This window comes from Longimicrobium sp., from assembly GCA_036377595.1.
In the GTDB taxonomy this organism is placed as follows: Bacteria; Gemmatimonadota; Gemmatimonadetes; order Longimicrobiales; family Longimicrobiaceae; genus Longimicrobium.
In genome coordinates this window covers 1-55,605 of sequence record DASUYB010000158.1, presented here as the reverse complement: position 1 = coordinate 55,605, position 55,605 = coordinate 1, and the positions used below count along the sequence as shown (strand labels likewise).

Here is a 55,605-nt window from a genome sequence, read left to right as displayed (position 1 = left end):
CAGGTACTCCTCCTCGGCCTGGCTGGTGAGCACCAGCACCCGCGCGCCCAGCCCCAGCTCGCCGATCTTGCGAGTGGCCTCGAGCCCGCCGATCCCCGGCATGGCCAGGTCCATCACCACCACGTCGGGGCGCAGCAGGCGCGTCTTCTCGATGCCCTCCTCGCCGGTGGAGGCCTGTCCCACCACCTCCATGTCGGGCTCCAGCGCCAGCAGCGCGTCCAGCCCGCTGCGCAGCACCGGGTGGTCGTCCACCAGCAGGATACGGATCTTCTTCTCGGCCATGGTCTTCTTGCCCGCAGGGGATGGGATGGGGTTCAGCCGTCCAGCGCGTGCCCGGCGGGCGGGTCCGGCGACGCGCCCGGCACCGCCTCTCGTCCGGTGACGTCCTGCACGGCGATGCGGAAGATGACGGTGCGGAAGGCCACGGGATCGCCGGCCTCGAAGGTCTCGGGGATGATGTGGCGCAGCAGCTCCACGCCGTGGCGCCACTCCTCGGCCTCCCACTCGCTTCCCTCGGCGGGGATGGTGTAGAAGCCGCCGTGCACCACCACGCTGCGCCAGCGGAAGATCTCCTCCACCTCGTCGACCTCGAAGGCCACCGGCCACCAGGTGTAGCCCACGGCGTCCATCTTGGCGCCGTGGCTGGTGCGCCCGTAGATCCACCCGTCGTGGAAGACGTAGTGCAGCGGCTCGATGTCCACGTGGTTCTGCCAGGCGTAGGCCAAGCGACCCACGTGGTTGCGGGCCAGGATCTGCTCGCACTCGGCGCGGTCCAGCGCGCGGATGACGGGGTGCGTGGGGCTCATCCCTTCCTCCTCTTCCACGTGGCGGATTCCGGCTGCGGGGCCCTGCGAACAAGCTCCGCCACGCGCCTTCCCCGCGCAACACCGGCGTTCGCCAGCCGATCGCGAAGGACGATAACCCGCCGCGTGATCGGCCGTCAGTCGGGAAGACCGGCGGCGGGATGCGTAATTTCCCCTACACGACGCGAGCCGGGACAACCGAAACCGAAGGGCTCACACGGAGGGAACGGAGGAAACGGAGGAAGGACGTGCGGCGCCATCATCCCTCCGTTCCCTCCGTTTCCTCCGTGTGAGACTCTTTTAATATCAGCCGTCCGCATGCACAGTCATCTGTGCAAACCCGAAAATCGGGCATCCCGGCGATTGGAGTTTTTCGACCAGACGAGGAGGCGGGCGTGCGGATCACCTTCCTGGGCGCGGCGGGGACGGTCACCGGGTCGAAGTACCTGGTGGAGGCGGAGGGGCGGAAGGTGCTGGTGGACTGCGGGATGTTCCAGGGGCTCAAGGAGCTTCGTCTCCGGAACCGCGAGCCGTGGCCGTTCGACCCCGCGTCGCTCGACGCGGTGGTGCTGACGCACGCGCACCTGGACCACACGGGGATGCTCCCCGCGCTCGTACGCGAGGGCTTCCGCGGCCCGGTGTGGTGCACGCCCGCGACGGCCGACTTCGCGGAGATCATGCTGGCGGACAGCGCGCATCTGCAGGAGGAAGAAGCCGAGTTCGCCAACCGCCACGGCATCTCGAAGCACAACCCCGCGCTCCCGCTCTACACCGTGCACGACGCCGAGCGCGCCGTGTCGCGGATGCGGAGCGTGGGATGGGACGAGGAGACGCGGCTGGGAGACGGCGCCACGTTCCGCTACCGCCGCGCGGGGCACATGCCTGGCGCGGCGACGGTGGAGATGGGGATCGGCGGGCGCACGATCCTCTTCTCCGGCGACCTGGGACGGCCGAACGATCCGCTTCTCCCCGACGCCGACCCGGCGCCCGCGTGCGACTGGCTGCTGGTGGAGTCGACGTACGGCGACCGGCTCCATCCCCGAGAAGACCCGGGCGAGGAGCTGGCGCAGGTGATCGCGCAGACGGCGGCGCGCGGCGGCGCGGTGCTCATCCCCGCCTTCGCGGTGGGACGCGCGCAGGAGCTGATGTACCAGCTTCACCGCCTGAAGCGCGGCGGCCGCATCCCCGACATCCCCATCTACCTCGACAGCCCCATGGCCACGCGGGCGACGGCCGTCTTCACGCAGCACCCCGAGGCGGTGCGGCTGTCGCCCGACGAGTGCCGCTTCATCTGCGAGGGGATCGAGACGACGGACAGCGTGGAGGAATCGAAGCGGATCGACCGGATGAGCTTTCCGCGCGTGATCATCTCCGCCAGCGGGATGCTGACGGGCGGGCGCGTGCTGCACCATCTCCGCGTGCTCGCGGGCGATACGCGCAACACCGTGCTCTTCGCCGGCTACCAGGCGCCGGGGACGCGCGGCGCGCAGATGGTGGCCGGCGCGCGCGAGGTCAAGCTGCTGGGCGGCTGGGTGCCCATCCGCTGCCGGGTGGAGCAGCTGGACGGCCTCTCCGCGCACGCCGACTACGAGGAGATCCTGTCGTGGCTGGCCACGGTGCCCGCCCCGCCGCGCCGCGTCTTCATCACCCATGGCGAGCCGCAGGCCGCGGACGCGCTGCGGGTGCGCATCGAGGAGCGCTTCGGCTGGGCGTGCACCATCCCCCACCACCTCGAGTCGGTGGAGCTGGACGGCTGAGTGATACCGGTTGCTGCAATTGATTGTGCATTCAGATCGGATGTCATTCCGAGCGGCGCCGCTGCTCCGAACCTTCAATCGCGCCGATACCGGGCGGCGCCCGAGGAATCTGTGGCATGCGTCCGTGCGACAGGCGGCCTGTGGCTCGGGAGCCGGCCACAGATTCCTCAGGCGCCACGGCTTTGCGTGGAGGACAGGCCGGCGCAGCGCCTTCGGAATGACATTGCACAGTTGATCCTGAGACTCGGTATTACAACGTCCGGGACCGCTCGAGCATCAGAGAAGAGGGGGCCCGCCGCCCTCGCACCGGAAGCGGCTTCCGGGGATGGCCCACCTTTCCACCGGGGAGGGAACGATGAAGCACAAGCTGATCCTGGACGACCTGCGGGTGGATGCCTTCGCCACCACGGACACGGCGCAGGTCGCACGGGGCACGGTGCGGGGGCGCGAGTCCATCTTCACCCACCAGAACTGTCCGCCGATGACCGCCGACGACACCTGCGGGATGACGTGCGGACCCACCTGCGAGCCGTCGGTCTGCATCCCCGACACCGTCTGCTGCGTCTGAAAACGAATTGTCTCACGCAGAGTCAGCAGGGTCAGCAGAGGAGAACAGCTGCACTTAGCTGCTGACTCTGCTGACTCTGCGTGAGACTATTACGAAGCTGGAAATGCGACGAGGGCCTCTCCCCCCGCGATGGAGGAGAAGGCCCTCGTCGTTCGATCACCCGAAAGCGTCAGCGGCGGGAGAGCGCGTCGAACTTGTTCCCCGTGGCCTCCAGCTGCTGCGCCAGCGCGCGGTTGCCGCGCAGATCCTCGGCGGCCGCCTGCGCCATGAAGGCGTAGTAGTAATGGATGGGGATGTTGCGCGTGGCGTCGTCGGCCCAGTGCTTCCGGTTCTCCAGGCCGCGCGTCATGAAGCCGCCGCCCGCCAGCAGCCGCTCGCCCGCGTTCACGTTCGAGAACGCGCCGAAGATGGGGTTGTACTGCGCGCCCTCGGGGGTCATCGACAGCAGCCCGCGCCCCTCCTCGGGCGTCACCAGCTTGAACGCCAGCCCCTGCCGCGCCACGTACGGGTACAGCTGCATGTCGAACTGGATGTTGGTGGTGCTGGCGAAGAAGATCGGCCGGTCGCCCCACGCCTGGCGGATGATGGCCAGCAGCAGCTGCTGGTTGGCCTCCAGCGCCGTCCCCTGCTTGTAGGTGATGGACACGCCGCGCGCCTGGAACACCGCGTCGCTGGCCAGCTGGATGTACCCGGGCGGCGCCGTCATCGCGTCGATCTCCTGGTCCGTCATCCCCAGGATCGAGCGCGTCGGCTTCTTCGACCCGTCATAGAGCCGCGCGCCGTTCCCCCCGTAGGGTCGCTGGCAGGTGATGCGCGTGGGATCGGCCAGCGGGTCCTGCCCCGCCGCGCACGGCCGCGTGACGTCGCGCAGCTGCTTGGGGTACCAGGGGGTGTTCAGGTAGCTCAGCACGATCACCGTCACGTCGCGCCGGATCCCCTCCACCTCCTGCACGTACCAGAGCGGGAAGGTGTCGTTGTCGCCGTTGGTGAACAGCACCCCGTACGGCTCCACCGACTGCAGCAGGTTGTACGCGAGGTCGCGCGCCGCGTAGTCGCCCCGCCGGTCGGCGTAGCTCCAGTTCAGCGCCAGCGGGATCAGGGCAAGGAGGAACACCGCCGCGGCGGGCACCAGCTTGCGGTCGCCGCCGCCCATGGCCTCCGACAGCTCCAGCCAGAGCGCCGTCAGCCCGATCCCCACCCACAATCCCCACAGACTGAAGGAGACCAGGAAGAAGTAGTCGCGCTCGCGCACCTCGCTCATCTCGCTGCTGAGCCCCAGGTGCTGCACCTGCGTGAAGCCGTACTTGAAGTTCATGTAGATGGTGAGCCCCACCGACAGGGTGAGGAAGAGCACCGCCACGTACAGGAAGCTCTTGCGGTCGCGGCGGAAGTGCTCCCACGCGCCGTAGCCGCCCAGCCCGGTGAACAGCAGGGTGATGAAGATGCGCCCCGGCCCGAAGTACCCCTGCACGCCGCTGACCGAGCGCCCCCACTGCCAGTCGAAGTACTGGAAGTAGGTGGCCATCTGCGCCCAGAACGGCGCCTGCCGCGCGAAGATGCTGGGCTTGCCGTACTGCTCGCGCGCCAGCGACGCGTACAGGTTCTCACAGGCGCCGGGGAGCTTGACCGTGCCGAACCCCATGATGCTGAGGAGCGCCGAGCCCACCGACGGGCAGCTGGGGTCGGCCTCGTTGATCACCGGGTGCAGCCCGGCGCGCATCGACAGGAAGAGGTGGACGGACAGGCCGAGGAAGCCGAAGAGCGCCGCGAACGCGTACAGCCGCCAGTTGGCGAACGAGGCGGGACGGACCAGGAAGATGAACAGCAGCACCGCGGGGGCCGACAGGAACGCCATCAGGTGGTTGCCCACCGACAGCGCCAGGATGAACACCATCAGCACCAGCACGTTGTCGTCGTGGAAGCGGCTGGGGCCGCGGATGCCGCGGTGCTCCTCCACGTGGTCGCGCCAGAGGAACGCCAGCCAGCTGAGCGCGGCGATGGTGAACATCGAGACGGTGTAGACCTTCTCGTTGACGTTGCTCTGGCTCCACACCGTGTACGCCGTGGCCGACACCAGCACCGACACCGCAGCCCCCACGCGCCGCACGCTCTCGCGCCCGTCGAAGAAGCCCAGGATGCGGTGCACCAGCAGGTACCAGAAGAACGCCGTCCCCGCGCTCATGAAGGCGCTGAACAGGTTGATCCGGACGGCGGTGGGGAGCCCCGTGGGCGACAGCAGCAGGTCCCACGCGCGCGCCAGCAGCACGAACAGCGGGTTCCCCGGCGGGTGCGGGATCCCCAGGATGTGGCTGGTGGCGATGTACTCGCTGGTGTCCCAGAACGCCGTCGTCGGCGCCAGGGTGAAGGCGTAGAGCGCGAACACGGCGACGGCCGCGACCAGCGCCAGCCGGTAGGGCGGGCGCTGCGCCGCCGGCTCGCCGGCGGGGGTCTCGGGCGCCGCGGCGGTGCGGACGCGCTCGGTCCTGGTAGCTTGGGTCATGAACCGCGCTGCGGGGGTAGGTCGTTGGGAGAAAAACGGATGGAAGGTAGCGCCCCGGCCGTCCGTTGTCGATACGAACCGCCCGGCCGCTCCCTCCGCGAGCCGTGATGGACCCCGCTCGGCGCCCCAGGTTCCGGCACGCCCGCTCCCGCCGCCGGGCGCGACGCCGTCAGCCGCGATTCCGCGAAAGGCGGAGAGGGACCAGAATGTCGCGTCCGGCATCCCCGGGAGAAAGCCCCGGTGGACGGAATCCCGTGTGCCGCCTCCATATCTCGACTCTGTCAAATGTTGCTACGTTTTTAGACCGTCCACTTTAAGACAGTAAAGTGGGCATCCGGATTGCGTGGCGGCCGTTGAGCCGTTTTCCGGGCTCCTTCACCGAGGAGCCCCGCAACCGCCGCGCGCTTTCCGGAGGACCCACATGAAGCGCAGAGGAGCTCGCAGATGGCTCACGGGTGTGGCCGCGCTCACGCTGCTCGCGGGGTGCAGCGACGATCCCGCCGCGGTGACGGAACCGGGGCCGCGCTCGCGCGGGCCGAACCGCGACGACACCGGCGACGCCCCGGCCGTGCGCCGCATCGGGCTGGACCTGCATGCCAGCGGCAGCTTCCGCCCCGGCACGCCCATCGTGGTCACCGCCCTGGCGGCCGCGCGGCACGCCGCGGGAGACGTGGACTTCCGGATCGTGGCACCGGACGGCGAGGTGGCGCAGCCCGGCGACGCGGTGCCGCCCGCCGCCACCTCGCGCGGGGCCATGGGACGGGGCGCGCAGCGGCAGCTCACCGCCACCATCACCTTCCCGAGCGCGGGCTACTACCGGGTGGTGGCACAGACGCGCAGCCAGCCGCCCGCGGGCGAGCGCTCGGTGGTGGGCGACACCGCGGTGGTCGAGGAAAGCTCCGAGGAGCTGTACCTGCTGGTGGACGACGGCGGGGGCCGCGTGACGGCCGGGTACGATCCCGCCGTGCTGGCGGGGAGCCGCCTCCCGCTGTTCGGCGCCTTCGGCCCCTTCGTCGAGACCCGTGCGCACGGTGCGGCCCCGGCGCTGGCCGCGGTGCGGGCGGCCGCGGAGCCGGCGCATCTGGTCACCAGCACCTCGGGCTTCTTCCGCTACTATAACAACGACACAGGCACCAACAGGCCGGTGCCGAACGCGGAGGTCAGTGTCACCTGCCTGAATTCCAGCTACGCGCCGCTGAACTCCTTCACCGTGGCCACGGCGGCCGACGGCTCGTTCTCGTTTTCCTGCTCCAGCGGCATCTACGACGCCAGCATCTCGCTGCGGAACCGCATCGCCCACGTGGTCAGCCCGGGGCAGGCCAACGCAGGGGTGTCGTACTTCAACGAGGGGAACGGCGCCAACCCGAGCTTCACCGCCGCGAACAACTACGCGGCGCACGCGCACGTCCTGCTCAACCAGTACGTGCCCGTGGCCGAGAGCCGCTTCGGCCTGTCGCGCGGGCGGGTGCCGGTGATCGTGCACCCCACCGATTCGGCCTTCGCCATCAACTACAACCAGACGCAGGACACCATCCGGCTCAACTACACCCGGGTGTTCACCGAAGACGGGCGTTTCGTAACCATCCACGAATACGGGCACGCCTACCACTGGGCGGCGATCGAGCCGTGGTCCAACTACTACTGCAGCCCCAACGGCGAGCATTACATCGACCGGCAGTACCAGTGGTCGTGCGCGTTCGTGGAGGGGTTCGCCACCTTCTTCGCCGTGTGGGTGGCCGGCGACGCGCTGACGAGCACCTACTACAGCGACTACACGATCGAGAGCCAGACCTTCTATTCGGGGAAGGACGGCGCGCAGGTGGAGGGCGCGGTGGCGGGCTTCCTGTACGACTTCGTCGACGCGTCCAGCGCGCCCGACGGGCCGTCGAACCAGACGGGGAGCGACGACAGCTGGGACGGCGTGTCGTACCAGGGATCGTTCCTGGCCAACCTGATCCGCTCCTGCACGGTCACCAGCGGCACCACCACGCTCACCGCCTTCGACGGGATCGACCTGGTGGTGTACTGCATGGAAGGGAACACCACCGCGAGGCTGTCGGCCGAGTCGCTCGGCTACTTCAGCTGGTACCCGGCCGACTCGGTGGTGCGCAACGCCACCGTGCCCGCGGGATACAGCACCGACGCTGTCCGGCGGCTCTGGCACCGGAATTTCTACGGCGTGGCGTGAGCCCGGCGAGACGGGCACGAGAGAGGAGGAGGGCGATGACGAGGATGTGGATGGCGGGGGTGGCCGCGGCCGCGCTGGCGGGATGCAGGCCCGCCGCGCCCGCGCCCGCCGCGGGGGACGGCGGCCCCGCACCACCGCCGGCGGCGGGAACGGGAAACGAGTTCGGCACCACCCACCACGCCACGGTGAGCGGCGTGGTGGTGGGGCCCGCGGGCGAGCCGCTGGACTCGGTGGCGGTGGCCGTGTACCGCCCGGTGGACCCGCAGCAGGGCACCACGCCGCAGCTGCGCGCGCTCTCGGGGCCCGACGGGCGCTTCACGCTGCGGGTGCCGATGTTCGTGGCGGGCCAGCGCGACGCCGACACCACGCGCGTGGGGGTGATGCTGCGCGCCTACGGCGAAGGGTCGCGCTACCGCCGCGCGGACGGCTCCGCGCCGATGGACAGCGCCACCGTCTGGGTCACCATGGTGCCGAAGGCGCAGCCGCCGCGCGTCTTCCCCGCCCGGCTGACGCCGCGCTTCCGCTGAAGCGACCGACGCGGGGCCGCCCCACCGGCGGCCCCGCGTCTTTTCATCGCACCCCCGTTCTTCCACGCTCCCGCCGGGGCGGCCGTCCTCCCGGCTCAGATCCCCTCCTTCCCCGTTCTCCGGCAGCCGGGGAAGACGAAGCGCGTTACGCCACCCGCGTCCTCCGCGTCTCCGCGTGAGGCAAAGGACAGCCGGGCGATGCGACGAGGCCTACGCCACTCGCGCCTCCGCGTCCTCCTCGGCCTCGGGGGCGGGGACGGCGCGGTCGGGGCCGCGGGGGAGGGTGAGGGTGAAGGTGGAGCCCACGCCCTCGCGGCTCTCCACCGTGAGGTCGCCCTTCATCGCGCGGGCCAAGTCGCGGCTGATGGCGAGGCCGAGCCCCGTGCCCTCGCTGCTGCGGGTGAGCGTGGGGTCCACCTGCACGAAGGGCTCGAAGATGGCCGGCAGCTTGTCGGCCGGGATGCCGCGGCCGGTGTCGCGCACGCGGATGCGCACGGCGCGGCCGTCCGCCTCCCACTCCATCACGATCCGCCCGCCCGGGCTGGTGAACTTCACCGCGTTGCTGAGGAGGTTGAGGACGACCTGCTCCACCCGGTCGCGGTCGGCGCGCGCGGTGACCGCCGGGTCGCCGCGGCGGTAGGCGTAGTGGTGGCGGCGGGCCTTCACCTGCGGCTCGATCAGCGCCTCCACCGCGGCCAGCGTCTCGTCCACCGGCACGTCGCCGATCTCGTACTGCACCTGCCCCGCCTCGATCTTGGCGAAGTTCAGCACGTCGTTGATGAGGCCGAGGAGGTGCGTCTGGTTGCGGCGGATCTTGTCGAGGTACTCGCGCTGGGTGTCGTTCACCTCGCCGTGGATCCCCATCTCCAGCAGCTGCGCGTACCCGGCGATGGCGTTCAGCGGCGTGCGCAGCTCGTGGCTCATCGTCGCGAGGAAGGCGCTCTTCGCGGCGTTCGCCTCGTCCGCCGCCTCGCGGGCGCGCTCGGCCTCGGCGGTGCGCTGGAGGAGCTCGTCGTTGGCGCGCTGCAGCTCGTCGTGCGCCATCTCCATCTCCGCCTGCGCCTCCTGCAGCTCGGCGGCCTGCTGCTCCAGCTGCGCGCGCGCCTCCTCCGTCTCGGCGAAGAGGCGGGCGTTGTCGATGGCCACGGCGGCGCGGCGGGCCAGCTCCTCGGCCAGCGCCAGGTCCTGCGCGTCGTAGCGCCGCCCGCTCTCCGCGTGCACCAGGGTGATGGCCCCCAGCGTCTTGTCGCGGGCGATCAGGGGGACGACGATGTAGCTCCTGAGCCCCAGCCCGCGGATCAGCGCCAGGTGCTCGGGGTCGCGCGCCGCGGCGGCGATCAGCTCGTCGGGGATCTCGGCCATCATGTCGGCGCGCCCGCTGCGGATCACCTGCGGCAGCCCGCGCTCCGACAGCGGGTCCGACGGGTAGCGCTCCTGCAGCCGGTGCACGAACTCCACCTTCTCGGGATCCTCGTGCTCCACGGCCACGCGCTGCATCCCCCCGCCCTCGGCCAGCAGGTCCACCGCGCACCAGTCCGCCAGCTCGGGCACCGCCAGCCTGGCCACGCTGCGCAGCGTGGTGGGATAGTCGAGCGACGAGGCGAGGACGCGGCTGGCATCGGCCAGGAACTGCGCGTCGCGCTCGGCCTTGCGCCGCTCGGTGATGTCGGTCTCCGCGCCCACCCACTCGCGGACGCGGCCGCCGGGCTCCAGCACGGGGACGGCGCGCACCTGCATGTCGCGGAACTGCCGGTCGTGGCGGCGCAGGCGGTACTCGCCCTCGTACAGCGTGCGGCTCTCCAGTGCGGCGCGCCAGGTGGCGGCGGCGCGCTCGCGGTCGGCGGGGTGCACGCATTCCAGCCACTTCCACCCGCGGTACTCGTCGAAGGTGGTGCCCGTGAACGCCGCCCACTCGGGCTGCTCGGCGGCGAACTCGCCCTTCTCGTCCGTCGTCCAGATGATCTGCGCGGTGGCCAGCACGAGGGAGCGGAAGCGGTCCTCGCTGCGGCGCAGCGCCTCGGTCTCGGCGCTGCGGGCCCGCGCCCGGCGGTCCACCAGCGCGCCGAAGACGATGGTCGCCAGCAGCGCCACCGTCGCCGTGGCCACGCCCCACGCCAGCCCGCGCGTCTGCACCACCGTCTCCTGGGCCACGTGCAGGGTGGAGCGCAGGCGGGTGAAGTGCGCCGCCGACATCGCCGTGTAGTGCATCGCCGCGATAGTGGCGCCGATGCCCACGGCCGCCACCAGCTTGCGGCGGCGGCCGGCCGGCGACTCGTCGCCGCGCATCTCGCGGCCCAGCCAGAGCAGCCCGAACGCGGCGGCGAAGGCCAGTCCCCACGCGGCCACCACGAGCGCTTGGTCGAAGGCGACGTGCGCCTCCGCGCGCATCGCCGCCATCCCCAGCAGGTGCATCCCCGCCAGCGCGACGCCGACCGGGACCACCGCGGCCAGCAGCACGCCGCCGGCCAGCCGCTCGCGGGAGAAGAGGAGGAGCATGAGCGCCGACGCCGCCACGGGCACCAGCGCGGAGAGGATCACGGTGGGAACGGCGTAGGCCACGGGGATGGGAAGGCGCAAGGCCAGCATCCCCACGAAGTGCATGGCCCAGATCCCCAGCCCCACGGCCAGGCTCCCCCCCGCCAGCCACGCCGCGCGGAAGCGCCCCTGCACCGCGTGCACGCGCGAAGCCAGCGCGAGCGCCGCGTACGCCGCGAAGATCGCGATCAGCACGGAAACCGCCACCAGCGTGGCGTCGTACCGTCCCGGCATCCAGCCGCCCTGTCGTCAGATCGAGTTCCGTTCCCCCGACCCGGTGGCGGCGGGGGATGAGGGCTCGCGCGGCAAGATCGGTTCCGGTGCGGATGTGGACTCCGTCGACGCGTCCGCCGTCATCCCGCCGGCGGCGACGGGGGAAGGGTGAAGACGGTGGTGCGGTCCACGCCGGTGTTCGCCGTCCCCGTCTGCCGCGCGACCACCACGATCTCGTAGAAGCCCACCGCCGGCATCGTCCACGACCCGGTGAACTGGCTGGGTGTGCCGGCATAGGACAGCGGCACCACCTGCTGCAGCTGCGCGGGATTCTCGTCCACCAGCACGTAGACCAGCGCGGTGACGTCGAAGTCTCCCTGCGGCCAGTACGCGGTCTGCCCGCCGTCGGGGCTGGTGATGGGGCAGCCGCACATCATCGCCACGTTCGCGCGGATGGTCACCGGCCCGGGCGCGGCGAGCTGCGTGTGCGTGGGCGGGTCGACGATCTCCACCAGCTGGCCGGGGATCACCACCTGCACGCCCTGCGCTTCCGTGAGGTCCATCCCCGGCGCCACCCACTGCTGCACGGTGACGCGGCGGGCGGACTGCAGCGACCCCAGCGGCCCGTGCGCGGCGATCTCCAGCAGCCGCGGCTGCACCAGGTCGAGGGTGAGGGTGAAGACGGACGACTGGTCCACCGGAACGGGTGTGCCCCAGTCGCGCGGCTGGTCCATGATCTCGCCGGTGACGCCCGAATCGCCGCGCACCCGCCCGCCCGCGATCCACTCGCCGGTCGCGGCGTCGCGCACGGTGATCTCCGCGCCCCCGATGTCGTTCCCCAGGAACTTTCCGCCCGCCGCGATGGCGCGCACTTCGACCGTCGTCTGCTGTCCCATGGATGTCGTCTCCGGCTCGATGATACGGATGGGTGAGGGGGATGAGAGGCGCCGCATCCTACGCGCGTTTCGGAGGGACCTGCAAGCGCGGAGTGATCGCTCTCACCCGCCTTGAAACGAAAGCCCCCCATCTATCGACCCTACAGGGAGATGTGCAGTTGGTGCGTGATTTGCTGATGTGATACATACCGCGAATCGCCCGTCCTGTCTGACGTTTCCTGCTACACCATCCAACCCGTTGTCACATTTGGAGATGCGTGACGCGCCGCGCGGTCGGCGGATGGCACGCGAATTGAGATAACCCGAAGCGCAACCTGGAGTTGCGGGCTGTGCGCGACGAGGCGCCCTGGGTAGGGCGCCTCTTGTGCTTTCCGGACACCATGGAGGAGGGAACCATGCACGCGCTGAAGACGGTGGTGGCCGCGGTGGCGGCGAGCCTTTCCCTGGGAGCCTGCGCCTCGGCCGGCGGCAGCGACACCCCCATGGTGATGAACCTGGCGGACGGCCCGCAGGTCGTGACCCACCGCTCCGCCGCGCCCAGCGCCACGGTGCACGTGGAGAACTACAACTGGATGGACGTGGTGGTGTACGCGGTGCACGGCGGCACCCGCATGCGCCTGGGGCAGGTGACCAGCATGAGCAGCGCAAACTTCCGTCTTCCCTCGCGGTTCCTGTCCGGGAGCGAGAACGTGCGGCTGCTGGTGGACCCCATCGGCAGCACCGAGGGCTACATGACCGACGGCATCGTGCTGCACGACGGGCAGAGCGTGTCGTTCAACGTGCAGAATTCCCTGCAGTTCTCCAGCATCTCGGTGGCCGGGCACTGATCCCCGCACGACCCGCGGCGGCGGGGGCACCAGGCCCCCGGCCGCCGGGCCGTTCCCTCCCCGTTCCGACCCTCTTGCGCACCTACGGGCCACACTCTAGACTGGCCAGTGTCCCAAAGAAACGGACGGACAAAGTGGCCGTAAGGCCAATGCAGAGCCGGAGATGGACGTCCGGCAGGTCCCGGCGTGGCGCCAAGTGCCCGTCGAGGAGCTGCGGCGTTTCATGGCCGAGCTGGTGCAGGACAGCAACCTCCGTGAGGCCGGCCGGCTGATCGGGCGGGGGCGCGAGGCCGTGCGCAAGTTCATCTCGGGCGACATCGAAACGCCGCACCCGAGGACGCGCGAGGCCATCGCCCGGCTGTACGTGCAGCGCTACCCGAAGGGGGCTCGGAAGGTGGCCGAGGTGGCGCAGCCGGGGTCGAGCCCCACGCCGCTGAAGCTGATCCTGCCGCGCGGCGTGGAGCGCGCGACCACGGAGGTCCGCGCCATCTTCGACATCGTGCGCAGCTCGGAGCAGCCGCCGCCGTCCACCGTGGCGCTCGAGCGCTGGCTCCTCCGCCGCGTCCGCGACGAGTACGCCGCCGAGATCCCCTACGCGCGCCCGCGCCAGCGCAAGCGCCCGAAAAAGCCGGAGCCGGAGACGTAGTGCCATCTCCCGGAAATCATCGAAGCCGCGCCGACCTCCGACGTCGCGCGGCTCCTCCGTCTTCTGGACACTCAGCGTGAAAATCAGCCACCGCGTGGCTGAAATTCAACCATTGCGTGGTTGATTATCAACCACGAAAGTGCTCACGGAGACGAGGAGGAGCAGCCCGGCTCTTCCGCGTCTCCGCGTCTCCGCGTGAGAACTCTCTTGCGATGCCAGGCGCTGCTACGAGGCCGTCACCCCCGCAGGCGTCAGCTCGGCGGTGCAGTGCGGGCAGCGGCTGGCGGCCAGCGCCACGCTCTCGCGGCAGAAGGGGCAGTCGCGGCGGTCCGGCTCGGGCGCGGCGGCCTCCTTGCGGCGCATGCGGTCGTACGCCTGCACCATGATGAACACCGCCCAGGCCACGATCACGAACGCGATCACGTTGTTGATGAACGCGCCGTAGTTGACCGTGGCCGCGCCCGCCGCCTTGGCTGCATCGAGCGAGGGATACGATTGGCCGTCGAGGGCGACGAACAGGTTCTTGAAGTCCACGCCGCCGGTCATGCGGCCGATGGGCGGCATCAGGATGTCGTCCACGAAGCTCTTGACCACCGCCGTGAACGCCGCGCCGATCACGATGCCGACCGCCAGGTCCATCACGTTGCCGCGGGCGATGAACTTCCGGAACTCGTGGAACATCTCGTCCTCCTGCGGAATGGGGGGTGGCGGGCGATTGGACAAACACTAATCGTCCCCATCGACCGGAACAACGGAAACGATGCGGGATGCGCGGGAGATCGCATCGCCGCCGCGCGCCTTGTGTCCGGGCGATGCGGCGGCGTATCGTCCCGCGCTCCGTCGTTCATCCCCCGGCTCCGATCCGTGAAGATGCCTTTCCCTCGATCGACCCTACGCGCCGGCGCGCTGGCCGCCCTGCTGGCGATCCCCGCGGCTGCGGCCGCGCAGCGCGCCGCGCCGGCGGTGACCGTGCTGCAGCTGAACGACGTGTACCGCGTGGACGCGGTGGAGAACGGGCGCGCGGGCGGCATCGGCCGCGTCGTGACCCTGGCGCAGCAGGCGAAGGCGGGCGGCGCGGACGTGCTGGTGCTGCACGCGGGCGACGCCATCGCGCCGTCGCTGGAGAGCCGCTACTTCGCCGGCCAGCAGATGATCGACGCGCTGAACTACCTGGCCGGCGTGGCGCCGATCGTCTTCGTCCCCGGCAACCACGAGTTCGACGAGCGCCGGCCCGGGATGGTGGCGGACGCGATCAAGGCGTCGCGCTTCCCGTGGCTCGCCGGCAACGTCGTCCTCGCGACGGGGGATTCGGCGGCGGACCGGCGCGTGGGGCGCGACACCGTGATCACCACCGCCAGCGGGCTCCGGCTGGGGATCTTCACCCTCACCTTCCTCGATTCGCCGCGCGACTACGCGCGGCCGGACTCGGCGTTCGTGCAGGACGCGGAGCGGATGATCCGCTCCCTCGAGTCGCGCGGCGCGGACGTGATCGTCGGGCTCACGCACCTGGCGCACGAGACGGATCGCCAGATCAGCCGGCTGCGCCGCACGCACCCGCGCTTCGCGTGGATCTGCGGCGGGCACGAGCACTTCCGCATCGTCGATCCCGGCACGGACAACACGGCGCTGATCACCAAGGGCGAGTCGAACGCGCGCGGGATCTGGCGGGTGACGCTGTCGCGGAGCGGGCGGCGGGCCACGGCGCGCGCGGAGGCGGTGGAGGTCGATTCGACCATCGCCATCGACCCCGGCTACCAGCGGCAGGTGACGGAGAAGTGGGCGGCCCAGCTGCGCGAGAAGGTGCCGTTCATGGACGCGGTGATCGGCCGCAGCGACTCGCTGATGGACGCCTCGGAGGAGACGGTGCGCAACGCCGAGAGCGCGTGGGGGAACTGGCTGGCGGATCAGATGCGCACCGCCTTCCCCACCGCGCCGGCGGACGTGGCGGTGCTGAACGGCGGCGCGCTGCGCATCGACGACGTGTTCGGCGGCACGATCCGTTGGGAGCACCTGGCGCGCACCTTCGGCTTCCCCACGCGCGTGGGGCTGGTGTCGCTGCGCGGGCGCGACCTGCGCGAGACGGTGCTGGAGCGCTCCGTCTCCGGCGGGCGCGGCGAGGGTCGCTTCCTGCAGGTGAGCGGGCTGAAGGTGCGCTTCGACCGCAGCCGGCCCGAGGGGCAGCGCATCCTGGACGTGCAGGTGCAGCGCGGCGGCGCGTGGGCGCCGCTGGCGGACGACAGCGTGTACGTGGTCGCCGTCCCCGATTACCTGTACAGCGGCGGCGACGGCTACACCTTCAACCAGCGCGCGATCAGCAAGGTGCCGCCGGGGCCGGACCTGAAGCTGGCCGCCTTCGATGCGCTGACCGCCGCCTTCGCGCGCGGGCAGCCCATCACCCCGCGCGTCGAAGGCCGGCTCGTGGACGCAACGCCGCGCGAACTGCAAAACTGAGGAAAAGAGAAAGTCTCACGCAGATGCCGCAGAGGTCGCAGAGGAGTGATCAGTTCCTCTGCGACCTCTGCGGCCTCTGCGTGAGCCCATCGCCTTTATGGGGTTGCAGATGGATGTAAACAAGTGAATTATCATCCCGCCGTTCTTCGCCCTAACGATCGACAGGATTTCGAGACGATGACCGATCCACAGCCCGCTGCCGCGCCGCTCGTCCTCACCCCGAGCGAGCGCGTCCTTCTCTTCGGCGACCGCTTCAGCACGCCCGCGGGGATGCTCGGCTACAGCGAGGTGGTGCTCTCCACCGGCTCCAAGATCGACGCCGACCGGCTGGCGAACAGCATCCTGGCCGCGGCGTTCCTGGCCAACGAGCAGGCGGGCGCCATCGGCCTGGAGCTGCGCCAGGGGAAGGCGATGTTCGGGCTGATGAAGACCGAGCACCTGCACGCCGTTCCCGGTGCGCGGCAGGTGGGGTGGCCCGAGGGATCGCTCGAGCGCGTGATCGTCACCTCCGTGCACCAGCACCCGAAGGTGGACGACCTCGTCTCCGGCATCCTCGGGCAGCGCAGCCAGAGCCCGGCACAGTCGCTCTGCGCACGGGTGAAGGCGGGGCTGGCCGGGCGCGGCGTGCTGCACGCGGAGGAGAAGAAGACGCTGAAGATCTTCACCAGCGTCACCTACCATCTCCCCGACCACGTGCGCTGGGCGGCGGAGCAGACCGGCTTCGCGCACGTGGAGCAGATGCTGAACGCCACCGCGCAGCAGCGCCCGCAGCTGTGGAACGCGCTCACGCGCAACATCAGGTCGGCCATCACCTTCATGACCGAATCGAACGACTGAGGCGTGTCGTCCAATTCGAGCAGAAAACAAGCCCGGCCGCCTTCAACGTGAGGCAGCCGGGCTTTCTCGTCGTTCGCCGCGGTTACTTGCGGACCGAGGCAGCCTCCTTCACGGCTCGATTCCGAACCGCTGTCGCAGTTCCTCGACCGTCATGTGAACACCTTTGCCTTCCCGCATGTCACGGTCTGCTCGGAGCAGCATGCGGTGCAGCTCGGGATTCTTCAAGATCATCTTGTAGTCGTCCCGTCCGGAGCGAACGCGGCGGAAGCGGCCTGTGCTCTTGAGGTTGGCGATGACTCTTTGCCTTCGTGTGGACATCCACGGGCTCCAGAGCGAGGGGTGAAGCGTTGGCGATCCGGGGACGAGGTGCTTTCACCCCCCGCCGCGCGTGCCGAGCGTCGCCGTCACGGTGATGCGCCGGCCGTCGCGGAGGACGTCGATGCGCACCGTGTCGCCGGGCTTGTGCGCGCGGAGTGCGTCGGTCAGGCCCTGCAGGTCGTGCACATCCATCTCCCCCAGCCGTACGATCACGTCGCCGGCGCGGATGCCGGCCTTCTCGGCGGGCGACTCGGCGCGCACGCCGCTCAGCTTCACCCCGTCGGGCACGGGGGTGAAGTCGGGGATGGAGCCCAGGTACGCACCGTAGCCCGGCGTGGCCACGTTCCCCGCCTGCCGCGGCGGCGCCGCGCGCCGGAAGGTGAGCGCCGCCGGCCGCCCCGCCACGCCGCGCGCGATCCGCGTCACCACGCCGGCCACGGTCGCCAGCCCGCGCGGGTCGATCTTGTCCCAGTCGTCCGACGGGCGGTGGTAGTCGGCGTGCACGTTGGTGAAGAAGTGCAGCACCGGCAGCCCCTTCGCGTAGAACGAGGTCTGGTCGCTGGCGCCGAACCCGTCGCCGCCACCACGCACCTGCACCCCCTCGGCCGCCGCCGCGCTGTCGACCAGCGCCCGCCACTCGTCCGCCGTCTCCACCCCGTACACGATCAGCGGCCCCGTCGCCAGTCGGCCGACCATGTCCAGGTTCAGCATCGCCCGCGTGCGCTCCAGCGGAACCGCCGGGTGCGAGGTGTAGAACGACGAGCCGAGCAGCCCCTCTTCTTCTCCCGTGAACGCCACGAACACGACGGTGCGCGCCGGCCGCGGCCCGCTCGCGAGGCGGCGAGCGATGTCGAGGAGAGCCGCGACGCCCGACGCATTGTCGTCCGCGCCGTTGTGGATCGACGAGTCGCCAGGCGCCATGGAGAACTGGCCGCCGTGCCCCAGGTGGTCGTAGTGCGCGCCGATCACCACCGCCTCGCCCGCCAGCGCGGGGTCGCCGCCGCGGAGAATGGCCACGACGTTGCGGCCGGTGCCGCCGGGCGCGTGCGGGTTGATGGCCGAGACGAGCGGAAGCGACTGGAAGTACGTCCCCGAATCGCCCGCGGGCTCCAGCCGCAGCCGCCGGAACTGCGCCGCGATGTAATCCCCCGCGCACCGCTCGGCCGGCGTGCCCGAGAGACGGCCCCCGAGCGCGTCGTCCGCGAGATATCTCACATGAGCGAGCGGCGCCTGCACGCCGCGGGTGATCGCCGCCGCATCCGGGCACGCCTGCGCGGCGAGCCGCGGCGCGGCGATCGCGATCGCGGCGATCGCGAGGGGGAGCGAACGGCGGTTCATCGCCCGCCTCCCGTCGATGCCACCGCGGCGGGCGTCTCCACCCAGTCGGCGATGAAGATGTTGGTGTCGCCGCGCTGGGCCGCGTTGCGGTTGCTGGCGAACACGAGGTGGCGTCCGTCGGGGCTGAACATGGGGAAGCCGTCGAACTCGGGGGTGGCGGTGATGCGCTCGAGCCCGGTGCCGTCGTCGCGCACCATGTACAGGTCGAACTCGCGGCCGCGCGGGTCGCCGTGGTTGCTGCTGAAGATGATCCGCCGGCCGTCGGGGTGGAAGAACGGCGCGAAGCTGGCCGCGTTCAGCCGCGTCACCTGCCGCTTGTTGCCGCCGTCCGCGTCCATCACCCAGATCTCCAGCGTGGTGGGCCGCACCAGGTTCTGGCGCAGGAGATTGCGGTAGTCCGCCTCCTCGCGCGGCGTGGACGGATGCTGCGCGCGATAGACGATGCGCCGTCCGTCGGGGGAGAAGAAGGCGCCGCCGTCGTACCCCAGCTCGTGCGTCAGCCGCCGCACGTTGCCGCCGTCGGCGTCCATCGCGTACAGCTCCAGGTCGCCATCGCGCGTCGAGGTGAAGACGATGGTGCGGCCGTCGGGGGAGATGGTGGCCTCGGCGTCGTACCCCGGCGTGTCGGTGAGCCGTCGCAGGTCGCCGCCATCGAGATCGGAAGACCAGATGTCGTAGTCGTACAGCGCCCAGACGTAGCCCTGGCTGAAGTCGGGGCGCGGCGGGCAGGTGCTGTCGGCGGCGTGGGTGCTGGCGTAGAGGAGGCGGTCGCGGCCGGGGTAGAAGTAGCCGCAGGTCGTGCGCCCCTTGCCGGTGGAGACGCGGCGCAGGTTTCCGCCGCGCGTGTCCATGGTGAAGATCTCGTCGCAGGGGCGGAAGCCGGGGCGGGTGGACTGGAAGATCAGCCGCCGCCCGTCGGCCGAGAAGTACGCCTCCGCGTTCTCGCCGCCGAAGGTGAGCTGCCGCAGGTTGCGCAGGTGCGGCTCCGCGGCCGACGCCGGCACCGGCCGCGCGGGCCCCGGCGATTGCGCGCAGGCGGCGATCAGGAGCGGGGCGGCGAGCGGGAGAAGACGGGGGAGATGCGGGAGATATCGGGAGATGGTCATCGGTCGTGTAGATGGGTTGCGATGCGGGTGGCTGCCCCGGTGGGCCCTCTCCCTGGCTGACCGGCGCGACTCCCGTCGCGTCCGGACAGCCTGTCCCTCCCCCAAAACCGACTGGGGGAGGGACCTGGGCGCTTCGCGCGGCTACTCAGCGTGGACGCTGTATTGGGCGTCCAAGCCAGATCCCGGCAGAATCGCGGTCACGGATCAGTCCGGCCGTCGGGGAGAGGTGGACGCGCGTGGGGCAAGCTCCCACAGCCCACGATACGGCGGGGACACAGCCGCTAGAGAGTGAGTACGCTGGCTGCGAACGGGCGGTACGCGTTCGAGCCCGAGTTATACACTTGCACTGCAAACGATGCCTGCTCTGCAACAGCAGCGAGCGTCGGATTCAGCCAGCTGAGAAACTCAAGCGCACGCCGGTGTGCCGCCAGTGGCTGGCGATCCCAGACGGGCTGATGATGCGCGACGAGATTCCGAAAGTCACGGATTTCCGAAGCAGCTTTCCAAACGTCCGTCCTTGTTCGGGATGCACGCGGAATTCCCGGAAACCGCTTGAGCGCCAGCGGCCACAGTTGTGGTCCGTTTGGATTTCCTTGTTCATACGGCCGCTGACAGAGGCGAACCCAGAATCCGAGCCCGAGCTGGCCCACCAAGTGACCGGGAGTGTGGCGCCGCTTCGATCCCAAGCGGAGGATTGCATCGGCAACATCCCGCTCTTCTGCGCGCTGCAGCAGGCTCGGAACCGTGTCGAGCCAACACGGCACCACTCCCGTGCGAAGCCGCCGTTTAGCGGTAGCTTCGACACCGGCCGAGTAGATAGCGTTTCTGAAGGCAACCTCGGCAAGGTGCAATACAGGTGTGAGCGCAGAGCACAGGGCCATGTTCCACATGTAGCGGGCGCCCGCATCCACCGAATCGAAGTCGGAGGAAAGGCTGTAGCCGGCAAGCCTTTCTTTTGAAAGGCACCTGCAGAGCGCTGCGTACGTAACGGTCGCAACGGCAGTCATAATCTGTATTTCGATGTGTGGGAACAGCTTGCGCGGTGGGACGCAAGCGGTTATGCTTGTACCATAATTCCTCGGGCCGTCCTATACCGCAGCTTACGCTGAGGCACGACCCCGAGGTGACAGACTCCCGGTACCGCTTTTCAGTGGGCCGGGAGTCTGCGTTTTCGGCCTTGGATCACCTCACGGGTACAGCAGCTCCTTCGTCCACTCCGGCGGATCACCACCCTTGAGGGTGTATTGCTCGCGCTCGTGGAGGCGGCTGGGGCGGCCGAACCAGAACTCGATGCGATCCGGGATCACCCGGTAGCCGGACCAGAACGGCGGACGGGGGATCTCCCGGCCCTCGTACTTCGCCTCGATCTCCTTCACCCGCTCCACCAGTACGTCGTACGCGTCGAGGCGCGTGCTCTGCTTCGACGCCAACGCGCCGATGCGCGAGCCACGCGGACGGCTGGCGAAGTACGCGTCCGCCTCTTCCGAGCCCACCGGCTCGACACGGCCTTCGATGCGGACCTGCACCTCCATCGGCTGCCAGTGGAAGCAAAGCGCGGCGTACGGATTGGCCTCGAGCTCGCCCGCCTTGCGGCTGCCCAGGTTGGTGTAGAAGACGAAGCCGCGCTCGTCGAACTCCTTCAGCAGCACCATCCGCGCGCTCGGCCGCCCGCCGGCGGTGGCCGTGGCCAGCGCCATCGCGGTGGGCTCGTGCATGTCCGTCTGCCGCGCGCGGGCGAACAGCTCGCCGAAGCGGCGGAACGGCTCGCCGAACTCCGCCGTCGTCACCCCCGTCTCCCTCACGGCCGCGTCCCGGTGCCGGTGCGGCGCGCGGCCGGCGCCACCACCCGGAAGGGAACGGTGGCGCGCGTGTTCTCCCACTCCATCGCAATCGTGCTGGCTGCGCTGCCGCGGCCGCGCTCGAGCCTGATGGTGAACTGCTCCACCGGCTCGCCCAGGGTGCTCACCTGCATGGGGATGCGCACCAGGTCGCGCCCAGGCTCGTACTGCGTGCCCCACTGTCCCGTCTGGCGGTTGACGATCAGCGTCCACCCGGTGGACGTGGGGAGGGTGTACAGCGTGTACGTCCCCTTGGGGACGCTGGCGGTGCCGATGCGCAGGTCCACGTCGGTAATCAGCGTGGTCGCGGCGTTGGCGCCGGTGCGCCAGACACGGCCATACGGCACCAGCCCGCCCATGATCCTGCGGCCGCGCATGGACGGGCGCCCGTAGTCCACGTAGATGCGCTGCCCCGGCGCCACCTCGAAGCGCACGGTGTCGCGCGGGCTGAGGATGCGCGGCTGCGCCTGGGCCGCGGCGGGCGCGGCGGCCACGACCACGGCCAGCGGCAGGATGCGGCGGAGGATGGAGATGGATGCGCGCACGGGTCTCCCTCGGGTTCGATGGGTTGTCGCCCGGATGTTACCCGCGGCACCGATGCGGGGCAACAGGCGCTTGCGCGTCGAGCGGGACGGCATCTACTTCTCCCTATCCGTTCCGGCGCGCCCGTCTCTACGAATCACGCCCTGTTGATGCGACGAGCGATCCCTCCGGCCGTCTGCCTGGCGCTGATCATCGCGACGACGCCCGCCGCGGCGCAGGAGGCGCACTCGGCCGCCAGCCTGCGGGCGCTGGACGCGCGCATGCAGGAGCTCCTGGCGACGCTCGACGATCCGGACTTCGACGGCGAGGTCGATGAGTTCGTCCCGTTCTTTCCGCGCCAGGGCGAGTTCGCCCAGGTGGTGACGACGCACCTCCGGCGCGGCGGAGACTCCGTGGCGATCCATCGCTACCGCACGGCCGAGCTGCCGTCCGCGACGAAGCCGGGCGGCCCGCTCTGCTGGTCGTTCGACCCCGGCGGCGGCGAGGTGGGGCGGGTGATGGACGAAATCCCCGCCGACTGGTTCGACCCGCGCCGGCCGTGGCGCCGCGTGCGCGCCACCCGCTTCGTGCCACCGCTGCGCGGCGCGGGATCGCCGGTGTTCGTGGAGTGGAAGATCGAGGACGGGCGCTGGGTCGTGTCGGCGTTCGGCGAGGAAGCCGACGAGCCGCCGCCGCGGGTGCTCGGCTACGACCGGCTGAGGATCGCGCGCGATTCCGCCGGCGGCGAGCCGCTGCGCTTTCCGCTCCCCGCGAACGGGATCTATGCGGGCGGCCGGCGCTGGTTCGAGCAGCACGAGATCCTGACGCTGGACGGCCTGAGATACCTCGCATACGGCCTCCCGCGCCAGCTGTCCGACGGAGACGTGGTGCGCTTCGGCTCGGTCCAGGGCGTGCCCGTCTTCGTGGAGCCTGCGACCCAGCGGATGCCCGAGGTCGTGTATGTCGCGGTCGCGCCCGACGGGCTCTTCCAGCCGTACCAGCCCGGTCCGGTCGGCCACTGCTGGACGCCGCGGGATCCGTGAAGCCTACGTAGAGCCGGGGCATTCCCGATCTGCTGCACCCCCCGATCCGTGCGCCTGGAAAAGCGAGTCGTTCGATTCCGGGAATCATCAAACCAGTTGAACCGATGCGCACCACGGCGATCCCCCTGCTCGCGACGGCGATCCTCGCGCTGGCGCGTCCGCCCGCCGGGGCGGCGCAGGACACGACGTCGTGGGCGTCGCGGCCGGGGTGGAGCCTGGAGCGGACCATGCGCGAGTTCGTGAACACGCTCGGCGGCTCCGCGCCGGGCTACTTCCCCTCGCGCGGCGAGTGGGCGTGGGTGGTCACCAAGCGCTACCCCGACGGGCGCCGCCACGCGAACGTCTGGCGCTTTCCCGCCGCGCAGACGGACTCGGCGCTGGGGTGGAACGGCCCCGTCTGCAACTCGTTCAGTTCCGGCGACGCGGTCGCCATAGAAACGATCGTCTCGATCGCGTACGAGTCGCAGCAGAGCCCATGGCGCCGCGTGGGCGAGACGCGCTTCGTGCCGCCGGGCCAGCCGGCGGGCTCGCCGTACTGGGTGGAGTGGCGGCGCGAGGACGGCCGCTGGGTGATCTCCGCGTTCGGCGAGCCCGGATGGTACGTCCGCGGGGTGGCGGGGCGCGATGCTGCCGACGTGGCGCGCGCCCATGCGCCACGGCTGCGGCTGCCGATCCCCGACGACGTGCCGGTCGCGTCCGGCGGCGACTGGCTGCAGGCGCATCCGAACATCATCCTCCACGGCCGGCTGCTGATCCGGTACGGTCTTCCGCGGCAGCTGAAGGACGGTGACCTGGTGCGCGAGGGAAGCTACCAGGACGTCGCGCTGTACGTGGAGCCGCGGACCCGCGGCCGCCCCGAAGTCCTCTACGTGCCCGTCGGCCGGACCGGGATGTTCCAGCCGTACCAGAACGAGATCAGCAACGGCTGCGCGCCGTGAGCGATCCAAGAATCCCAAGGTATCTAAACAGCATTGAATCACACGGAGGGAACGGAGGGAACGGAGGACTCAGATCGGTCCTCCGTTCCCTCCGTTTCCTCCGTGTGAAATCAGGGGATTCCATCCTCGAACGATTTTCGGGGATCCGGTGAGGATCTCCTCGATCATCCCTCCCGCGCGAAGAGGTCGCAGGCGCTGGCCAGGTCGACGTTGCCGCCGCTGATCACGATCCCCACGCGCCGGCCGGCGAACGCGGCGGGGTCGGCCAGGAGCGCGGCCACGGGAACGGCGCCGGAGGGCTCGATCACCAGCTTCATCCGCGTCCACAGGAAGCGCATCGCCTCCACGATCTGCGCCTCGCTCACCGTGCGCATCTCGTCGACGTTCCGCGTGACCAGCGGGAAGGTGTAGCGGCCCAGCGACGGCGTGCGCAGCCCGTCCGCGATCGTCGGCGGGTTGTGCGTCGTCTGCAGCGTGCCGGTGCGGAAGGAGCGCGTGGCGTCGTCCGCCAGCTCGGGCTCCACGCCGATCACCCGGCACCCGGGCGAGGCCGACTTCGCCGCGAGCGCGGTGCCGCTGAGCAGGCCGCCGCCGCCGCAGGGCGTCATCACCACGTCGAGCGGCCCCGTCTGCGCGATCAGCTCCAGCGCGGCGGTCCCCTGCCCGGCGATCACGTCCGGGTGGTCGTACGGGGGGATGAGCGTCATCCCCCGCTCCTGCTGCAGCTCCGCGGCGATCTCCTCCCTCGTCCGTCCCGCGCGGTCGTAGAGCACGACCTCGGCGCCGTAGCCGCGCGTCCCCGCGATCTTGGGCGGCGGCGCGTCCTCCGGCATCACCACCACCGTCTTCACGCCGAGCAACCGGCCGGTGAGCGCCACGGCCTGCGCGTGGTTGCCGGACGAGTAGGTCAGCACGCCGCGGGCGCGCTCCTCGTCCGACAGCTTCGACACGGCGTTGAACGCGCCGCGGAACTTGAACGCGCCGCCGCGCTGGAAGCTCTCGCACTTGAGGAAAACGGTGGCGCCCGTCATCTCGTCCAGCGTGCGGCTGGTCATCACCGGCGTAGGGTTGGCGTGGCCGCGCAGGCGCTCGGCGGCCGCGCGCACGTCGGCGGCGGTGGGGAGGGTGACGGTCTCGGTCTCAGTCGTCGACATGCAGCCAGTCCAGCTCCGTTCCGGGGGCGAATCGGTCGACCAGCTCGCGCACGCGCTCGGGCGCGCTGAGCAGGCGGGCGATCTCGGCCAGCGCGCGCAGGTGCTCCTCGGCGCGCTCGGCGGGGCTCACGAGGAGAAAGATGAGGCGGGCGGGGTGCCGCGCGCGAGGGAACTCGACGCCCTCGCGGCTGACGCCCAGCAGCAGCACCGGCCGCGGCAGCCCCCGCAGCCGCACGTGGGGGAGCACGACGCCGGGGACGAGCTCCGACGAGAACTGCTGCTCGTTGCGGACGACCACGTTGGCCACCTCGCGCGCCGCGTCCTCGTCGAACACGTCCTCCACCAGCCGTCCGATCGCCGCCACGAAGGAGATCGGCCCCAGCCGCACCACGCGCTCCGGCGCCAGCGCGTCGGAGATCCGCGCCGCGCCGTCCATCGCCGCCAGGTCGGGCTCCGCGGGAAAGACCAGCACCATCGACCCGTCGTACGTCGCCGCGATGCGCTCGGGGAGCCGCGCCAGCCGCGGGTGCCACCCCAGCGTCCCCCGCCGCGCCGACGCGACGGCCACCAGGTCGTGCGGGCGCAGCATCCCGCCCAGCCGCTCCAGCAGCTCGCCCCACGTCTCCACCCGCTCCCACGCCGCGGGGACGGCGGGCTTCACCCGCGCGTGCAGCGCCTTCAGCCGCTCGGGAAGGCCGCCCACCGTCACCGCGGCGATCGATCCCGCGCCGGCGCCCGAGGCCAGCAGGTTCACCGTGCGCAGCGCCTCGCCGAAGCCGGGGTGGCGCTCGATGGCGGGGGGAAGGACCAGGACGACGCGGCGCGTGGTGTTCACCGGCTGGGTGATGCGCGCGGCGACGGCGGCCTGGCGGGTGCGCTGGAGAAGCTGGTCGAGCACCGAGCCGAACATCGCCTGCCCCGGGCCGCGGCGCGCGCTCCACCCGGTCACCACCAGGCTCCCGCGCGTCTCCGCCACCCCGCGCGCGATCCCCTCCGCCACGTTGGGATCGACCCGCGTCAGCGGCACCACGGGCACCTCCGCGGCGGCGGCGTGCACGACGGCGTGGGCGAGCACCTTCTCCGCCTCGGCCACCTCGGCCTCCGCGTCGTCGCCCTCGCCGCGCACCACCATCAGCGGGTGCACCGGCTCGTCCGTCCCCTTGCCGCGGAGGATGAAGGCCAGCTCCATCAGCATGTCCGCCGTCTCCGGCTTCGACAGGGCCACGACGATGCGGCGCGGCGCCGCGCGCGGATCGTACGGCCGCTCCTCCTCGCCCAGCGCGACCTTTCGTCCCCAGCGGGCGACGGCCCAGGGTCCCGCCAGGCAGGTGACCAGGATCACCAGCACCACGCCGTTGACCTCGGTCTGGTCCAGCATCCCCGCCTCGAAGCCGACGAGGACGATCGCCAGCGTCCCCGCCGCGTGGGGCACGGTCAGGCCGAAGACGGTCCATCCCTCGTCCGCCGTCCATCCGAACACCTTCTCGGCCGCGAACGACGCCAGCCACTTCCCCGCGACCACGGCCGCGGCCAGCGCGGCGGCGATCGCCAGCGCGCGCCCCCGCAGCACCCGCACGTCCACCAGCATCCCCACCGACAGCAGGAAGAAGGGGATGAAGATGGCGTTGCCGGCGAAGTGGATGCGGCTCATCAGCGCCCCCTGCGCGGGGATCAGCCGGTTGAGCGCCAGCCCCGCCAGCAGCGCGCCGATGATGGGCTCCACGCCGCCGTAGTGCGCGAACCAGGCGGCGGCGAAGAGCGCCGCCAGGACGAAGATGAACTCCGTCGTCCCGTCCGTGCTCACGTTGCGGAAGAACCATCGCCCCAGCCGCGGCAAGCCCCACATCACCGCGAAGACGTAGATCGCGAACGGGATCGCCAGCTCCAGCCAGAACGCCGCGTCCAGCGCCCCGCCGCGCGACTTCACCACGACGGCCAGCAGGAGGAGCGCCAGCACCTCGGTCAGGATCGTCCCCCCGAGCGCGGCGGTCACCGCGCCGTTGCGCACGATCCCCAGCCGGCTGGCGATGGGGTAGGCCAGCAGCGTGTGCGAGGAGAAGACGGAGCCGATCAGCAGCGCGGAAGGAAGCGAATATCCCAGCAGCGTCGCCATCCCCACCCCGATCGCCCCGGGGACGAGGAAGCTGAGCGCCCCGAAGCCGAGCGACCGCGCGCGGTGGCGGGCGAACTGGTGGAGATCGAGCTCCAGGCCCACCAGCAGCATCAGGTAGAGGAGCCCGACCGTGCCGAGCAGGACGATGGTGTTGCTGCGCGCCAGCAGCCCCGCGCCGTGCGGCCCGATGGCCGCGCCGGCCACGATCAGCCCGATGATGCCGGGGACGCGGAAGCGCTCGAAGAGGAGGGGGACGACGAGGAAGACGAGCGTCGCGGTGGCGACGACCAGCACGGGGTCGGTGAACGGCAGCGCGGGCGGGGCGATGGAGAGCAGCGGCAACGGCGACCTTTCCTGGCCGGGGTGAACGGATTCCCGGTTCAGGGAGCAGGGACCGACGCCCTCCTCCGAACCTGCACCAACGAACGATCAGGGCGGCCCGGGCACGCGCCGGCGCCGTCGCACGGCGGCCGACCAGCCGTGCCGCAGCCGCACCTCCGACTCCACGTAGCGCACGATCAGCCACATCACGGCGCCGGCCATCACCAGCGGCGCCATGGCCCGCGGCACGAACGCGCCGCGCGCGAGCAGCGGGATGGCGAGCGCGGCGAACGCCACCACGGCCAGCGCGGTCACCGCGCGCGGGGCCCACGGCCGCACCTTCCACAGCGCCTCGACGCTCACCCCGGCGAGCACCAGCGACACCAGCCAGAGCGCCGTGAAGACCCACGGCCCCGTCGTCACGAACGGCGGCTCGGTGACGATGTGGCGCACGCCGTCGATCACGTACAGCGCCAGGAAGATGGCCAGCAGCGTGAACCCGGTCGGCCGGCTCACGGCCGCCTCGCCGCCGGGACGCGCGCGCGGAAGTGCTTCTCCGCGCGGGCGTGCACGTAGCCCACGATCGCCAGCAGGAGGGCGGCGGCGAAGAGCAGGAGCCCGGCCCTGCCGCGAAGGCTCAACCCGTCCGAGAACGCGGCCAGCTCGACGAACAGCGTGATCGCCAGCGCGGCGGAGGCGCGCGTGACCCACGGACGCACCGTCCACAGCGCCTCGATCGTGACGGCGGCGAGCGCGACGGACGCGACCTGCAGCACCCCGATCCAGCCGAGCGCCACGCCCGGCGGCGCGACGCCGACGAACAGGAGCCCCATGAGCACGTAGACGAGGAGGCCCAGGATCAGCAGGCCGAACCCGAGCGGCGGCGACGGGTCCGTCACCGCACACCCCGCGGCGGAACCGGGCGGGAGATGCGCGGCGCCGTCCGCCGGTAGCGCGGACGCGGGCCGCCGAGGAGGTGCTCCAGCGTGTGGTGGACGCACACCACGGCGAACACCAGGATCACGCCCAGGAGCATGACGTTCGCCAGCCGCGTCATCACCGCCACGGGGGACCCTGCGCCATCGAACCGCAGCGCCAGCAGCAGCATGGCCACCGCCGCCAGCACGCCGCAGGCGCGGGTGGCCCAGGGCCGCACGCGCCACAGCGCCTCCGCGGCGACGGCGGTCAGCGCCACCAGGAGCAGCTCGAGCACCGGCTCCGCGACGGATTCGCCGCCGGCCGGGCCCCGCGCCAGCAGCGCGATCACCTGCGCGGGGAGCAGGATCGCCAGGACGGCGGCGAGGAAGGTGAACCCTCTCGGACGGTGCATCGGTCCGCTGCGGGGCTCAGGGAACGCGGCCGGCGGCCGGCCGCCGGCGGAGGGAGCGGCGGCCGTGGATCGCCCCGGTGCGCGCGTGCACGTAGGTGGCGGGGATCGCCAGGACCGCGGCCAGCAGGACGACCGCCGCGGCCTCCATCGACACCATCGCGGGCGACTGGCGGATGTCGATCCCCACCAGGTACTTCAGCACCGTGGCGGCGCAGAGCGTGCCGACCGCGCGCGCGGCCCACGGGCGCACCCGCCAGAGCGCCTCGATCGAGATCGCCATCAGCGCGACGATCAGCACCTCCAGCGCCATCCGCACCATCGCCCCGCCGCCGACCAGCGCAGGCGGGAAGATGATCGCCCGTACCGGGTTCCAGATCATGAACCCGAGGATCACGGCCAGGAGGGTGAACCCCTGCGGACGGTTCATTCCCACGCCTCCGCGCTCACGGGCGACGGCCGGGCGCGGCGCGCACCGGGAGCACGGGCGGGACCGGCCCCGTCATCGCCACCCACTTGCCGCGCACGTACGCCAGGAACGGCAGGATCACGCCCAGGCTGAAGAACAGCACCACCGCGCCCGCGAACACGCCGGGAAGCCCCATCTCGGCGAACATCGCCGTCATCACGATCACGCAGTAGACCCACACCAGCGCCTTGCAGGCGCGGTAGAACCACGGCCGCATGCGGATCATGGCCTCGGCGGCCAGGAGGAAGGCGGCGGCCAGGACGGTGACCGCCGCGCGGACGGCCATCCCGTCCAGCCCCCCGGGCTCCAGCCAGAGGAGGAACGACGCCATCCAGACGCCGATCACGCCGGCGAGGACGCCGAGCACCACCAGGCCGAAGGGCTTCCGCGGCACGGCTCCTCCTCACGGCGCGGGGTGGCGGACCAGCGTCCGCCGGCGGACGTAGCGCACCGCCGGCGCCAGGATGTAGGTGCTCCCCACGCCGATCGCCACCAGCCCCACCGAGCGCATCCCCGCCAGCGAGAAGCCGAGCGTTCCCGCGGCGATGGGAACGCCGGCGAGCGTCCACGCCAGCGCCACCGTGGCGCGGTACGCCCACGGCCGGTCGCGCCAGAGCGCGTCCGCCGCCACCAGCGCCAGCGCCGCGGAGATCGCGAGGAACACGCGGGCGACGAGCTCCTCGCCGTGATACAGCTCGTGCGCGAGCGCCGCGCCGATCACCGCCGCGCATGCCGCCAGCAGCCGGAAGCCGGTGCGCCGCCGCATCATCCGCTCACGGCCGGGGCCACGGCGCCGGCGTCCGCCCCCGCGGCGGCGGCGACTGGCGGCGGAGATACTTCAGCATCGGGAACACGACGAAGGCCACGCACAGCGCGGGAAGGAGGCCGCCCAGCCCCGCGGCCACCCTGCCCATCGCCAGCGCGGCGAGGGCGGGAAGGGCCAGGACGCCGACGGTGCCCACGGCCAGCGCCCGCGCGGCGGGGTACGCCCACGGCCGCATCCCCCACAGCGCCTCGGCGGCCACGAAGGCCAGCGCGGCGAGCGCGGCCGCGATCACCTGCAGCACGATCTCCGCGAGCTCGTCGCGCGGGCCGGAGACGAGCACGACCGCCGTCAGCCCCGCGCCGTACAGCGCGGCGCAGAGCGCCATCCCGCGCTGCTCCGCGTGTCCCTGCGTCGTCATCGCCCTTCGAGAGATCAGTACTTGGGGATGGACGGGTCCACCTGGTCGCTCCAGGCCAGGATCCCGCCCTTGAGGTTCCACAGCCGCTCGAACCCCTGGTCGCGCAGCATCTCCAGCATGCGGCCGCTGCGCGCGCCCGAGCGGCACATCAGCACCACGTCCTGGTCGCGCGGCACCTCGTCCACGCGGCCGGCCAGGTCGTTCATGGGGATCAGGCGCGCGCCGTACCGCCCCAGGTTGCCGATCTCCCACTCGAACGGCTCGCGCACGTCGATCACCGTCACCTCGTCCCCGCGGTCGAGGCGCTCCTTGAGCTCGGTGGGGGTGATCTCGGCCATCTGCCCGTTCATCTCCGCTCCCTTCCCAGGCGCCTGCGGGGCGATGCCGCAGAAGCGCTCGTAGTCGATCAGCCCGCGCACGGTGGGGCTCTCGCCGCACGCGGGGCAGGCGGGGTCGCGCCGCAGGCGCATCTCCCGGAACCTCATCCGGAGCGCGTCGAAAATCAATAGACGGCCCGTGAGGGTCTCGCCCGCGCCCAGCAGCAGCTTGATGGCCTCGCACGCCTGGATGCTGCCGATGATGCCGGGGAGCACGCCCAGCACCCCGCCCTCGGCGCAGTTGGGCACCAGCCCCGGCGGCGGCGGCTCGGCGAAGAGGCAGCGGTAGCACGGCCCGTGGCCCGCGTGGAAGACCGACGCCTGCCCCTCCCAGCGCAGGATGGAGCCGTAGACGACGGGCTTGCCCAGCAGCACGCCGGCGTCGTTCAGGAGGTAGCGGGTGGGGAAGTTGTCCGTCCCGTCGACCACCACGTCGTACTCGCCGACCACGTCGAGCGCGTTGGCCGAGGTCAGCCGCTCCGCGTGGGGGACCACGGCGACGTGGGGATTGATCTCGGCGATGCGGTCGCGCGCGCTGTCGAGCTTGGGGCGGCCGACGTCGCGGGTGCCGTGGATGATCTGGCGCTGGAGATTGGTCGTGTCGACGACGTCGAAGTCGGCGATTCCGATCGTCCCCACGCCCGCGGCCGCGAGGTACATCGCCACGGGCGAGCCCAGCCCGCCGGCGCCGACGACCAGCACGCGCCCCGCCTTGAGCCGCCGCTGCCCCTCGGGCCCCACCTCCGGCAGGATCAGGTGCCGCGAGTAGCGCACGCTCTCGTCCGTGGAGAGCGAGATCTCCCGCTCCGCTTCCAGTATCGTCATGGGATCACCGTCTTGAATAGCTCCCGCGAAACCCTCGGCCGACGTCATCCTGAGGCCGGCCAGACCGCACTTTCGTCCCTCACCGTCGCTTGCAGGCCGAAGGATCTATACCCGGCCTTGCACGACACTGGGGATGCGCGCCGATACGGCGATGTCATCCTGAGCCTGAGGGCGCCGCACAGAACTCGCGTCCACACCGAACGTGGGCGCCGACCGAAGGATCTACTCGCCCCCGCGGACAGGCCTCTCGTCACACGAATTTCATCGCGCGTCGAGTAGATCCTTCGGGCGCGACAGGTCACGGCTTGGACGAGAGTTACGCGCTTCGCGCCCTCAGGATGACACCCGACGGGCGTCCACGGGTGGGCAATCCCCCGTTCGACGACTTCTCTTCTACCCCGCATCGGCCGACGGTGCGTCACCGCTGCGATCGTGCGGCGACGGGCTATAGATCCCTCGGCCTGCAACCTGTTGCGTGGACGCGGCTTCGGTCTGGCCGGCCTCGGGATGACGTCCTCCTCCTTCTACGGTGCGATACCCCACCATCAGCCCTCGTCGACCTTGCGGACGACGAAGTGGAGATGGTCGGTGGCGTCGCGGTACTGCGGGAGCTCGCCCGTCTCGGCGGCGAAGGCGAGGACGTTGGCGTACGCGGCGGGATCGCTCTCCGCGAGCGCCTCGACCATGGGCCGCATCCCGCCGAGGAAGCCCTCCGCGCCGGCGTAGGTCTCGATCGCGAAGCCGGCGGCGCGCAGCTCCTCCATCGCGGCGGGCGGGGTGCTCCAGTGCGCCTCGGTGAACCGGCGCAGGCGCTCCTGCGACAGCGACTGCGGCTGCAGCATCCCCCGCAGCACCTCGTCGTCCTGGTACCAGCGCGGAAAGTCGCCGATGCCGGTGCGCAGCAGTCCCCACGCGTTCAGGTACGCGGCGATGGCCACGCCGCCCGGCTTCAGCACGCGCCGCAGCTCGCCCAGCGCCCGCATCCGCGCGCCGGCCCCGGTGAGGTGATACAGCGGCCCCAGCATCAGCGCCGCGTCGCAGCTCGCGTCGGCGACGGCGGAAAGATCCTGCGCGTCGCTGGCGATGAAGTCGACCGCCTCGAGGTCCGCGTCCGCGAACGCCTGCCGCGCGCGCTGGACCAGCCCGGGCGACAGGTCCACCAGCGTGACGCGGAAGCCGCGGCGCGCGAGCTCCAGCGCGTAGCGGCCGGGGCCGGAGCCGGCGTCCACCACGTCGCCGCCGGGCGGGAACCAGCGGTCGACCAGGCGGAGCGTGCCGGCCATCTCCACGCGGCAGAGCGGGAGGTCGAGCCGCCCCCATTCCGTCTCCACGTTGGCGTCGTAGAACCCGCGCACGGTGCCGCTCATCGTCCCCGCCTCCGCATCGAATCGCCCGTCCCGCATCCCCCTTCCATCCCCAACCTAACCACGTGGGGATTCGTCGCAAACCCATGCGGTGCCCTTGAATACGGGCGCCGCACAGGATAGTCTTCCGGCCGTACATCAACCGGGTGGAGGCGCCGCTTCCGCCCGACCGCTGACCCCGCGGACGGCCCGGCGGCCGGGAGAGACGGCACCAGAGTGCAGACGCTGATCGACTTCATCCTCCACCTCGACACCCACCTGGCCGAGCTGACCCGCGACTACGGCGGGTGGATCTACGGCATCCTTTCGCTGATCCTGTTCTGCGAGACCGGGCTGGTGGTGACGCCCATCCTCCCCGGCGACTCGCTCCTCTTCGCCGCGGGCGCGCTGGCGGCGGCGGGCGGCGGGCTGAACGTGTGGGTGCTCCTTCCCTGCCTGATGGTGGCGGTGTTCTGCGGCGACAACGTGAACTACTGGGTGGGCCACCGCCTGGGCCGCGCCGTGTTCAAGGACGACGCGAGGATCCTGAAGACGAAGTACCTCCACCGCACGGAAGCGTTCTACGCGAAGTACGGCGGCCGCGCGATCGTTCTCGCCCGCTTCGTTCCCATCGTGCGCACCTACGCGCCGTTCGTGGCGGGCGCGTCGAAGATGCCGTATCCGCGCTTCCTGGCGTTCAGCGCGGGCGGGTCGCTGCTGTGGATCAGCATGTTCCTGCTGGGCGGCTACTTCTTCGGGAACATCCCGGCGGTCAAGGAGAACTTCATGGTAGTGATCCTGGCCGTGATCTTCGTCTCGGTGCTCCCCATGCTGGTGGAGTTCATCCGCCACCGCCGCACCGAGCGCCCCGCCTGATGCCGATCTCCATGCGCGCACGCCTGATCCCGATCCTGCTCGCCACCGGGGCGCTGGCCGCGCCGGCGGCCGCGCGCGCGCAGGACACCGCCCCGCGCGACACCATCCGCCTGGGGATGCCGGCGGATACGGTCACGATCTCCGACGACAGCAGCGCGGCGCGCCCGGCCCGCCCCCAGCGCTGGGCGCAGCCGTTCGCGGTGGAGACGAGCGGCCAGGTCGCGCCCCGTCCCCCCGCGCACGACGTGGTCTGGCTCTCCGCCGACAGCGTCCGCGCGCGCCGCCTGGCCGCCGCCGCGACCGCCGACAGCGCCGACGAGGAGGAGGGCGACAGCGCCGTCGCGCTCGCCGACACCGCCTCGTCCGACGAGGCCGCCGACTCCGCCGCGCCGCCCCCGCGCTCCCGCCGCGCCTCCGCCGACAGCGCCTCATCGAATCGCCGCACCGGCCGCACCGCATCTCGCGACACCGCCGCGTCCGGCCGCCGCGCGGCGCGCGGAGACACGACGGCGGCGACGCGCCGGACGACGGCATCGCGCGACACCGCGACGACACGCCGCACCACGTCGCGGCCGCGCACGCACACCGTGGCGTCGGGCGAGACGCTGTACGGCATCGCGCGGCGCTACGCGGTGACGACGGCGCAGCTGCGCGCGCTGAATCCCGATCTCGGCGAGACGCTGGAAGTCGGCACCGTCCTCCGTCTTCCCGCCGGCGCCCGCGCCCCCGCTCAGCCCGCCGCCCGCGACGACGACGAGGACGAGCGTCCGGCGGCGACGCCGCGACGGACGACGACGGCGCGCGACACGGCGACGCGGCGCACGCCGGCGCGGGGGCGGCGGACGCACACGGTGGCCGCGGGCGAGACGCTGTTCGGGATCGCGCGGCGCTATGGCGTGTCGGTGGATGCGATCCGCGCGGCCAACCGGCTGGAGGGCGACCGGGTGCGCATCGGGCAGACGCTGGTCATCCCCCCGAAACCGCAGGGGTGATGGCCCGATTCCTTCCGTAGACGATGGGGTGAGGCGAGTTCCCTGAAACGTGGAACTGGGGGTGGACGATGGCGGACGCGAACGGCCCGCGCGCGGAGATCCTCCGCTCGCGCGACTTCATCGGCTGGGCGGTGACGGCGGCGAACGGCGCCAACGTGGGCACCGTGAGCGACATCCTGATCGACCGGCAGGGGCGGGTGCGGTTCCTGGCGGTGGACCCCGGCTTCTTCAAGAAGCCCTTCCTCCTCCCCGTCGAGGCGCTGGAGTGGGGCGAGGGGTCGCTGCAGACGTCGTGGACCGACGCCGAGGTCAAGCGCCTGCCGCCGTACGACCCCGGCGTGCCGCTGACGGCGGGCGTGCTCGACGAGCTGGGCCGCGCCTTCCCGCGCTACTACGGCGAGCACGTGGGCTCCGCGTTCGATCCAGGCGACGGCCCCAGCGTGGTGCCGCTGAAGGACGCGAAGGACTTCCGGCTGGCCAGGGGCGCGCCGAACCTGAAGGGGTGGAACGTCTACGGCGCCGACAACGAGAAGGTCGGCAGCGTGGCGCAGATGCTGGTGGACCCGGTGGCGCTGAAGATCCGCTACCTGGACGTGGACCTGGCCGACGACCTGTTCGGCCTGGTCGACGACCGCCACGTGCTGGTGCCGCTGGAGGCGGTGGAGCTGCGCGAGCGCAGCCAGGACGTGTGGGTGCAGGGGCTGTCGGGGCGGGAGATCGCGAAGCTGCCGGCGTACCTGGGCGGCCCGGTGGACCCGCTGCTGGAGCAGGCCAGCGAGCGCTCGTTCCGCCTGGCCGAGCAGCGCCCGCCCGTGCTGGTGCAGGGAGATGAAGATGCCACCGCGCAGCTTCCGCCCCCGGACGAGCCGCGGCTGATGCCGCGCGACGCCGAGTTCGCCGCCCCGCCGCCGATGCCGATCGACGAGCACCCGCCGGTCCTCGTCGAGGACAGGCCGCTCGGCGCGAACGAGCTCCCGCCCCCGCTCCCCGACGAGGCGCCGCCCCCGCCGCCCGACGTGCCCCGGAGCGACGAGCCGCCGCCGATCCTCGTCCAGGCGCCCCCGCCCGAGGACGAACGCGACCGCAGTTGAGTGATGCGGAGATGGTGATGTCCCGATATACCAAGAGCCCCGCCGGACCATCCGGCGGGGCTCCTTTTCGCTCCGGCGCGATAGCCCGTTACGGCCCGCTGCGGCAGACGCACTGGCCGTTGAGGCAGAAGCCGTAGTTGGCGCCGTGGGTGATGCAGTAGTAGTCGCACGTCTGCTCGTTGCACCCGGGGCCGGCGGTGGCGCCCTGCGGCACGGAGGCGAACGCCTCGCGCGCACCGAAGGCCAGCGCCGCCGCGATGATGGCGCCCAGTACCATGCGCATCGCTTTCTCTCGCATGCGAGCCCCCTCTCTCGGATGGAAGGACACGTCTCGCAGAACGGAATCGATTGTATCGCAAATCTGGTCTGAAAACAACTACGCGGCGGAAGTTCAAAGCGCAAACGCGTGCTGAACATCGCGCCCAAGCATAAAGCCTGTCATCCCGAGGCCGCTGCACCGGACACGCGTACGGGCCGAATTCGGGCGGCCGAGGGATCTGTGGCCAGAGTTACGCGCCGATGTTCGGCCGTCGGTGCGGACGCTGGCCACAGATTCCTCAGGCGCCGCAAGGCGACGGTACGGACGCAGGTTCCGGCCGGCGGCGCCTTCGGAATGACAGTTTGGGTGGCAACAAAAAAAAGGGAGAACCGGTCGCGGCCCTCCCCTCTTTTCTCTTGCTGTCCCCTGTACCCTGTCCCCTATCACCTGCGACTCACCATCGTGGCGCTCGCCTGGTCGGTGGGCTTGATGATGATCTCGTCGATGCAGACGTGCGGCGGGCGCGTGGCCACCCACACGATCGTCTCGGCGATGTCGGCCGCGGTGAGCGCCGTCATGCCGCGGTAGACGTTCTTCGCGCGCTCCTCGTCGCCGTGGAAGCGGACGACGCTGAACTCCGTCTCCACCATCCCCGGATCGACCGTGCTCACGCGGATGCCGGTGCCGAGCACGTCCATCCGCAACCCCTTCGTGATCGCCCCGACGGCGTGCTTGGTGGCGCAGTAGACGGCGCCGCCAGGATAGACCTCGTGGCCGGCGACGGAGCCGAGGTTGATCACGTGCCCGTGGCCGCGCTCCACCATCCGCGGCACCACCGCGCCGGTGACGTAGAGGAGGCCCTTCACGTTGGTGTCGACCATCTCGTCCCAGTCGGCGGGGGAGCCCTGCCACAGCTTGTCGAGCCCGCGCCCCAGGCCGGCGTTGTTCACCAGCACGTCCACGTCGCGCCACTCCGCCGGCAGCCCGCCGATGCGCTCGCGCACGGCCTGCGCGTCGCGCACGTCCATCTCCAGCAGGAACACGTCGGTGCCGCCACCGCGCAGCTTCTCGGCCAGCTCGATCAGCCGCCCCGCGCGCCGCGCGACCAGGATCAGCCGCGCGCCCTCCGCAGCAAACGCCCGCGCGCACGCCTCGCCGATCCCCGCGCTGGCGCCGGTCACCAGCACCGTCCTCCCCGTCAGCTTCATCGCGATCATCCCCCCATCTTGAAAGTCGGAAGGGGGATGATTCTACCACCGCCCCCGTGCACGAGCCAGCCATCCTCGATCTCACGCGGAGACGCGGAGTCGCGGAGGACTCAGCGCCGCGCGTAGTTCTCCGCGTCTCCGCGTGAGCCGATCGGTTCAGAGGTACAGCTCGCGCAGCTGCGGGCGCCACTCGGGGTGAGCGACGAGGTCGGTGCTGTCGCTGAACTGGTCGATGCCGCCAATCGGCCGGCGCGCGGCGATGCGGCGCACGCGCTCGTCCTCGATGCGCGCGAGCAGGGCGTCGAGGAAGATGCCCATCTCGATCACGCGGAACGGGCGGCCGAAGAACGGGCGCGCGGTGGCCGGCAGCGGGTCGGTGATGCGGAGCGCGTTGTGCATCGCCGCGACCGCCTCGTACGCGGGGACGAGGTGCCGCTCGCGCTCCTGCCACGTGCGCGCCGCCAGCGCCTCCGCGAGGTGCGGCATCAGCGCGGGGCCGCAGCGCAGCCGCGCGAACGCGGTTCCGAACCACTTGGGATACGGCGCGTAGACGCGCTCCATCAGGAACCCCAGCCGCATCACGTCGCGCACCAGCCGCGCGCCGATGATCGCGGAGCCGACCTCGTCGCCCACCAGCCCCGCGCGCCCCATCAGGTGCTCCTCCTGCCCGATCCGCGCCCACCCCGCGGCGAGCAGGTAGATCCACACGTCGCGCGGATAATACGCGAACCGCGCGCGCATCTCTCCCAGCCCGACGTCGTCGCGGAAGACGGGGCCGTCGGCGATCGTCCGCAGCTTCTGCCCGGGAAAGGTCAGCCAGTCCGCCGGCTCGATCTCGCCCGCGATGTCGAACCCGAGATAGTCGAGAATGAACCGCCGCGGCGTGGTGATCGCCACCTTGTGGATCACCGGGCCATGGTCGCGCGGATCGAGCACCTGCGAGCCGTGGTCCTCGGCGTCCGGCTCGGTGAAGCTGGTCGGATAGCCGCGGAAGCGGTGCGGCAGCCGCTCGCGCAGCAGCGCGTCGATACGGTCGTGGACGGCGTCGTAATCCTCCTCGCGCAGGAAGAGGTCGACGCGCGGACCCCAGCCGTGATCCGCGCTCATCTCCGTATCGAAGCCCAGCACCTCCGACCCGGTGCCGAGCAGCCCGGCGGCGACGGGGAGATCGGGGAACTCGGACGCCAGCAGCGGATCGACCGCCTCGGCGAAGAACAGGCGGCTCAGCTCGCGCCCGGGGATGAACGAGGACACGGGGAAATCGGGGGATGATGGCGATGGAGATTGGCCAGCCGGCCGGGAGATCTCCACTACGTCGCCGTCCGGCCGCGGTTTCCGCTGTCCTCCACGCCTCCGCGCGAGGCCCGTCAATCCTCCTTCAGCGGCAGCGCGCAGCGGGGGCAGGCGGTGGCGCCGGGCGGCACCGTCTCGCCGCAGCGGGGGCAGGCGCGGTCGGGTGGGGGGATGAACGACGTGGGCGCCTGCGCCGCCAGCTCCGCGGCCTCCGTCTCCGCGCGGATCAGCCCGCCCAGCACCCCGGCGATGGCCTCGAGCTGCGGGGTGACCAGGTTCTGCGGCACGCTGCCCATCGCCGCGAGAACCAGGTCACGCGTGCCCTCGGCGCCGGGCGGGCTCCAGTTGACGCGCAGGGTGGGCGGCCCCTCCGGCTCCGGCCACACGTCCACGCGCAGCACGTCGCGCGCGGGGATGGGCACCGGCGGCGGATCCGCGGTCAGCGGCGCGACCCACAGGCTGCCGCCGCCCATGAACAGGTCGACCGGGCGCGCCGACATCTCCCCCAGCCCGGAAACGTAGCGCACCCGCGCGACGAAGGCGGCGTTGCGCGGCATCCCCGCCGCGAAGCGGTCCAGCATCACCTTCGCGCGGGTGACGGCGCGCGCGCTCGGCTGGCCGTGCATCACCTGCGGCGGCAGCTGCCCAGTGCGTCGCGGGAAGCGCGCCGCGATCTCCGCGCGCGGCGACACGCCGCGATGGTGGCGCCGCAGCGCCACGACCCACGCGATCGCCGGAACGATCGGGAGCCACAGCACCAGCAGCACGTGGTCGGGGAAGGTGAGGACGGCGATGGCGAGCAGGATCACCCAGCTCATCAGCGCGGTCATGCACCCGCCCCACCACGCCAGCTTCGTCAGGCGCCAGGTGCCGTAGGTCAGCCCCAGCAGCACGACGTACATCACCCACCACGGCAGCGATGGCGTCGCGGCGGTCTCCTGCTGGATCAGCATCAGCATGGGTGAGGTGGGTTCAGGTGGGTGAGTCCGATGGCCGCCTTCGCCGATGGAATCAAAATCTGGAGCAGTCCTCCGGTCCCGGTGGGTTGAAACCCACCGCTGGAACTTCAAGAAATCCGCCTTCGCAGATTCCCACGCCGAGATCTCCGCACCTGCCTCCGGATCTCCCCCGCGACGGGATCAGTCCGCGAAGGCGGACTTCCTGCCGTTCCAGCCCCGGATTTCAATCCGGGGTGGAAGGCGGACTGCGCGGTGTTCGCCCACCCGCACCGATGCATCCTCGGGAGTCCGCGAAGGCGGACTTTGGGCCGTTGTTGCCGCGATTTCAATCGCCCGTCTACCGCCTCGGCCGCGACGCGCCCCCGCGCTGGCGGAGGAAGTAGGCGGCGGCCTCGGTGCGGTTGCGGACGCCCAGCTTCAGGTAGACGTTCTGCAGGTGGAACTTGACCGTGTTGTCGCTCACACGCAGCCGCCGCGCGATCTGCGCGTTGGTCAGCCCCTCGGAAACGAGCGCCAGGATCTCCATCTCCCGGTCCGTCGGCTGCGTGGGCTCCGCGGGCTGCGGCGTACGCAGGAGCCATCTCCGCGCCGCCAGCGGGAAGACGAGCTGGCCGCGATAGACCTGGCGAATGGAGGCCACGGTCTGCTGCGGCGGCTCCGTCTTCAGCGCGAAGCCGCTGGCGCCGCCCTCCAGCGCCGCGCGCATCGACTCGCCGTCGCTGTACGCGGTGAGCACCAGCACGCGCACCGCCGGATGCTCGCCGCGGAGCGATTCCAGGCACTGCAGCCCGCCCATCGGCCCCATCTCCAGGTCGAGCACGACGACGTCCGGGTTGTGGCGGCGGACCGCGTCCAGGCACTGGCCGCCGTCCTTGGCCCCGGCCACCACCTCCATGTCAGGCTCGGCCTCGATCAGCGAGCGCAGCCCCTCCAGCACCAGTTCGTGGTCATCGGCCAGCACGATGCGGATCTTCTCGCGCGTCACGTCTCCCCCTGTCCCGCGATGGGCACCTCCACGGCGATCATCGCGCCGCGGCCGGGGCGGCTGCGCAGCCGGAAGCGCCCGCCGATCATCTCCACCCGGTCGCGCATCCCCTGCAGCCCGTAGTGGTCCTCGACCGGAACGGTGCGCGCGTCGAAGCCCTGCCCGTTGTCGCTCACGCTCATCCGCAGTCGCGGCTCGCCGCGGCGGACCACGCGGCGCAGGCGCACCACCACCCGATTCGCCCCGCCGTGTCGGTAGGCGTTGCTGAGCCCCTCCTGCAGCACGCGGTAGAGCCCGATCTTCACCGGCAGCGGCACGTCGGGAAGCGGGGCGCGCACCTCCAGCTCGATCTCCGTGTCCGTCATCGCCTCGTGCTGCAGCGCCAGCCCCTCGAGCAGCGTCACCAGCCCGCGCGCCTCGAACTCGGGCGGACGGAAGGCGCCGATGAAGGAGCGCACTTCGTTGAGCCCGCCTTCGAGGAGGACGCGGATGCGCTCGGTACGCTCGGAGATCTCGGGCTCGCGCACGCCCGAGGCGTCCAGCGCGCGGCGGAGGAGGTCCAACTGGCTGAGCGCGGCGTACATGTGCTGCACCGGCCCGTCGTGGATGTCGAGCAGGATGCGCTGCAGCTCGCGCTCGGTGACCTGCATCATGCGGTGCGAGGCGCTGATCTCGCGCCCCGCGGCGGACGGGGACCGTGGCATCGATCTCGGGGGATGGCCGATGGAGCGGGAACGGTCGGAGAGGGAATCTACCGGGCGCCGTCCTCTCCGTCACGGTCGCGCCACGATGGCCCACAACGCGCCGCACTGCGCCCGTCGCCCGTTGCAAAGGCGAGAAGTGACGCCGATGTTGTCCGCGGACCCCACCCCGCGCCGCCGTCACGCCGACCATGGACGCCGCGCGCCAGACCCATCGCCCGACCCGTTGATGACCATCACCCGTGTTCCGCTCCGCGAGCAGGTGCACCGCGCCGTGGTCGACCGCATCCTCCGCGAGGAGCTGCCGCCCGGGTCGCGCATCAGCGACTCGGTGATGGCGCAGGAGCTGGGCGTCAGCCGCACCCCCGTGCGCGAGGCGCTGCTGCGGCTGGAGCGCGAGGGGTTCCTGGAGGTGGACGTGGGGCGCGGCTTCTTCGTCAAGCCGCTGTCACTGGCCGAGGTGCGCGAGACCTACCCGATCCTGTGGACGCTGGAGGTGCTGGCGCTGCGCCTGTCGCCGCCGCCGGAGCGGGAGACGGTGGCGGAGATGGACCGCATCAACCGCGAGCTGGCCGAAGCGGGCGACGATCCCGAGCGGCGCATCGACCTGGACGTGGCCTGGCACGCGGCGATGGTGAGCGGGTGCCCCAACGGGCGGCTGCTGGAGCTGATCGCCAGCGTGAAGGCCGTGGTGCGGCGCTACGAGTACGCGTACATGCAGAGCTCCGGGCACATCCACGTCTCCACCCGCGCCCACGACGACATCGCCCGCGCGCTGGAGCGCGGCGACGTGGACGCCGCCGTGTCGCTGCTCGAGGCGAACTGGCGCTTCGGGATGGAGGAGTTTGTGGAATGGATGGAGGGTTGGAGATGAGGGGAAAGGAACGGGGCGGATAAACTCGCGGCCTCGCGGCTACAACTACACGAAGTCCCCCTGCGGGGACTACAGGCTTCGGTGCGGTCGAGATCCAGGTCCGCGCAACGGGACATCACACCAGACCAGGCCGCGAGCACCGCGGCATCGGATGCACCGTCGTCTGTAGTCCGCGAAGGCGGACTTCGTGTGGTTGTTGCCGCGAATTTATTCGCCCGTCTCTCCCCGCCGCGCCTCGATCCGCTCCACCGCCTTCCGCGCGAGTCCGCGCAGCGCGTCCAGGTCCGCCGCGCTGAAGGTGCGGGCCTCGGTGCCGGCCACGCACAGGGTGCCGATCGCATGGCCGCGCGAGGTGACCAGCGGGATCCCGGCGTAGCAGCGCAGGTTCTCGTGCATCACCAGCGGGTTGTCGCGCACGACGGGGTGTGTCGTGGCATCCTCGACGACGAAGGGCTCGCGGCCGGCCACGGCGTGCGCGCAGAAGCTCCACTCCACCGGCGTCCCCCGCGACTCGGCCATCCACCCGCTCAAGCCGTGGTGCGCCGCGAAGAACTGCGCCTCGTCGAGCACCACCGTCACCATCGACATCGGCAGGTCCAGGCGCGCCGCGGCCTCTTCCGCCGTGGCCTGCAGGATGGCGTCGACCTCGGGGGAAAGGAGGCCCAGCTCCACGATCTCCTCGACCCGCGCGGGGTCGGCGAACTCGTCCTTCGGCAGGGCGGGCGTGTGCGGCGCGGTCACAGCGCACCTCCCGCGTGCTCGCGGTTCAGCAGCAGCCAGGTGCGCGAGCGCACGGCCAGCGAGGTGCCCACGGCCCGCTCCGCGCCTTCTCCCCGCACCAGCTGCTCGGCGATGCGCAGCAGCTCCTCGGGCGAAAGACGATGCACGCCGTCGCGCGACACGCCGGCCGCCCGGCAGGCGCGCAGCCACGCCTTCGTCGCCCCATCCACCCCCATCACCCGCGCGAGCATCGTCAAGGCGTCTTCCTCGTTGGGCGGCGCAAGGCCGTAGCGCTGGATCGTCCCGCTCAATTCCCGCTCCCGTCATCTGTTTGCGACCGGATTGTGGCCCCCGAAGCTGTTGCCGCGCTCCCCTCGCGTCAACTGTCTGTCGAGTGTTCCCCGGGCGGCACGGGTTGGGTATCTTCGGCACGGGAACGCACCTCGGCCCAGGGGAGGGAGATTCGTGGCGACACGGGTGATGGCGGTGCCGAACGTGGTGGTGGTCGGCGGCGGCTTCGGGGGATTGTGGGCGGCGCGCGCGCTCCGCCGCGCGCCGGTGACGGTGACGCTGGTCGACCGCCGCAACCACCACCTCTTCCAGCCGCTGCTGTACCAGGTGGCCACCGCCGCGCTCTCACCCGCCGACATCGCGGCGCCCATCCGCAGCGTGCTGCGCCGGCAGCGCAACGCCGAGGTGCTGATGGGCGAGGTGGTGGACGTGGACCGCGCCGCCCGCCAGCTCCTGCTGGCCGACGGCCAGCGCGTGCCGTACGACTACCTGATCGTCGCCACCGGGGCCACGCACGCCTACTTCGGCCACCCGGAGTGGGAGCCGATCGCGCCGGGGCTGAAGACGGTGGAGGACGCCACGGAGATCCGCCGCCGCTTCCTCCTGGCCTTCGAGGCGGCGGAGCAGACGGACGACGCGGAGGAGCGGCGCGCGCTGCTCACCTTCGTCGTGGTCGGCGCGGGCCCGACGGGGGTGGAGATGGCGGGGGCGATGACGGAGATCGCGCGCAAGTCGCTGGTGCGCGACTTCCGCCACATCGACCCGTCCACCGCGCGCATCATCCTGATCGAGGGCGGCCCGCGCGTCCTGGCCGCGTATCACCCCGACCTCTCCGCCTACGCGCGGCGCGCGCTGGAGCGCATCGGCGTCACCGTGCGGCTGGACTCCATCGTGACGAAGGTGGACGAGAATGGCGTGTACGTGGGCGACGAGTTCATCCCCGCGCGCAACGTGGTGTGGGCCGCGGGGGTGACGGCGTCTCCCCTGGGGAAGCGGCTGGACGCGGAGACGGACCGCGTCGGCCGCGTGGTGATCCAGGCCGACCTGTCGCTTCCTGGCGACCCGCGCGTGTTCGTGATCGGCGACCTGGCCGCGCTGAACGGCGAGGATGGGAAGCCGCTCCCCGGCGTGGCGCAGGTGGCGATGCAGATGGGGCGGACGGCGGCGCGGAACATCGCGCGCGACCTGCGGGGGCAGCCGCGGACCGTCTTCCGCTACCGCGACAAGGGGAGCATGGCCACGATCGGCCGGCGCGCGGCGGTGCTGCAGGTCCCCCGGCCGTCGGTGCGGATGAAGGGGTGGCTGGCGTGGATGGCGTGGCTGTTCATCCACGTGATGTCGCTGATCGGCTTCCGCAACCGCGTGTCGGTGTTCATCGAGTGGGCGTGGAGCTACCTGACCTGGCAGCGCGGCGCGCGGCTGATCACCGGCGAGGTGTCGCCCGACCTGCGGCCTGAAGGGTACCACGCGCACGAGAGGATCCCCGCGGCCGACGTGCGGGCGGCGCACGAGGCCGGCAACCGGGCGGCCGAGGACGAGCGCGGGTGGATGGGCGGCGACGTGAGCCAGGCCGCCGCCGGCGCGGCGCGGAAGGCGTAGATGCCGCCGCGCGCGTGCATTCGGCGATTGGCGGAGTGGATGGGCGAGGAGCGCGCCACGCTGGAGCGCGTCCACTACCGCCGCCCCGCCGCGCGCGGCCAGGTGGAGGCGTGGCGCCTCGTCCCGCGGGAGCCGCGGGCGCGCGTCGTGGCGGCGCACGGCGCGGGGAACGATGCGCTGTATCCGCAGATGGCGCTGTTCAAGGCGCTCGTCCGCCGCGGCGTGGAGGTGTTCTCGTTCGACGTCGACGGCCACGGCGCGTCGAGCACCACCGTCTTCGCGCCGGAGATCGTCCCGTCCGCCGTCCGCGCGGCGGTGGAGATGGCGGAGCGCGGGCGGCCCGGGCTTCCGCTCCATCTCCTCGGCCATTCGTTCGGGGGATCGCTGGTGCTGCACGCGCTGGGGACGGCCGCCGTGCCGCACGCCGCCTCGGCGATCGCGGTCTCCGCCCCCGTCACCGTCTCCCTCGGCGCGCGCGTGGCGATGAGCGAGCTGGGCGGCTTCCTGCGCGCGGAGACGCTGGAGCAGCGCGAGCACTACGGCCTGTGGGGCACCGTCCCCGCCGTCGGCCCGCTCAAGCGCCGCGCGTATCCGATCCGCGGCGCGGCCCAGCCCGGCGCGCCCTTCGCGTACGTCGATGCGATCCGCGAGCTGCTCGCCCGCCTCGATCTCCCGAAGACGGTGGGGGAGATCCGCGCGCCGGTGCTGCTCGTCTACGGCGCCGCGGACCGCCTCGTCCCCGCCGAGCAGGGCCGCGCCCTCGCCGCGCGGATGCCATCATCCCGGCTGATCGAGATCCCCCGCGCCACGCACTGGAGCACCGCCTTCGCGCCGGACGCCGTCGCCGCCGCGGCGGAGTGGATCGACGCGCACCTCCCGAGTGCCCAGTGCCAAGTGCCCAGTGCCCAGGAACCTCATCGCTGGACACTGGGCACTGGGCACTCCCCTCCTGATCCTGAATCGTGAACGACCTCGCCCCGCTTCATCCCCCCGTGAAGCTCGATGTCCACACCCATCTCTCGGGGGTGGGCACGAACGATTCGCGCTGCTGGGTGTCGCCGAAGCTGCGGAAGCGGCTGACCTTCCGCGTGCTGCGGTGGATGCAGGGGATCACCGAGGAGCAGCTGCAGAAGAGCTTCGACGAGGACTGGGCGGCGCGGCTGGCGGAGAAGGTGCGCGCGAGCGAGATCGACCACGCGGTGGCGCTGGGCTTCGATGGCGTGTACGACGAGCGCGGCGAGCTGGACGAGTCGCTGTCGCAGATGATCGTGCCCCCCGCGTGGGTATTCGAGGTGTGCCGCCGCCATCCCGAGCTGCTCCCCGGCCCGTCGGTCAATCCCCACTGCGGCGACGCGCTGGAGCGGCTGGAGGAGTGCGTCGAGGGCGGCGCCGTGCTGATCAAGTGGCTCCCCGCGACGCAGCGCATCGACCCGTCCGACGCCGCGGTCGATCCCTTCTACGCGCGGCTGGCGGAGACGGGGATCCCGCTGCTGGTGCACAGCGGGGGGAGCGAGAACACCTTCGCGCAGGTGGACGCGCGGCTGAAGGACCTGCGGCTGCTGGAGCGCCCGCTGCGCGCGGGGGTAACGGTGATCGTGGCGCACACCGCCGCGCCCGTGGCCTACGCGCGCGACGAGGACCAGGTGCCGCTGCTGAAGGAGTGGCTGCGCGAGTTCCCGCGGCTGTGGGTGGACAACTCGGGGATCTCGAACCTGTCGCGCTTCCAGCACCTGCCGCGCTTCGCGGGCGATGCGGAGCTGGTCGCGAGGACGCTGCACGGCAGCGACTGGCCGGTGCCGACCAACGCGTTTTACTACCTGCAGCAGCTCGGCCGCCGCCGCGTGGTGTCGCTGGAGCGCGAGAAGAACACCATCCAGCGCGACGTATCCATCAAGCGCGCGCTCGGCTACCCGGACGAGGTGCTGACGCGGGCGTGCGGCGTGCTGCCGAACCTGGGACGGTGGATCATCCGTGGGCTGGGCGATCCGTAGCTTTTGATTGCCGAATTCGCCCATCACCGGCATTCTTAATGGATTCTAATATCCACACTGCTCCACCGCCGCCTCCGCAATGAACGGCAAGCGCTCGATCCTGAGTCTCACCCTTGAGAACTTCCTCTCGTACGGGTCTCCCGCCCCCGAGATCGAGCTGCTGCCGCTCAACGTGCTGATCGGGCCGAATGCCTCCGGCAAGTCGAACTTGATCGAGGCACTGGTCATGTTACGCGCCGCGCAGGGCGATTTTGATGCGGCCATTCGGGAGGGTGGCGGGGCGGGGGAGTACCTTCGAAAGAACTCGGCAGCGGACGGTTTCTGGGTGGAAGCCCGGGTCTCCAATCCGTCGGACGAGAGCATCCTGGACTATTCGATCAACGTCGAACCTCGTGATTTCCGTCCATACGTGAAGTTCGAGGAGATCGTGCGGATCGTCGATCCGGCCGGCGTTGTCCTGTACACACAGGACGACGGGGATGCAGCAATCGTCCGTCGCGGAGGGCTTCCGAGCGCGCCCCCTGTTCGGGTGCCAGGGCTCTCGCGCGAGCAGTCGATTCTTTCACAACGGCGCGACCCCGAGCTGTACCCCGAGTTGACCTATCTCGCCGGCCTCTTCGGGAGGATCAGCGTGTTTCGGGAGTGGCGATTCGGATCCCGAACCAAGGCTCGTGCGCCACAACCGGCTGATCTGCCGGTCGACTTTCTCCTGCCCGACGCAAGCAACCTCGCGCTGGTACTGAACGACATGCTCCAGCGCTCGAGCATACGCAGCAGGTTGCTCGGTTTCCTTCAGCGATTCTATGCAGGCGCCCAGCACATCTCCGTCAAGCTTTATGCTGGAACCGCCCAGCTATTCATCGAGGAAGCACAAGATGTGCTGGTGCCCGCCACACGTCTTTCCGACGGCACCCTGCGCTACCTGTCGCTGCTCGCCATCCTCTGCCATCCGTCGCCGCCACCGATCGTGTGCATCGAAGAGCCGGAGCTGGGGCTGCATCCAGACATCCTGCCGACCATCGCGGAACTGCTGCTCGACGCGTCGCAGCGCACGCAGCTGATCGTCACTACCCACTCGGATGCGCTGGTCTCCGCACTCTCCGAAGTTCCCGAATCCATCGTCGTTTGCGAGCCGAGCGACGAGGGCACGCAGCTTCGGCGACTGGACAAGGAAGCGCTCTCCGAGTGGTTGAACCGCTACTCGCTCGGCGAGATCTGGCGGATGGGCGAGATCGGGGGCACGCGGTGGTGACGGAGATCCGTCTGTACATCGAGGGCGGCGGGGATAAGGAGGGAAAGGCGCGCCTGCGTCAGGCATTCGCCACGTTTCTTGGCGAGCTGAACGCGCAGGCGCGCAGCCGTCGTGTCCGGTGGCAGATCATCCTGTGCGGCTCCCGCAATCAGACGTACGAGGATTTTCTCCTTGCGCTGAAGACGCATCCCGACGCCTTCAACCTGCTTCTCGTCGATGCCGAGCGCCCGGTGGAGGGTTCGCCGCGCGCTCACCTGCAGGCGCCGCCGCCCGGTGACGAGTGGGATCTCTCCCACGTTGGTGACGATCAGTGCCAGTTGATGGTGCAGGTGATGGAGAGCTGGTTCCTCGCCGATTCCAAGGTTCTCGCCGACTTCTACGGCCAGGGCTTTGCCGGCGCCGCGCTGCCGAAGAACCAGAAGGTCGAGCAGATCGAGAAGTCCGCGATCATGGCGGCACTCGCAAAGGCCACGCGAGCCACACGGAAGGGCGAGTACCACAAGATGCGCCACTCGCCGCTGCTCCTGGAGCGGCTCGATCCTGCGAAGGTGAGGGCGCGCGCACCGCATTGCGATCGCCTGTGGACAACGGTCCAGGAGAAGCTCGGGAGTACTGCGTGATGGCGAAGGTCGGAAGGTATCTGGCGCTCGCCATTTTCCTCTGCTTGATCCCTCACTCCACATCCGCCCAGCTGCGCCCCCTCGACGCGTTCGACTGGCGGCTGCTCGACGGCGAAGGTGTGGTGATGGGCGAGGTCGGCGGCGGGTGGCTCTCCGACCAGCGCGCCTCGCTCGCGGGGACGGAGGGGACGCTGTGGGAGGCGGGCAACTTCCGCGCGGCGTGGCGCACCGGCCGCGTGGTGATCGAAGCCGGCGGCACCGTACAGCGCATCTTTCGCGACGAGCGCGCCTTCGCGGCGCCGGAGCCGGAGGTGGCGCCGGATGCGGACGGCCGCCGCCACGACGCGGGCGACTACCGCATCGCCACGGCGGTGCGGCTGACGGGGGAGCGCGCGCCGGTGGCCGCCGTCCTGCGCTTCGGCGCGCGCCTGCCGACGACGGACAACCGCGTGGGCCTGGACCGCGACGCCACCGACTTCTTCGCCACCATCGGCGGTCGGGCGCGTCGCGGATCCGTCGCGGTGCAGGCGGAGGCAGGCGTGGGGATCTTCGGCACCCGCGACCCGGACTTCGAGCAGGACGATCTCCTCGTCTACGCGGTGAAGGCCGAGTACGATGTCGGGCTTGTCGTCCCCGCGATCACCGTCCTCGGCCAGCAGGTCGGCGCCGGCCACCACGAGATCCGCGGCAACGAATCGCTCGGCGAGGTGCGCGCCGGCCTCCGCATCGGCCGCCGCGAATACCTCCGCGCCGAGGTCGTGCGCGGCTACACCGACTTCTCGCCCGGCTGGGGCGTGCTGGTGAGCGCGGGCGCCGTGCGATAGGGCCGCCTTCCGGAAGGAGAGTGCGACTGAAGTCGCGGCTACAACCACACGAAGTCCGCCTTCGCGGACTGCGGACGCCGGCGCAATTCGCCGCTACGGAGCTCGCGACGAACGAAGTCCGCGAAGGCGGACTGTGCGTCGTTGTAGCCGCGAGTTCACTCGCATATCCTCCACCGATTTCCATCCCCACCGATTTCCATCTCCACCATCCCCTCTGGAGCGGGGATTCCGCGGCACACATTCTGCTTTACATCGCAAAGCACTTGACAGACGCGGACATGCACCCCATCATCCGTGACATGGCGAAGATCATCCCGTTCCGCAGGCCTCCGGAGGAACCGCCGCTCGAGCTGCACGAGCGCGCGATGGACAACCTCCGCTTCATCCGGCAGACGATGGAGCGCGCGGGGAGCTTCACCGCCGTGTCCGGGTGGGGACAGGTGGTGATCGGCATCGCCGGCGCGCTGGCCGCATGGCTGGCGTCGAGCCAATCCAGCCCCGAGATGTGGCTGGCGACGTGGGTCATCGCGGCCGTCGTGTCGATGGGGATCGGCGTGGTGACCACCGCCATGAAGGCGCGGGCGATGGGCGAGCCGATCCGCTCCGGCCCCGGGCGCAAGTTCGTGCTCTCGCTGGCCCCGCCGCTGGCCGCGGGCGCGTTCCTCACGCTGGTGCTGTTCCGCGCGGGGATGACGGGGATGCTGCCCGGGATGTGGCTGCTGCTGTACGGCGCGGGGATCGTGACCGCGGGCACCAACTCGGTGCGCGTGGTGCCGGTGATGGGCTTCAGCACCATGGTGGTGGGCGCCGCCGCGCTGCTGGCGCCCGCCGGGTGGGGCGACGCGTTCATGGCCGCGGGGTTCGGCGGCCTGCACGTGGTGTTCGGAACCGTGATCGCAAGGAGGTACGGTGGCTGACGCGGCACGCAGGACGGCGGCCGACCCGCTGCGCAGCGTTGCCGGGGGCGCCGAGGCGGGGGCGCCCGAGCTCGACCGGCTGATCCACGAGCGCGTGCGCCTGGGGATCGTGAGCGCGCTGGCGGTCAACGAGTCGCTGGCGTTCAACGAGCTCAAGGACATGATGGGGCTCACCGACGGCAACCTGAGCGTGCACGCCCGCAAGCTCGAGGAGGCCGGCTACGTGGAGTGCACCAAGAAGTTCGAGGGGCGCGTCCCCCGCACCGAGTTCCGGCTGACCGACGCCGGGCGCGGCGCCCTGGAGGCGTACCTCAACCACATGGAGGCGATCATCCAGGCCGTCCGCGACCGCTGACGGGTGGATCGCCATATTTTTTTGACCGGATACTTTGCGATGCAGAGCACTTTGGGTCTGGGACGGGGCGGGCTGCACGTCGCGATGATCATGGACGGCAACGGGCGCTGGGCCAACGCGCGCGGCCTTCCCCGCGTGGCCGGGCACCGCGCGGGCGCCAGGGCGGTGCGGCGCGTGGTCGAGGCGTCGCCCGGGCTGGGCGTCGGAACGCTGACGCTGTACGCGTTCAGCTCCGACAACTGGCAGCGTCCGCCGCGCGAGGTGGGCGCGCTGATGCGCCTCTTCCGCTCCTACCTCGCCAGCGAGACCGCGAAGCTGATCGAGAACGGCGTGCGGCTGACCGTGATCGGCCGGCGCGACCGGCTGCCGGACGTGCTGGCGCGCGCCATCGCCGGCGCGGAGGAGGCGACGGCGGGCGGCGGGCGGCTCCATCTCCGCCTGGCGATCGACTATTCCGCGCGCGACGCCATCCTCCGCGCCGCCGCCCTCGCCGCGGGCCGCGAGACGACGCGCGATGAGTTCGCCGCCCATCTGGGTGCCGCGGTGGGCGCGGGCGAGCCGGCGCCCGACGTCGACCTGCTGATCCGCAGCGGCGGCGAGCAGCGCCTGAGCGACTTCCTGCTCTGGGAGTGCGCGTACGCTGAGCTGCACTTCACCCCGCGCATGTGGCCGGACTTCGACGCCGGCGCGCTGGGCGAGGCCGTGGCCGAGTTCCATCGCCGCGAGCGCCGCTTCGGGCGGGTGATGGAGAAGAGTGCGTGAGTGCGGAAGTGCGGAAGTGCGAAGTGCGGGAGTGCCGTGCGCAGTGCACCGACGTCATCCTGAGGCCGGCCAGACCGCAACCAGCGTCTGCACAAGAAGGTTGCAGGCCGAAGGATCTATAACCGCGTCCGCACGCGATCCGGTGAGCCGCACCAGCGCGTCCTCCGGATCTGATTTCAGACTTCTTCAGTCGATCCGAGACGGGAGGGGAGGGGGGTGAGCGACTACGACGTGGTGGTGATCGGCGCCGGGCTGGCGGGGCTGGAGACGGCGCGACGGCTGGCGGAGCGCGGCCTGCGCGTCCTCCTCGCCGACCAGAAGACGGCGCTCGACCGCGCGGTGCACACGACGGGGATCTTCGTCCGCCGCACGCTGGAGGACTTCGACCTGTCCGACGACTGCCTCGGCCCGCCCGTGCGCCACGTGGTGCTCTACTCGCCGCGCGGCCGCGCGCTGCCGCTGGAGAGCGCGGCGACGGAGTTCCGCGTGGGCCGGATGGGCGCGCTCTACGGGCGGATGCTGGACGCGTGCGCCGCCGCGGGCGTGGCGTGGGCGCCGGGGACCCGCTTCGCGGGGGTGCTGGACGACGGGACGCACAGCATCGTCCTGCTGGAGACCGGTTCGCGGGGATGGAGCGTCCGCGCGCGCTTCGTCGTCGGCGCGGACGGGGCGAGCTCGCGCGTGGCCTCCGCGCTGGGGCTCTCCGAGAATCGCGAGTGGATCGTCGGCGTGGAGGAGGTGTTCCGCGTAACCACGGACGGGCCGCCGTGCTTCCACTGCTGGATCGATCCCGGGCTGGCGCCCGGCTACCTCGCCTGGGTGGTCGCGGACGGCGAGGAGGTGCACCTGGGCGTGGGCGGCTACGCGGCGCGCTTCCGCCCCGCCGAGGCGCTGCGCCGCTTCCGCGAGCGCGTGCAGGACCGCTTCGGGCTACGTGGGATGATCGCGGACGAGCGGCGCGGCGGACGCATCCCCGTGGGCGGCGTGCTCCCGCGCATCGCGTCGACCCGCGGGCTGCTGGTGGGCGATGCGGCCGGCGCCGTCTCCCCCCTGACCGCGGGGGGACTGGATCCCTGCATCCGCCTTTCCGCCCTGGCCGCGCGCGTCACGGGCGACTTCCTGGAGACGGGAAATCCCGCCGCGCTGGCGCCGTACGCGGGGAACGCGTTCCGCCGCCGCTTCCGCTCGCGCCTGGCGATGCGCCGCGTCCTCTCCGCGGTGCGGTCTCCCCTGGCCGCCGAGCTCGCGTGCGCGGCGCTGCGGTCGCCGCTGCTGCGGCCGCTGGCATCGCACGTCTTCTTCGGCCGCGGCTCGTTCCCCGACACGGGCGAGGAGCGCGGCGTCATCCCCATCACCCCGCGCTCCGTGAAGCCGGGGCGCGCGCAGGAGGCATCCGTCGCATGAGCGAATCGACCCTTCCCGCCGTCGCGGCCACCGAGCGGCTGCCGCTGAGCCCGCGCACCCGCCACGGCCTGGGCGTCACCGGCGCGGCGCTGGCGCTGGGCGTGCTCGGCGACGCGCTGCTGCGGCCGATCCCGTGGGGCGCCAACGTGACGCTGTGGGTGATCGCGCTCGTGGCCGCCGCCGCCGCGCTGCAGCGGTGGACGGAGACGGACGACGCGTACGCGGGGTGGATGCCGGTCGCGCTCACCGTGGCCGCGCTGATGGCGTGGCGCGACTCGCCGGCGCTGAAGGCGCTCGACCTGACCGCGCTGTGCGTGATCCTGGGGCTCGCGGTCTACCACGCGCGCGGCGGCAGCGTCCGCGTCGCCGGGCTGGCGCGCTACGGCGCGGGGCTGCTGGAGGCGATGTTCATGGCCGTCTTCGGCGCCGGGCTCCTCGTCTCGAGCGACGTGCGCTGGCGCGAGCTCCCGCGCGAGGGGTGGACGCGCCACGCGCTGGCGGCCGCGCGCGGCATCGCCATCGCCATCCCCCTGCTCCTGCTGTTCGGCTCGCTGCTGGTGGCGGCGGACGCGGCGTTCGACTCGCTCGTCACCTCCACCTTCAGCCTCGACGTGCCGCTGGCGACCTCGCATCTCCTGCTCGCGCTTCTCTTTGCGTGGCTGGCGGCGGGGGTGCTGCGGGGACTGGTGCTCCGTCCCCAGGCCGCGCCGCAGCTCCCGGCGGGGACCGTCGCGCCGCCGCCGCTCCCCGCGCCGTCGCTGGGGATCGTGGAGATCGCGACGGTGCTGGGGCTGCTGGACGCGCTCTTCCTCACCTTCGTGGTCGTGCAGCTGCCGCACTTCTTCGGCAGCTACGCCGACCTGGTGGCGCCGGGGACGGCCACCTTCAGCGCCTACGCGCGGCGCGGGTTCTTCGAGCTGTGCGCGGTGGCCGGGCTGGCGCTGCCGCTGCTGATGGGGATGCACTGGCTGCTGCGGAAGCAGGAGCCGCGTGCCGAGCGCATCTTCCGCGTGGCCGCGGGGGCGATGGTGGCGCTGGTGTTCGTGATCATCGCCTCGGCGCTGCACCGGATGGGATTGTACCTGAGCGCGTACGGGCTGACCGAGCTGCGCGTGTACACCACCGCGTTCATGCTCTGGCTGACGGCGGTGTTCGCATGGTTCGGCTGGACGGTGCTGCGCGGCCGGCGCGAGCGCTTCGCCTTCGGCGCGCTGACGGCGGCGGTGGAGACGGTGGTGCTGCTGCACGTGGCGAATCCCGACGCGCTGATCGTGCGGGTGAACGCCGCGCGCCACGCCTCGCCGGTGCGCTTCGACGCGCTGTACGCCGCCTCGCTCAGCGGCGACGCCGTTCCCGCGCTGCTGCGGCGGCTGGACGCCGTGCCGGCGGACGGGCGCTGCACGGTCGCGTCGAGGCTGCTGGGCGCGTGGAGCGGCGCTGGCGAGGACTGGCGCGCGTGGAGCCTGGGCCGCTCGCGCGCCGTGGCGGCGGTGAAGGCGCGCGAGGCCGAGCTGCGCTCCGCCTGCCCCGCGCCGGCGGGGCGTTCGTGAGCGCGCCCGCCGCCGCGCCGGCACTGGCGATCGTTCCCCCGGACGCGCCGCAGCAGCTCACCGCGCGCCCCGGCGAGCGCGAAGACCACCTTCGCCGGGTGCGCACCGGGGGCGCGACCGCGTGCGTCATCGGCGGGCTGCTGCCGGTGGCGAGCGCGGCCGCCTCGCCCTGGCTGCACGGGTGGGAGTTCCTGGGACTGGCGATCTCGTTCATGATCCTGTTCCCGGCGGGCGCACTGGCGATGTTCGTCTGCGCCGTCACCACGCGCGAGCGCGACGACGTGAAGGCGATGCTTCTGGCCGCCGCCGTGTTCGCGGGTGGGATCGCACTGCTGGAGCCGGCCGCGCGCGCGGGGACGGAGGCGTACGTCTCCTCCCATGCGACGGAGCTGGATGCGCTGGCCGCGCGCGTTCGCGCATTCACCCCGCCGGACGTGCCCATGAATCCACTGCTCGACGATGGCGTGCTCCTGCGCGACCTGCTCGCGCACCGCCTCACCAGCCCGCGGCCGGTGGACGGCGGACTGGTGTTCCACACCGACGGGGTGTTCGAGCCGTCGCTGTTCTACGCGGACGGCGTCGCGGGCGCCATCCCCTTCGACTGCCGCAACCTGCGCGCGATCGGGGGGCGGTGGTACATGGCCGATTGCCCCAGGTCTCGCAACGTGTACAGCGATTGAGGGGGGAAGCGATTATACCCTCGAGCCGGCTCTCGTGCGGCCGCGGAGGGCCCCTTCCCCCCGACCCCCTCCCCCGCTGCGCAGGGGCGGGGGAGAACTCAGCGCGGTGAGCCGAAGCCATTGCCCACGCCGCGGTCTCCCTCCCCCATCCCTCCCCCTGATCCCCGCTCATCGAAGCCGAAGAACGAAGACGCCGGCAGCGCGGAGGCTGCCGGCGTCTCGTCATCTCCATCTCCCGCGGTTATACCAAGTCCGGAGGAAGTGTTGGTGCGTCCGACTGAATCGCGTGCCGACGCAGTTATAGATCGGTAGTGACTCCCTTTGACATGGACGAATCGAACAGATAGCTTCTCGCGCCTGGGTTTCGCTGGCTTCCCCAAGCCTGGAGAGGGAGATGGCGCGCCAACGCACGAAGCAGAGTGAGCCGTGCCCGCACTG

At 71.3% G+C, this 55,605-nt stretch carries 57 protein-coding genes; 26 read left to right on the top strand and 31 right to left on the bottom strand.

Translation table 11 applies throughout. The features are described 5' to 3' along the window. A partial coding sequence (locus VF092_27190; protein HEX6751004.1) for a response regulator transcription factor occupies positions 1-282 on the bottom strand: 282 nt, incomplete at its 3' end. A gap of 32 nt (positions 283-314) precedes the next feature. Further along, positions 315-806: a pyridoxamine 5'-phosphate oxidase family protein gene (locus VF092_27185; GenBank protein ID HEX6751003.1), complete on the bottom strand. Its 492-nt coding sequence runs from the start codon at positions 804-806 to the stop codon at positions 315-317. A gap of 392 nt (positions 807-1,198) precedes the next feature. Between VF092_27185 and VF092_27180 the strand changes: the two genes are divergently transcribed. Together VF092_27180 and VF092_27175 are read left to right on the top strand one after the other, a co-directional pair. Further along, positions 1,199-2,560 (top strand): MBL fold metallo-hydrolase, encoded by a 1,362-nt coding sequence (locus tag VF092_27180; protein HEX6751002.1) that lies wholly within the window; start codon positions 1,199-1,201, stop codon positions 2,558-2,560. A gap of 355 nt (positions 2,561-2,915) precedes the next feature. After that, the gene (locus VF092_27175) at positions 2,916-3,128 is read left to right on the top strand and encodes a hypothetical protein (GenBank protein HEX6751001.1); all 213 of its coding nucleotides are present in this window, start codon (positions 2,916-2,918) and stop codon (positions 3,126-3,128) included. Between the two features lie 169 nt (positions 3,129-3,297). Here the strand turns inward: VF092_27175 and VF092_27170 are convergent, their stop codons facing one another. Further along, positions 3,298-5,628, bottom strand: a complete 2,331-nt coding sequence (locus tag VF092_27170) for a DUF2723 domain-containing protein (protein HEX6751000.1) — start codon at positions 5,626-5,628, stop codon at positions 3,298-3,300. Positions 5,629-6,049: 421 nt separating this feature from the next. Between VF092_27170 and VF092_27165 the strand changes: the two genes are divergently transcribed. Together VF092_27165 and VF092_27160 are read left to right on the top strand one after the other, a co-directional pair. After that, positions 6,050-7,816: a hypothetical protein gene (locus tag VF092_27165; GenBank protein HEX6750999.1), complete on the top strand. Its 1,767-nt coding sequence runs from the start codon at positions 6,050-6,052 to the stop codon at positions 7,814-7,816. Between the two features lie 35 nt (positions 7,817-7,851). Further along, positions 7,852-8,343: a hypothetical protein gene (locus tag VF092_27160; GenBank protein HEX6750998.1), complete on the top strand. Its 492-nt coding sequence runs from the start codon at positions 7,852-7,854 to the stop codon at positions 8,341-8,343. A 210-nt stretch (positions 8,344-8,553) separates the two neighbouring features. Here VF092_27160 and VF092_27155 read toward each other — a convergent pair whose 3' ends face one another. Beyond that, complete coding sequence (locus VF092_27155) at positions 8,554-11,112, bottom strand: MHYT domain-containing protein (protein ID HEX6750997.1); 2,559 nt, start codon at positions 11,110-11,112, stop codon at positions 8,554-8,556. A gap of 119 nt (positions 11,113-11,231) precedes the next feature. Continuing rightward, positions 11,232-11,987, bottom strand: coding sequence for a hypothetical protein (locus VF092_27150; GenBank protein ID HEX6750996.1), 756 nt, complete (start codon positions 11,985-11,987; stop codon positions 11,232-11,234). 395 nt (positions 11,988-12,382) lie between these two features. Here VF092_27150 and VF092_27145 point away from each other — a divergent pair, with 395 nt between their 5' ends. Next, positions 12,383-12,814, top strand: a complete 432-nt coding sequence (locus VF092_27145) for a hypothetical protein (GenBank protein HEX6750995.1) — start codon at positions 12,383-12,385, stop codon at positions 12,812-12,814. Between the two features lie 163 nt (positions 12,815-12,977). Further along, positions 12,978-13,460, top strand: coding sequence for a hypothetical protein (locus VF092_27140; protein HEX6750994.1), 483 nt, complete (start codon positions 12,978-12,980; stop codon positions 13,458-13,460). 225 nt (positions 13,461-13,685) lie between these two features. Here VF092_27140 and mscL read toward each other — a convergent pair whose 3' ends face one another. Beyond that, the gene (gene mscL / locus VF092_27135) at positions 13,686-14,141 is read right to left on the bottom strand and encodes a large conductance mechanosensitive channel protein MscL (GenBank protein ID HEX6750993.1); all 456 of its coding nucleotides are present in this window, start codon (positions 14,139-14,141) and stop codon (positions 13,686-13,688) included. 189 nt (positions 14,142-14,330) lie between these two features. On the opposite strand from mscL, the gene VF092_27130 reads away from it, so the two are divergent. Together VF092_27130 and VF092_27125 are read left to right on the top strand one after the other, a co-directional pair. Then, positions 14,331-15,911: a 5'-nucleotidase C-terminal domain-containing protein gene (locus VF092_27130; GenBank protein HEX6750992.1), complete on the top strand. Its 1,581-nt coding sequence runs from the start codon at positions 14,331-14,333 to the stop codon at positions 15,909-15,911. A 177-nt stretch (positions 15,912-16,088) separates the two neighbouring features. Then, complete coding sequence (locus tag VF092_27125) at positions 16,089-16,748, top strand: hypothetical protein (protein HEX6750991.1); 660 nt, start codon at positions 16,089-16,091, stop codon at positions 16,746-16,748. Between the two features lie 108 nt (positions 16,749-16,856). On the opposite strand, the gene VF092_27120 is transcribed toward VF092_27125, so the two are convergent. The 6 genes from VF092_27120 to VF092_27095 all read right to left on the bottom strand — a co-directional run bounded on the left by VF092_27120 (position 16,857) and on the right by VF092_27095 (position 21,893). After that, positions 16,857-17,066, bottom strand: a complete 210-nt coding sequence (locus VF092_27120) for a hypothetical protein (GenBank protein ID HEX6750990.1) — start codon at positions 17,064-17,066, stop codon at positions 16,857-16,859. Positions 17,067-17,120: 54 nt separating this feature from the next. Next, on the bottom strand, positions 17,121-18,404 hold the full coding sequence (locus VF092_27115) for a M28 family peptidase (protein ID HEX6750989.1): 1,284 nt from the start codon (positions 18,402-18,404) through the stop codon (positions 17,121-17,123). Next, a complete protein-coding gene (locus tag VF092_27110) occupies positions 18,401-19,510 on the bottom strand; it encodes a hypothetical protein (protein HEX6750988.1) in 1,110 nt (369 codons plus the stop codon). The genes VF092_27115 and VF092_27110 overlap by 4 nt, the downstream gene beginning before the upstream one ends. Positions 19,511-19,791: 281 nt before the next feature. Next, complete coding sequence (locus VF092_27105; GenBank protein ID HEX6750987.1) at positions 19,792-20,517, bottom strand: hypothetical protein; 726 nt, start codon at positions 20,515-20,517, stop codon at positions 19,792-19,794. Positions 20,518-20,697: 180 nt separating this feature from the next. Then, entirely contained in the window at positions 20,698-21,312 is a 615-nt protein-coding gene (pdxH, locus tag VF092_27100) for a pyridoxamine 5'-phosphate oxidase (protein HEX6750986.1), read from the bottom strand. Further along, entirely contained in the window at positions 21,309-21,893 is a 585-nt protein-coding gene (locus VF092_27095) for a DUF2911 domain-containing protein (protein ID HEX6750985.1), read from the bottom strand. The genes pdxH and VF092_27095 overlap by 4 nt, the downstream gene beginning before the upstream one ends. A gap of 147 nt (positions 21,894-22,040) precedes the next feature. Between VF092_27095 and VF092_27090 the strand changes: the two genes are divergently transcribed. Together VF092_27090 and VF092_27085 are read left to right on the top strand one after the other, a co-directional pair. Beyond that, positions 22,041-22,913: a hypothetical protein gene (locus VF092_27090; protein ID HEX6750984.1), complete on the top strand. Its 873-nt coding sequence runs from the start codon at positions 22,041-22,043 to the stop codon at positions 22,911-22,913. 104 nt (positions 22,914-23,017) lie between these two features. Further along, the gene (locus VF092_27085) at positions 23,018-23,851 is read left to right on the top strand and encodes a hypothetical protein (protein HEX6750983.1); all 834 of its coding nucleotides are present in this window, start codon (positions 23,018-23,020) and stop codon (positions 23,849-23,851) included. 164 nt (positions 23,852-24,015) lie between these two features. Here the strand turns inward: VF092_27085 and VF092_27080 are convergent, their stop codons facing one another. The 11 genes from VF092_27080 to VF092_27030 form a co-directional block, all read right to left on the bottom strand. After that, positions 24,016-25,005 (bottom strand): threo-3-hydroxy-L-aspartate ammonia-lyase, encoded by a 990-nt coding sequence (locus tag VF092_27080; protein ID HEX6750982.1) that lies wholly within the window; start codon positions 25,003-25,005, stop codon positions 24,016-24,018. Further along, positions 24,992-27,460 carry a cation:proton antiporter gene (locus VF092_27075; GenBank protein ID HEX6750981.1) on the bottom strand — a complete coding sequence of 823 codons (2,469 nt, stop codon included), beginning with the start codon at positions 27,458-27,460 and terminating at the stop codon, positions 24,992-24,994. Before VF092_27075 ends, VF092_27080 begins: the two co-directional genes overlap by 14 nt. 87 nt (positions 27,461-27,547) lie before the next feature. After that, entirely contained in the window at positions 27,548-27,955 is a 408-nt protein-coding gene (locus tag VF092_27070) for a hypothetical protein (protein HEX6750980.1), read from the bottom strand. After that, entirely contained in the window at positions 27,952-28,338 is a 387-nt protein-coding gene (locus tag VF092_27065) for a hypothetical protein (protein HEX6750979.1), read from the bottom strand. Before VF092_27065 ends, VF092_27070 begins: the two co-directional genes overlap by 4 nt. After that, entirely contained in the window at positions 28,335-28,769 is a 435-nt protein-coding gene (locus tag VF092_27060; protein ID HEX6750978.1) for a hypothetical protein, read from the bottom strand. The genes VF092_27065 and VF092_27060 overlap by 4 nt, the downstream gene beginning before the upstream one ends. Positions 28,770-28,785: 16 nt before the next feature. Next, on the bottom strand, positions 28,786-29,196 hold the full coding sequence (locus tag VF092_27055) for a hypothetical protein (protein HEX6750977.1): 411 nt from the start codon (positions 29,194-29,196) through the stop codon (positions 28,786-28,788). Between the two features lie 16 nt (positions 29,197-29,212). Continuing rightward, positions 29,213-29,629 (bottom strand): hypothetical protein, encoded by a 417-nt coding sequence (locus VF092_27050; GenBank protein HEX6750976.1) that lies wholly within the window; start codon positions 29,627-29,629, stop codon positions 29,213-29,215. A gap of 9 nt (positions 29,630-29,638) precedes the next feature. Then, positions 29,639-30,001, bottom strand: coding sequence for a hypothetical protein (locus tag VF092_27045; protein HEX6750975.1), 363 nt, complete (start codon positions 29,999-30,001; stop codon positions 29,639-29,641). Between the two features lie 7 nt (positions 30,002-30,008). Further along, positions 30,009-30,419, bottom strand: a complete 411-nt coding sequence (locus VF092_27040; protein ID HEX6750974.1) for a hypothetical protein — start codon at positions 30,417-30,419, stop codon at positions 30,009-30,011. 14 nt (positions 30,420-30,433) lie between these two features. Continuing rightward, entirely contained in the window at positions 30,434-31,621 is a 1,188-nt protein-coding gene (gene moeB, locus VF092_27035) for a molybdopterin-synthase adenylyltransferase MoeB (protein ID HEX6750973.1), read from the bottom strand. A 545-nt stretch (positions 31,622-32,166) separates the two neighbouring features. Next, positions 32,167-33,024: a class I SAM-dependent methyltransferase gene (locus VF092_27030; protein HEX6750972.1), complete on the bottom strand. Its 858-nt coding sequence runs from the start codon at positions 33,022-33,024 to the stop codon at positions 32,167-32,169. Positions 33,025-33,201: 177 nt separating this feature from the next. On the opposite strand from VF092_27030, the gene VF092_27025 reads away from it, so the two are divergent. The 3 genes from VF092_27025 (at position 33,202) to VF092_27015 (ending at position 35,923) form a co-directional block, all read left to right on the top strand. Next, positions 33,202-33,840 (top strand): DedA family protein, encoded by a 639-nt coding sequence (locus tag VF092_27025; GenBank protein HEX6750971.1) that lies wholly within the window; start codon positions 33,202-33,204, stop codon positions 33,838-33,840. Next, the gene (locus tag VF092_27020) at positions 33,840-34,832 is read left to right on the top strand and encodes a LysM peptidoglycan-binding domain-containing protein (GenBank protein ID HEX6750970.1); all 993 of its coding nucleotides are present in this window, start codon (positions 33,840-33,842) and stop codon (positions 34,830-34,832) included. The genes VF092_27025 and VF092_27020 overlap by 1 nt, the downstream gene beginning before the upstream one ends. Positions 34,833-34,900: 68 nt before the next feature. Then, positions 34,901-35,923, top strand: a complete 1,023-nt coding sequence (locus VF092_27015; protein ID HEX6750969.1) for a PRC-barrel domain-containing protein — start codon at positions 34,901-34,903, stop codon at positions 35,921-35,923. 88 nt (positions 35,924-36,011) lie between these two features. On the opposite strand, the gene VF092_27010 is transcribed toward VF092_27015, so the two are convergent. From VF092_27010 to VF092_26985, 6 genes are all read right to left on the bottom strand, one after another. Beyond that, complete coding sequence (locus tag VF092_27010; GenBank protein ID HEX6750968.1) at positions 36,012-36,206, bottom strand: hypothetical protein; 195 nt, start codon at positions 36,204-36,206, stop codon at positions 36,012-36,014. Between the two features lie 419 nt (positions 36,207-36,625). Continuing rightward, entirely contained in the window at positions 36,626-37,399 is a 774-nt protein-coding gene (locus VF092_27005) for an SDR family oxidoreductase (GenBank protein HEX6750967.1), read from the bottom strand. Positions 37,400-37,546: 147 nt separating this feature from the next. Beyond that, on the bottom strand, positions 37,547-38,644 hold the full coding sequence (locus tag VF092_27000) for a DUF4037 domain-containing protein (GenBank protein ID HEX6750966.1): 1,098 nt from the start codon (positions 38,642-38,644) through the stop codon (positions 37,547-37,549). Between the two features lie 113 nt (positions 38,645-38,757). Next, the gene (locus tag VF092_26995) at positions 38,758-39,642 is read right to left on the bottom strand and encodes a zinc ribbon domain-containing protein (GenBank protein ID HEX6750965.1); all 885 of its coding nucleotides are present in this window, start codon (positions 39,640-39,642) and stop codon (positions 38,758-38,760) included. 337 nt (positions 39,643-39,979) lie between these two features. Then, positions 39,980-40,627: a response regulator transcription factor gene (locus tag VF092_26990; GenBank protein HEX6750964.1), complete on the bottom strand. Its 648-nt coding sequence runs from the start codon at positions 40,625-40,627 to the stop codon at positions 39,980-39,982. Beyond that, on the bottom strand, positions 40,624-41,331 hold the full coding sequence (locus tag VF092_26985) for a sensor histidine kinase (protein ID HEX6750963.1): 708 nt from the start codon (positions 41,329-41,331) through the stop codon (positions 40,624-40,626). The genes VF092_26990 and VF092_26985 overlap by 4 nt, the downstream gene beginning before the upstream one ends. A gap of 226 nt (positions 41,332-41,557) precedes the next feature. Here VF092_26985 and VF092_26980 point away from each other — a divergent pair, with 226 nt between their 5' ends. Continuing rightward, the gene (locus tag VF092_26980) at positions 41,558-42,202 is read left to right on the top strand and encodes a GntR family transcriptional regulator (protein ID HEX6750962.1); all 645 of its coding nucleotides are present in this window, start codon (positions 41,558-41,560) and stop codon (positions 42,200-42,202) included. Positions 42,203-42,409: 207 nt separating this feature from the next. On the opposite strand, the gene VF092_26975 is transcribed toward VF092_26980, so the two are convergent. Further along, positions 42,410-42,943 carry a GAF domain-containing protein gene (locus VF092_26975; GenBank protein ID HEX6750961.1) on the bottom strand — a complete coding sequence of 178 codons (534 nt, stop codon included), beginning with the start codon at positions 42,941-42,943 and terminating at the stop codon, positions 42,410-42,412. Further along, positions 42,940-43,233: a hypothetical protein gene (locus VF092_26970; protein HEX6750960.1), complete on the bottom strand. Its 294-nt coding sequence runs from the start codon at positions 43,231-43,233 to the stop codon at positions 42,940-42,942. The genes VF092_26975 and VF092_26970 overlap by 4 nt, the downstream gene beginning before the upstream one ends. A 154-nt stretch (positions 43,234-43,387) precedes the next feature. Between VF092_26970 and VF092_26965 the strand changes: the two genes are divergently transcribed. The 12 genes from VF092_26965 (at position 43,388) to VF092_26910 (ending at position 55,167) form a co-directional block, all read left to right on the top strand. Then, entirely contained in the window at positions 43,388-44,812 is a 1,425-nt protein-coding gene (locus tag VF092_26965) for an NAD(P)/FAD-dependent oxidoreductase (protein ID HEX6750959.1), read from the top strand. After that, positions 44,813-45,778 carry an alpha/beta fold hydrolase gene (locus VF092_26960; GenBank protein HEX6750958.1) on the top strand — a complete coding sequence of 322 codons (966 nt, stop codon included), beginning with the start codon at positions 44,813-44,815 and terminating at the stop codon, positions 45,776-45,778. It begins immediately after the preceding gene. Next, on the top strand, positions 45,775-46,803 hold the full coding sequence (locus VF092_26955) for an amidohydrolase family protein (GenBank protein ID HEX6750957.1): 1,029 nt from the start codon (positions 45,775-45,777) through the stop codon (positions 46,801-46,803). Before VF092_26960 ends, VF092_26955 begins: the two co-directional genes overlap by 4 nt. Positions 46,804-46,882: 79 nt before the next feature. After that, on the top strand, positions 46,883-48,055 hold the full coding sequence (locus tag VF092_26950; GenBank protein HEX6750956.1) for an AAA family ATPase: 1,173 nt from the start codon (positions 46,883-46,885) through the stop codon (positions 48,053-48,055). Continuing rightward, positions 48,052-48,675 carry a DUF4276 family protein gene (locus VF092_26945; protein ID HEX6750955.1) on the top strand — a complete coding sequence of 208 codons (624 nt, stop codon included), beginning with the start codon at positions 48,052-48,054 and terminating at the stop codon, positions 48,673-48,675. The genes VF092_26950 and VF092_26945 overlap by 4 nt, the downstream gene beginning before the upstream one ends. Then, entirely contained in the window at positions 48,675-49,499 is an 825-nt protein-coding gene (locus tag VF092_26940; protein HEX6750954.1) for a hypothetical protein, read from the top strand. The genes VF092_26945 and VF092_26940 overlap by 1 nt, the downstream gene beginning before the upstream one ends. Before the next feature lie 299 nt (positions 49,500-49,798). Continuing rightward, positions 49,799-50,416 carry a hypothetical protein gene (locus VF092_26935; GenBank protein HEX6750953.1) on the top strand — a complete coding sequence of 206 codons (618 nt, stop codon included), beginning with the start codon at positions 49,799-49,801 and terminating at the stop codon, positions 50,414-50,416. Beyond that, positions 50,409-50,771: a transcriptional regulator gene (locus tag VF092_26930; protein HEX6750952.1), complete on the top strand. Its 363-nt coding sequence runs from the start codon at positions 50,409-50,411 to the stop codon at positions 50,769-50,771. Before VF092_26935 ends, VF092_26930 begins: the two co-directional genes overlap by 8 nt. A 39-nt stretch (positions 50,772-50,810) precedes the next feature. Next, positions 50,811-51,533 (top strand): di-trans,poly-cis-decaprenylcistransferase, encoded by a 723-nt coding sequence (locus tag VF092_26925; GenBank protein HEX6750951.1) that lies wholly within the window; start codon positions 50,811-50,813, stop codon positions 51,531-51,533. 216 nt (positions 51,534-51,749) lie between these two features. Next, positions 51,750-52,937, top strand: coding sequence for an NAD(P)/FAD-dependent oxidoreductase (locus VF092_26920; protein HEX6750950.1), 1,188 nt, complete (start codon positions 51,750-51,752; stop codon positions 52,935-52,937). Beyond that, complete coding sequence (locus tag VF092_26915; protein HEX6750949.1) at positions 52,934-54,487, top strand: DUF4173 domain-containing protein; 1,554 nt, start codon at positions 52,934-52,936, stop codon at positions 54,485-54,487. The genes VF092_26920 and VF092_26915 overlap by 4 nt, the downstream gene beginning before the upstream one ends. Further along, the gene (locus tag VF092_26910) at positions 54,484-55,167 is read left to right on the top strand and encodes a hypothetical protein (protein HEX6750948.1); all 684 of its coding nucleotides are present in this window, start codon (positions 54,484-54,486) and stop codon (positions 55,165-55,167) included. Before VF092_26915 ends, VF092_26910 begins: the two co-directional genes overlap by 4 nt. The last annotated feature ends 438 nt before the right edge of the window (positions 55,168-55,605 follow it).

Coding starts and splice junctions, on each gene's coding strand:
- VF092_27020 (HEX6750970.1), top strand. CDS start 33,840: ATGCCGATCTCCATGCGCGCACGCCTGATCCCGATCCTGCTCGCCACC.
- VF092_27010 (HEX6750968.1), bottom strand. CDS start 36,206: ATGCGCATGGTACTGGGCGCCATCATCGCGGCGGCGCTGGCCTTCGGT.
- VF092_27155 (HEX6750997.1), bottom strand. CDS start 11,112: ATGCCGGGACGGTACGACGCCACGCTGGTGGCGGTTTCCGTGCTGATC.
- VF092_27165 (HEX6750999.1), top strand. CDS start 6,050: ATGAAGCGCAGAGGAGCTCGCAGATGGCTCACGGGTGTGGCCGCGCTC.
- VF092_27080 (HEX6750982.1), bottom strand. CDS start 25,005: ATGTCGACGACTGAGACCGAGACCGTCACCCTCCCCACCGCCGCCGAC.
- VF092_27015 (HEX6750969.1), top strand. CDS start 34,901: ATGGCGGACGCGAACGGCCCGCGCGCGGAGATCCTCCGCTCGCGCGAC.
- VF092_27045 (HEX6750975.1), bottom strand. CDS start 30,001: ATGCGGCGGCGCACCGGCTTCCGGCTGCTGGCGGCATGCGCGGCGGTG.
- VF092_27130 (HEX6750992.1), top strand. CDS start 14,331: ATGCCTTTCCCTCGATCGACCCTACGCGCCGGCGCGCTGGCCGCCCTG.
- VF092_27105 (HEX6750987.1), bottom strand. CDS start 20,517: ATGACTGCCGTTGCGACCGTTACGTACGCAGCGCTCTGCAGGTGCCTT.
- VF092_27085 (HEX6750983.1), top strand. CDS start 23,018: ATGCGCACCACGGCGATCCCCCTGCTCGCGACGGCGATCCTCGCGCTG.
- VF092_27005 (HEX6750967.1), bottom strand. CDS start 37,399: ATGATCGCGATGAAGCTGACGGGGAGGACGGTGCTGGTGACCGGCGCC.
- VF092_27125 (HEX6750991.1), top strand. CDS start 16,089: ATGACCGATCCACAGCCCGCTGCCGCGCCGCTCGTCCTCACCCCGAGC.
- VF092_27140 (HEX6750994.1), top strand. CDS start 12,978: ATGGACGTCCGGCAGGTCCCGGCGTGGCGCCAAGTGCCCGTCGAGGAG.
- VF092_27110 (HEX6750988.1), bottom strand. CDS start 19,510: ATGACCATCTCCCGATATCTCCCGCATCTCCCCCGTCTTCTCCCGCTC.
- VF092_26995 (HEX6750965.1), bottom strand. CDS start 39,642: ATGCTGATGCTGATCCAGCAGGAGACCGCCGCGACGCCATCGCTGCCG.
- VF092_27055 (HEX6750977.1), bottom strand. CDS start 29,196: ATGAACCGTCCGCAGGGGTTCACCCTCCTGGCCGTGATCCTCGGGTTC.
- VF092_27185 (HEX6751003.1), bottom strand. CDS start 806: ATGAGCCCCACGCACCCCGTCATCCGCGCGCTGGACCGCGCCGAGTGC.
- VF092_27030 (HEX6750972.1), bottom strand. CDS start 33,024: ATGCGGGACGGGCGATTCGATGCGGAGGCGGGGACGATGAGCGGCACC.
- mscL (HEX6750993.1), bottom strand. CDS start 14,141: ATGTTCCACGAGTTCCGGAAGTTCATCGCCCGCGGCAACGTGATGGAC.
- VF092_27120 (HEX6750990.1), bottom strand. CDS start 17,066: ATGTCCACACGAAGGCAAAGAGTCATCGCCAACCTCAAGAGCACAGGC.
- VF092_27060 (HEX6750978.1), bottom strand. CDS start 28,769: ATGCACCGTCCGAGAGGGTTCACCTTCCTCGCCGCCGTCCTGGCGATC.
- VF092_27145 (HEX6750995.1), top strand. CDS start 12,383: ATGCACGCGCTGAAGACGGTGGTGGCCGCGGTGGCGGCGAGCCTTTCC.
- VF092_27160 (HEX6750998.1), top strand. CDS start 7,852: ATGACGAGGATGTGGATGGCGGGGGTGGCCGCGGCCGCGCTGGCGGGA.
- VF092_26985 (HEX6750963.1), bottom strand. CDS start 41,331: ATGCCACGGTCCCCGTCCGCCGCGGGGCGCGAGATCAGCGCCTCGCAC.
- VF092_27175 (HEX6751001.1), top strand. CDS start 2,916: ATGAAGCACAAGCTGATCCTGGACGACCTGCGGGTGGATGCCTTCGCC.
- VF092_26960 (HEX6750958.1), top strand. CDS start 44,813: ATGCCGCCGCGCGCGTGCATTCGGCGATTGGCGGAGTGGATGGGCGAG.
- VF092_26980 (HEX6750962.1), top strand. CDS start 41,558: ATGACCATCACCCGTGTTCCGCTCCGCGAGCAGGTGCACCGCGCCGTG.
- VF092_26915 (HEX6750949.1), top strand. CDS start 52,934: ATGAGCGAATCGACCCTTCCCGCCGTCGCGGCCACCGAGCGGCTGCCG.
- VF092_27115 (HEX6750989.1), bottom strand. CDS start 18,404: ATGAACCGCCGTTCGCTCCCCCTCGCGATCGCCGCGATCGCGATCGCC.
- VF092_27040 (HEX6750974.1), bottom strand. CDS start 30,419: ATGACGACGCAGGGACACGCGGAGCAGCGCGGGATGGCGCTCTGCGCC.
- VF092_26940 (HEX6750954.1), top strand. CDS start 48,675: ATGGCGAAGGTCGGAAGGTATCTGGCGCTCGCCATTTTCCTCTGCTTG.
- moeB (HEX6750973.1), bottom strand. CDS start 31,621: ATGACGATACTGGAAGCGGAGCGGGAGATCTCGCTCTCCACGGACGAG.
- VF092_27170 (HEX6751000.1), bottom strand. CDS start 5,628: ATGACCCAAGCTACCAGGACCGAGCGCGTCCGCACCGCCGCGGCGCCC.
- VF092_27150 (HEX6750996.1), bottom strand. CDS start 11,987: ATGGGACAGCAGACGACGGTCGAAGTGCGCGCCATCGCGGCGGGCGGA.
- VF092_26935 (HEX6750953.1), top strand. CDS start 49,799: ATGGCGAAGATCATCCCGTTCCGCAGGCCTCCGGAGGAACCGCCGCTC.
- VF092_26950 (HEX6750956.1), top strand. CDS start 46,883: ATGAACGGCAAGCGCTCGATCCTGAGTCTCACCCTTGAGAACTTCCTC.
- VF092_27090 (HEX6750984.1), top strand. CDS start 22,041: ATGCGACGAGCGATCCCTCCGGCCGTCTGCCTGGCGCTGATCATCGCG.
- VF092_26925 (HEX6750951.1), top strand. CDS start 50,811: ATGCAGAGCACTTTGGGTCTGGGACGGGGCGGGCTGCACGTCGCGATG.